The sequence below is a fragment of the Methylophaga lonarensis MPL genome, assembly GCF_000349205.1.
Classification (GTDB): Bacteria; Pseudomonadota; Gammaproteobacteria; order Nitrosococcales; family Methylophagaceae; genus Methylophaga; species Methylophaga lonarensis.
The window spans coordinates 1-46,962 of record NZ_APHR01000024.1 but is presented as its reverse complement, the minus strand read 5'-3'; the positions used below and the strand labels follow the sequence as shown (position 1 = coordinate 46,962).

General features: G+C 50.1%; 36 protein-coding genes and 2 pseudogenes. 11 read left to right on the top strand and 27 right to left on the bottom strand.

Annotated features, from left to right (window positions below; translation table 11 throughout):
* Positions 1 to 10: 10 nt before the first annotated feature.
* From MPL1_RS05135 to MPL1_RS05125, 3 genes are all read right to left on the bottom strand, one after another.
* Positions 11 to 2,350, bottom strand: a complete 2,340-nt coding sequence (locus MPL1_RS05135; RefSeq protein WP_009726063.1) for a translocation/assembly module TamB domain-containing protein — start codon at positions 2,348 to 2,350, stop codon at positions 11 to 13.
* Entirely contained in the window at positions 2,350 to 4,059 is a 1,710-nt protein-coding gene (locus MPL1_RS05130; protein WP_152417586.1) for an autotransporter assembly complex protein TamA, read from the bottom strand. Before MPL1_RS05130 ends, MPL1_RS05135 begins: the two co-directional genes overlap by 1 nt.
* Positions 4,060 to 4,215: 156 nt before the next feature.
* A complete protein-coding gene (locus tag MPL1_RS05125) occupies positions 4,216 to 5,139 on the bottom strand; it encodes a helix-turn-helix transcriptional regulator (protein ID WP_040576901.1) in 924 nt (307 codons plus the stop codon).
* A 158-nt stretch (positions 5,140 to 5,297) separates the two neighbouring features.
* On the opposite strand from MPL1_RS05125, the gene exaC reads away from it, so the two are divergent.
* The 4 genes and pseudogenes from exaC to MPL1_RS05105 all read left to right on the top strand — a co-directional run bounded on the left by exaC (position 5,298) and on the right by MPL1_RS05105 (position 9,877).
* Entirely contained in the window at positions 5,298 to 6,818 is a 1,521-nt protein-coding gene (gene exaC, locus MPL1_RS05120; protein ID WP_009726060.1) for an acetaldehyde dehydrogenase ExaC, read from the top strand.
* A gap of 121 nt (positions 6,819 to 6,939) precedes the next feature.
* Positions 6,940 to 8,903: pseudogene (gene acs, locus MPL1_RS05115) on the top strand (acetate--CoA ligase).
* A 52-nt stretch (positions 8,904 to 8,955) separates the two neighbouring features.
* Complete coding sequence (locus tag MPL1_RS05110; protein WP_009726059.1) at positions 8,956 to 9,366, top strand: RNA-binding S4 domain-containing protein; 411 nt, start codon at positions 8,956 to 8,958, stop codon at positions 9,364 to 9,366.
* A gap of 43 nt (positions 9,367 to 9,409) precedes the next feature.
* Positions 9,410 to 9,877 carry a MazG nucleotide pyrophosphohydrolase domain-containing protein gene (locus MPL1_RS05105; protein ID WP_009726058.1) on the top strand — a complete coding sequence of 156 codons (468 nt, stop codon included), beginning with the start codon at positions 9,410 to 9,412 and terminating at the stop codon, positions 9,875 to 9,877.
* A 30-nt stretch (positions 9,878 to 9,907) separates the two neighbouring features.
* On the opposite strand, the gene argF is transcribed toward MPL1_RS05105, so the two are convergent.
* The 10 genes from argF to MPL1_RS05055 all read right to left on the bottom strand — a co-directional run bounded on the left by argF (position 9,908) and on the right by MPL1_RS05055 (position 19,731).
* Entirely contained in the window at positions 9,908 to 10,816 is a 909-nt protein-coding gene (gene argF, locus MPL1_RS05100; RefSeq protein WP_009726057.1) for an ornithine carbamoyltransferase, read from the bottom strand.
* 2 nt (positions 10,817 to 10,818) lie between these two features.
* Positions 10,819 to 12,018 (bottom strand): acetylornithine transaminase, encoded by a 1,200-nt coding sequence (locus MPL1_RS05095; RefSeq protein WP_009726056.1) that lies wholly within the window; start codon positions 12,016 to 12,018, stop codon positions 10,819 to 10,821.
* Between the two features lie 153 nt (positions 12,019 to 12,171).
* A complete protein-coding gene (sodB, locus tag MPL1_RS05090) occupies positions 12,172 to 12,753 on the bottom strand; it encodes a superoxide dismutase [Fe] (RefSeq protein ID WP_009726055.1) in 582 nt (193 codons plus the stop codon).
* 221 nt (positions 12,754 to 12,974) lie between these two features.
* Positions 12,975 to 13,445 carry a ribosomal protein S18-alanine N-acetyltransferase gene (rimI, locus tag MPL1_RS05085; RefSeq protein WP_009726054.1) on the bottom strand — a complete coding sequence of 157 codons (471 nt, stop codon included), beginning with the start codon at positions 13,443 to 13,445 and terminating at the stop codon, positions 12,975 to 12,977.
* Positions 13,442 to 13,909, bottom strand: coding sequence for a DNA polymerase III subunit psi (locus MPL1_RS05080; RefSeq protein WP_009726053.1), 468 nt, complete (start codon positions 13,907 to 13,909; stop codon positions 13,442 to 13,444). Before MPL1_RS05080 ends, rimI begins: the two co-directional genes overlap by 4 nt.
* A gap of 1 nt (position 13,910) precedes the next feature.
* On the bottom strand, positions 13,911 to 15,443 hold the full coding sequence (locus tag MPL1_RS05075; RefSeq protein WP_009726052.1) for a 2-isopropylmalate synthase: 1,533 nt from the start codon (positions 15,441 to 15,443) through the stop codon (positions 13,911 to 13,913).
* 118 nt (positions 15,444 to 15,561) lie between these two features.
* Positions 15,562 to 16,317, bottom strand: a complete 756-nt coding sequence (gene pssA, locus MPL1_RS05070) for a CDP-diacylglycerol--serine O-phosphatidyltransferase (RefSeq protein ID WP_009726051.1) — start codon at positions 16,315 to 16,317, stop codon at positions 15,562 to 15,564.
* A gap of 113 nt (positions 16,318 to 16,430) precedes the next feature.
* Positions 16,431 to 17,444 carry a ketol-acid reductoisomerase gene (gene ilvC / locus MPL1_RS05065; RefSeq protein WP_009726050.1) on the bottom strand — a complete coding sequence of 338 codons (1,014 nt, stop codon included), beginning with the start codon at positions 17,442 to 17,444 and terminating at the stop codon, positions 16,431 to 16,433.
* 50 nt (positions 17,445 to 17,494) lie between these two features.
* Positions 17,495 to 17,989, bottom strand: coding sequence for an acetolactate synthase small subunit (gene ilvN / locus MPL1_RS05060; protein WP_009726049.1), 495 nt, complete (start codon positions 17,987 to 17,989; stop codon positions 17,495 to 17,497).
* Entirely contained in the window at positions 17,989 to 19,731 is a 1,743-nt protein-coding gene (locus tag MPL1_RS05055) for an acetolactate synthase 3 large subunit (protein ID WP_009726048.1), read from the bottom strand. Before MPL1_RS05055 ends, ilvN begins: the two co-directional genes overlap by 1 nt.
* A gap of 167 nt (positions 19,732 to 19,898) precedes the next feature.
* Between MPL1_RS05055 and pyrC the strand changes: the two genes are divergently transcribed.
* From pyrC to MPL1_RS05040, 3 genes are all read left to right on the top strand, one after another.
* On the top strand, positions 19,899 to 20,951 hold the full coding sequence (gene pyrC / locus MPL1_RS05050; protein ID WP_009726047.1) for a dihydroorotase: 1,053 nt from the start codon (positions 19,899 to 19,901) through the stop codon (positions 20,949 to 20,951).
* 73 nt (positions 20,952 to 21,024) lie between these two features.
* Positions 21,025 to 21,699, top strand: coding sequence for a type 1 glutamine amidotransferase domain-containing protein (locus MPL1_RS05045; protein ID WP_009726046.1), 675 nt, complete (start codon positions 21,025 to 21,027; stop codon positions 21,697 to 21,699).
* A gap of 51 nt (positions 21,700 to 21,750) precedes the next feature.
* The gene (locus tag MPL1_RS05040; RefSeq protein ID WP_009726045.1) at positions 21,751 to 22,032 is read left to right on the top strand and encodes a peptidylprolyl isomerase; all 282 of its coding nucleotides are present in this window, start codon (positions 21,751 to 21,753) and stop codon (positions 22,030 to 22,032) included.
* A gap of 49 nt (positions 22,033 to 22,081) precedes the next feature.
* Here the strand turns inward: MPL1_RS05040 and dinG are convergent, their stop codons facing one another.
* Both dinG and MPL1_RS05030 read right to left on the bottom strand, forming a co-directional pair.
* Positions 22,082 to 24,163, bottom strand: a complete 2,082-nt coding sequence (dinG, locus tag MPL1_RS05035; protein WP_009726044.1) for an ATP-dependent DNA helicase DinG — start codon at positions 24,161 to 24,163, stop codon at positions 22,082 to 22,084.
* Positions 24,153 to 25,166, bottom strand: a complete 1,014-nt coding sequence (locus MPL1_RS05030) for a 2-hydroxyacid dehydrogenase (protein ID WP_009726043.1) — start codon at positions 25,164 to 25,166, stop codon at positions 24,153 to 24,155. The genes dinG and MPL1_RS05030 overlap by 11 nt, the downstream gene beginning before the upstream one ends.
* A 120-nt stretch (positions 25,167 to 25,286) precedes the next feature.
* Between MPL1_RS05030 and MPL1_RS05025 the strand changes: the two genes are divergently transcribed.
* Both MPL1_RS05025 and rimO read left to right on the top strand, forming a co-directional pair.
* The gene (locus MPL1_RS05025) at positions 25,287 to 26,237 is read left to right on the top strand and encodes a 1-phosphofructokinase family hexose kinase (protein ID WP_009726042.1); all 951 of its coding nucleotides are present in this window, start codon (positions 25,287 to 25,289) and stop codon (positions 26,235 to 26,237) included.
* Positions 26,238 to 26,349: 112 nt separating this feature from the next.
* Positions 26,350 to 27,660, top strand: a complete 1,311-nt coding sequence (rimO, locus tag MPL1_RS05020; RefSeq protein WP_009726041.1) for a 30S ribosomal protein S12 methylthiotransferase RimO — start codon at positions 26,350 to 26,352, stop codon at positions 27,658 to 27,660.
* A gap of 3 nt (positions 27,661 to 27,663) precedes the next feature.
* Here rimO and MPL1_RS05015 read toward each other — a convergent pair whose 3' ends face one another.
* From MPL1_RS05015 to MPL1_RS04990, 6 genes are all read right to left on the bottom strand, one after another.
* Positions 27,664 to 30,708, bottom strand: coding sequence for an efflux RND transporter permease subunit (locus MPL1_RS05015; protein ID WP_009726040.1), 3,045 nt, complete (start codon positions 30,706 to 30,708; stop codon positions 27,664 to 27,666).
* Complete coding sequence (locus MPL1_RS05010; protein ID WP_009726039.1) at positions 30,709 to 31,770, bottom strand: efflux RND transporter periplasmic adaptor subunit; 1,062 nt, start codon at positions 31,768 to 31,770, stop codon at positions 30,709 to 30,711.
* A 55-nt stretch (positions 31,771 to 31,825) separates the two neighbouring features.
* A complete protein-coding gene (locus MPL1_RS05005; protein WP_009726038.1) occupies positions 31,826 to 32,689 on the bottom strand; it encodes a mechanosensitive ion channel family protein in 864 nt (287 codons plus the stop codon).
* 12 nt (positions 32,690 to 32,701) lie between these two features.
* Positions 32,702 to 33,667 carry a calcium/sodium antiporter gene (locus tag MPL1_RS05000; protein WP_009726037.1) on the bottom strand — a complete coding sequence of 322 codons (966 nt, stop codon included), beginning with the start codon at positions 33,665 to 33,667 and terminating at the stop codon, positions 32,702 to 32,704.
* A 69-nt stretch (positions 33,668 to 33,736) separates the two neighbouring features.
* On the bottom strand, positions 33,737 to 35,197 hold the full coding sequence (locus tag MPL1_RS04995; protein WP_009726036.1) for an FAD-binding domain-containing protein: 1,461 nt from the start codon (positions 35,195 to 35,197) through the stop codon (positions 33,737 to 33,739).
* On the bottom strand, positions 35,194 to 36,516 hold the full coding sequence (locus MPL1_RS04990) for a DASH family cryptochrome (RefSeq protein WP_009726035.1): 1,323 nt from the start codon (positions 36,514 to 36,516) through the stop codon (positions 35,194 to 35,196). The genes MPL1_RS04995 and MPL1_RS04990 overlap by 4 nt, the downstream gene beginning before the upstream one ends.
* A 91-nt stretch (positions 36,517 to 36,607) precedes the next feature.
* Between MPL1_RS04990 and MPL1_RS04985 the strand changes: the two genes are divergently transcribed.
* Positions 36,608 to 37,003 (top strand): thiol-disulfide oxidoreductase DCC family protein, encoded by a 396-nt coding sequence (locus MPL1_RS04985; protein ID WP_009726034.1) that lies wholly within the window; start codon positions 36,608 to 36,610, stop codon positions 37,001 to 37,003.
* Here the strand turns inward: MPL1_RS04985 and MPL1_RS04980 are convergent.
* From MPL1_RS04980 to MPL1_RS04965, 4 genes and pseudogenes are all read right to left on the bottom strand, one after another.
* Positions 36,990 to 38,944 (bottom strand): annotated as a pseudogene (locus tag MPL1_RS04980) (alpha-amylase family glycosyl hydrolase). The gene MPL1_RS04985 and the pseudogene MPL1_RS04980 overlap by 14 nt on opposite strands.
* A gap of 5 nt (positions 38,945 to 38,949) precedes the next feature.
* The gene (locus MPL1_RS04975) at positions 38,950 to 39,825 is read right to left on the bottom strand and encodes a carbohydrate kinase family protein (RefSeq protein WP_009726032.1); all 876 of its coding nucleotides are present in this window, start codon (positions 39,823 to 39,825) and stop codon (positions 38,950 to 38,952) included.
* On the bottom strand, positions 39,822 to 40,682 hold the full coding sequence (locus MPL1_RS04970; protein ID WP_009726031.1) for an HAD-IIB family hydrolase: 861 nt from the start codon (positions 40,680 to 40,682) through the stop codon (positions 39,822 to 39,824). Before MPL1_RS04970 ends, MPL1_RS04975 begins: the two co-directional genes overlap by 4 nt.
* Positions 40,679 to 42,823, bottom strand: coding sequence for an HAD-IIB family hydrolase (locus MPL1_RS04965; protein WP_040576897.1), 2,145 nt, complete (start codon positions 42,821 to 42,823; stop codon positions 40,679 to 40,681). The genes MPL1_RS04970 and MPL1_RS04965 overlap by 4 nt, the downstream gene beginning before the upstream one ends.
* A gap of 198 nt (positions 42,824 to 43,021) precedes the next feature.
* Here MPL1_RS04965 and MPL1_RS04960 point away from each other — a divergent pair, with 198 nt between their 5' ends.
* Positions 43,022 to 43,897: a class I SAM-dependent methyltransferase gene (locus tag MPL1_RS04960; protein ID WP_009726029.1), complete on the top strand. Its 876-nt coding sequence runs from the start codon at positions 43,022 to 43,024 to the stop codon at positions 43,895 to 43,897.
* On the opposite strand, the gene MPL1_RS04955 is transcribed toward MPL1_RS04960, so the two are convergent.
* Together MPL1_RS04955 and MPL1_RS04950 are read right to left on the bottom strand one after the other, a co-directional pair.
* A complete protein-coding gene (locus MPL1_RS04955; protein WP_009726028.1) occupies positions 43,881 to 45,800 on the bottom strand; it encodes a TIGR00341 family protein in 1,920 nt (639 codons plus the stop codon). The genes MPL1_RS04960 and MPL1_RS04955 overlap by 17 nt on opposite strands.
* Positions 45,801 to 45,867: 67 nt before the next feature.
* Positions 45,868 to 46,860 (bottom strand): hypothetical protein, encoded by a 993-nt coding sequence (locus MPL1_RS04950; RefSeq protein ID WP_235045537.1) that lies wholly within the window; start codon positions 46,858 to 46,860, stop codon positions 45,868 to 45,870.
* Between the last annotated feature and the right edge of the window lie 102 nt (positions 46,861 to 46,962).

The following is a 46,962-nucleotide window of genomic DNA, read 5'->3' as shown; positions in this document are numbered from 1 at the left end:
GCTGAAAGCATTAGATTTCCGGTCTCGGAGAGTTGCCAGAGGCACTGATGTCGCTATCAGAGCTGAGTCGTTTGATATTTCCTTGCCAGACCTCATCGTGCAAGGCACCAACAAAAAGACTGTCGAGCTCTATGTACTCGGCTTTTGCCTTGATCAACAGTGCATGATCATCAAGCGCCCCTGAAAGCTCGAGCGATAATTGTTCCAGCACGAACTCGTCCAGCATGACGCTATCCAACTGCGTGCTGATTTGCAGACGGCCATCGCCACCCTCACGCACGCTGATATCGGCAGTCAACTGTCCGAGCGAATATTGTTGCCAGCTTAATGCCTGTCCCTGAAGCTGTGCTGTGATATCGGGCTTTTCTGTGTGACCAGTCAACACACCGTTAGCCGATAACTGACCAGCCAGTTCCGGATAGAAATTGCTCAGATCGGGGGAATCCAGTTGCCACTCAAAAGCCAGCACATCCGTCATTTTGCCCTTGACTTGTAATGATGAAGCACCGCTGGACAAGACCAGCATAGGCACATCCAAGGCTGAATTCAGGTAACTCAGTTCGCTCTGTAGCAACACCGGCAAGTCTCTAAGCACACCTTCGATCCGCAGATTATTTGCTGTCAGTTGAATGTCATCATCCTCAAGCTGAAAGCCGAGCTGCCCTTGACCATCAAGACGCCCCTGCCAATCTGCCAGCAGGATACCGGGATTAAAGTCTTTGAGCGTCAAGTCACCGGCAACGCTAATGAAATCTTGCCAGGTGATAGCTCCGGTAAAACCTGCCCTGGCGCCTGCATGGCGTATTAGCAGCTCAAATCGTTCAAAGCCTGACTGATCGCCATCTCCATTGAGCGTCAGCTGCAAGGGCTGTTGATCAACCTCCAGCGACATTTCACTATTGAGCACAAACTCGCTTTCATCCCCGCGCAATTGAAGATTACCTTGCGGACTGCGAATGCTAACAGGGGCCAGCCCTTCGGGAATGCTAATCTCCTGCCACTGGCTATCCAGCAATAAATAAAGTTGATCCGCCCAATCAACACGTCCTTCAGCAGACAAACGTCCGATATCACTGGCTAATTCGAGCTGTTCAATTACTGCATGATTCGGACTTGCTTGAATTCGACTGTCCAGCTGAAGTTGCTGGTCAGGTATCAGCTCATCACCACGAAGTTCAGCTTGCGCGCTCAACTCTATCAGCAACTCATCCAAATCACCTGCCAGTGAAAAACTGCCCTGACTGTCCTTCACTAACAAATCAGCATCGTCGTATGGCCAGATGATATTTGACCAATCGCCAGCGACATCGAAATCAGGCTTCCCGGTCAGCACGGCATTGATTTGCCCGGCAAGATTCAGTTCACTCCTGCCATCAATGCCGGCGCGGATATCGACCATCCAGTCATCAAAACCGCTACTGGAAAAGTCTGCTGCCAATGCCAGTTCCGGCAAGCCCACCTCGATCAAATTAAATTGCAGTGTGCCGTCAATCGACTCCAGACCGCCATTGGCAGACAACTTTAATGCACTGATCTGAGCTGTCTGCTCGTCAACAAAGTCGGCGACTTGCCATTGCCCACCGGCTAACTCAATTTGCCAGCCAAGCTGCCCCAACAGTTCGGATAATTCAACATCCAACTGTGCCTCTAATGGTGGGCGACTGTTTTGCTGAACACGCAGTAAAGTGGTGTCACCTTCAATGCTTCCGTTGAAGCCCAGTGTAGGTAAGTCCGGCAATTGCACATTGATATCCGTGCCAAGTTGCATTGAATACGGCGGGTTGATGTCAACCGCACCTGCCAGTTGCAATTGCAGTTCATCGCGCTCGACTGTCAACGAATCCAATGACAAGGTCGAATGACGTAGATGCAATTGGCTGCTCAGTCGATTGAGTATGACAACGACATCCCCCTCCACTGAGGTGAAATTAAGTCCTTCCAGTCGCAATGATTCGATTTCGATGGCCACCGGCAAGGAAATTTCGACAGGCTCAGAGTCGTCAGTTTGAGTAGCTGGTGTTTCACGATCGATGATGTGCAGATCGTTGATTGCAAGTTCAGTTATTTTTGCCTTACCGCGCAGAAGCGCCATAGATTGCCAACGCATCTGAACGCTGGCAATTTCGACCAAAGGCCCCGCTTCAGCGGCGTAGCGAATCTCTTCAAGGGAAAAAGCACTTGCCAGACGACCCTCTGCTTTACCGATTTTCAGTTCAGGGACAAACCGCTCTACAGTTTCAATCGCGTATTGAAAGCCTGAGCTTGTAGTCATCACCCAGGTGATCGCCATCGCTATCAGCGCAACGCTCACCAATACAGCAAAAAACGCCAGTTTCAGTGCACGTTTCATTAAAAATCCGGCCCTATGACAATGTGAAAGCCAAATGGCTTGTTATCAGCAGAAATGCCTCTGGCAATATCCACACGAATGAGTCCAACTGGGGAACGCCAGCGTACGCCGACACCCACACTGTATTCGATGGGGTCGCTCCAACTGTTGAAGGCATTACCAAAGTCCGTGAACAAAGCGCCGCCCCAGTTCTGCAAGAACATGTGTTCGTATTCGACACTACCCACGGCAAGATAACGTCCACCAACAACTTCATCGTTTCTGTCTGTCGGTCCCAGTGATTCAAAGTCAAAACCACGGATACTGCTATCGCCACCGGCAAAGAATCGTAAAGAGCTTGGTAAACGATCAAAATCATTCACCTCGGTCGCACCGACGGTGCCTCGTGTGATAAATCGACCGCGCTCACCCAAGCCGCGAATCAGTTTGCCTCTGACAATGACCTGACCAAAAGTGATATCCGATAACAAGGATTCCGATGCGCCTGAAAGACTCAACGACAGGCTTGCGCCACGGCGGCTGTAGAGCGTGTCATCAGCCCAGGTTCGACTCCAGGTAATGCCCGGAATCAAAATGGTGGATGTGGTGGTATCGTCGGCTATTTTGAAGCGCTCATTCAGCAAGCGAATATTGCCGGTTTCATCCCAGCCGAAGCGCGTGGTGGTGTAAAAACTACCGATTGCAAAAGCACGGCTTTCACTGGTATCAGTTTTTTGTTGTTTGAGCTCAGAAGTGATACCTACCGCGCTAATCCGTTCACTCCAAAATGGCATAAGGTACTCAGTACCAATGCGATTAGTGACTTGCGACAGACGTGCATCGGCTGACAATCGATGACCTCGCTGATTAACATAACGGTTTTCCCAACCAAGACCCAGTCGAGCGCCTGTATCGGTTCCGTAACCAATGCCGGCGGTGTAACGATGCTTTGCCGTTGGTTCCAGCTCAATGGCCAGATCAACTTCCCCATCGGCACGCTCATCTGTCAGCGCCTGAACTGAGCTGACATCAAAGTATCCGCTGTTATTCAAGTTGTTACGCAATGCCAATACTTTGCTGGCTTCGTATGGGTCACCCGCTTCAAAGGGTGTCAGCTTTTCAAGCAACGATTCGCCGACCACTGTCTTAGGAAATTGCGGTTTTGCAAAATAGTATCTTTGACCAGAATCATAATCTAAATAAATACTTGCCGAATTTTGTTCAGGATCAACATTAACTCTTTGTCTGGTCAATCTACCGTCAAAATAGCCTCGTTCAGCTGCTAGTCGAAGAATATCCCGTTTGGCAGATTCATAGGCAGCATGGCTGAAATTATCGCCAGGGCTTATTGGAAAGTTTTCTTTGAGTCGTGTGAAAGCGGGATCAGATTCGGCTGAACCTGTAATGTTGACGCTGACCTGTTCGACAGTCACGGTTTCACCGAGAGAGACCACATAACGTGCGATCCATAATGCATCCTGCTGCTCAAGACTGGCATCAATACTGGCGTGGTAATAGCCGTAGACTTCAAGCATCGATTGCAATTCATCAATCGCCTGTAAATGCAGGCGATTGACCAGCCTTTCACTCAAACGCGCACTGTTTTTTTGCCTGACGATGCCGAGGCCATTGAGTAATGCATCTGTTTGCCCCTCTGGGGCACCTTCAAGGCTGACTTCTATTCTTGGGGTTGCCGAATCTGCACTCGCCAATCCTGCACAAAGCAACATGATAAGCGCCAAAACGGCTAGCGGATTGAGGCGAGAACTGTTGCAAAACATAGATGTGGATAGGGCCTGTTTGAGTAGTTTCGGGCCGGGATGCGCCCGGGCGATTCCACCTATTATGACAGGCTGAGGCGGATCTGGTTCAAGCAAAGCCGCTTTTTAGTCGTGCGTAACTGACTTGTTCGCCTTGAAATTGCTGGGTGAACAGCCGAAAAACCGATTAAAGCGGCGGCTGAAATGACTGAGATCGGTAAAGCCATGGTTGTAACAGGCTTCGGTGATGCTCTGCCCTTTGCGTATGGCATCCGCAGCGGATTTCAACCTGATTTGCTGTTGAAATTCGCCCGGTGTGCAGCCAAGTTGTTTTTTGAACTCAACATACAATCGACTGCGGCTCATGCAGGCCTTGCGGCACAGTTGATCAATGTCCAGCGGTGCCGTCAGATTTTTTTCCAGACAGCTGATAGCCGCAGTAATGCCTGAGCTGTCCGGCGCCTGATGACAATAACTGAGCAAGACTTCCCTGCCCTGTTCTCGAAGCAAGCGAATCACCAGTTCTGACACTCCCAGATCAAGCATGATTTCCTTGTCGGGGTGGTTATCAGTAAACAGCATCACCAGTTTTTCCAACAAGCGCTGTGTTTCGTCGGTATGGTGCGTGTGAATGATTCTTGGCTGATATTCCCAGTCGTGGTCGACCGCATCCAGGCGAGTCAGATCGCGCATTCTTTCCGAGATATTTTCGATGCGATCTCGTGAGATTTCTATTGTCAGGCAGGTGGTGGGATTGCGCTCATCTGCATCAGGAAAGTCAATTTCCACGTACTCACCAGGCGGCATGACATATGACTCATGCGGTAAAAACAATTCTGCTTGCTGTTGCCGAAAATCATGCATCACCTTTCGTCCGGTCACCATGCCACAGAACAACAGCTGTTGAGCATCCAAACCTACGCCACTTGCTGAACGATAAGTGTCGTAAATACTCAATTCCGTTTCAGGTCCGTTGAAGGTGAGTTTGTTCTCGACCAGAAGGTTTCTGCGTTCCCGGCGTTTTTCCAGCGGTAATTTGTCAATTTGCATGGCAGTTTGTCTGTCGATGACGGTTTCTGGATTTTGAGACTGAACTGGACTCTGAGTCAAGTAATCTGGAATCAAGGTCAAGCATAGTCAGACGCCACAGCTTTATTCTGCATGGTTGAAAGCCTTTATACATAACCATAAAACCGAGAGAGAACCCTATGATATACGCAAAACCTGGAACAGACGGCGCCGTCGTTTCGTTCAAATCACGCTATGAGAACTTCATTAACGGTCAATGGGTAGCGCCCGTCAAAGGCAGCTATATGCCTAACGTCACACCAGTCACCGGCCAGGTGTTCTGTGAAGTGCCGCAATCCACCGAAGAAGACATCAACCTTGCCCTGGATGCTGCTCACGCCGCCAAAGATGCCTGGGGCAGAACGTCCGTCATGGAACGCAGCAACATTTTGCTGAAAATTGCTGATCGCATCGAAGCAAACCTGGAATTGCTGGCTGTTGCGGAAACCTGGGACAACGGCAAGGCAGTCCGTGAAACACTCAACGCTGACGTGCCATTGTCAGCCGATCACTTCCGCTATTTTGCGGGTTGTATCCGGGCACAGGAAGGTTCGATTGGTGAAATCGATGACAACACTGTTGCCTACCATTTCCACGAGCCTTTGGGTGTTGTCGGTCAAATCATCCCCTGGAACTTCCCGTTGCTGATGGCCGCCTGGAAACTGGCACCTGCCCTGGCTGCCGGTAACTGCATCGTGCTTAAGCCTGCAGAACAAACGCCCGTCTCCATTCTCAAGCTGATCGAGTTAATTGAGGACTTGCTGCCACCGGGTGTACTCAATGTCGTCAACGGCGTTGGCGCCGAGGCAGGTAAAGCACTGGCAACCAGCACCCGTATCGCCAAAATCGCCTTCACAGGTTCAACTCCAGTTGGCTCGTTGATCATGAAATATGCTGCGGACAACATCATTCCATCAACTGTTGAGCTCGGCGGCAAGTCACCGAACGTATTCTTCGAAGACATCATGCGTCAGGAAGAAGACTACATTAACAAGTGTGCCGAGGGCCTGGTGCTGGCCTTTTTCAATCAGGGCGAAGTCTGCACCTGCCCTTCGCGTGCAGTCATTCAAGAAAGCATTTACGACGATTTCATTGCTGTGGTCATGGAGCGCGCCAAGCGAATCAAACGTGGCAACCCGCTGGATACCGACACTCAAGTAGGTGCACAAGCGTCTCAGGAACAATTTGAGAAGATTTTGAGCTATGTCGAAATCGGTAAACAGGAAGGCGCGCAATTGCTGATGGGCGGTAATGTTGAACAGCTCGGCGCTGAGTTTGACTCGGGATACTACATCGAGCCGACCTTGATGAAAGGCCACAACAAAATGCGTATCTTCCAGGAGGAAATCTTTGGGCCGGTTGTCTCGGTCACAACCTTCAAGGATGAAGCCGAAGCACTGGCGATTGCCAACGATACCGAGTTTGGTCTGGGTGCCGGTCTGTGGACACGCGACATGAATCTGGCTTACCGGATGGGACGAGGTATTCAGGCTGGTCGCGTTTGGACCAACTGTTACCATCACTATCCTGCGCACGCAGCCTTCGGTGGTTACAAAAAATCTGGTGTTGGTCGCGAAACTCACAAGATGATGCTGGATCACTATCAGCAAACCAAAAACCTGCTGGTCAGCTACAGTACCAGCCCTCTGGGTTTCTTCTAGACCACTGCTTCATAATGACTCTCCCCCAAGCCTGGCTTGCGGGAGAGTTTTTTATTGCGTAATTTTCAAAGTCAGGTTTTGATCAAACAACTCATTACAAGAACGATAAAGGTATTTCCACATGGCTCAGGAAAACATTGAATCCACCCTGCTTGAACATCGCCGGTTTGCACCCGATGCAGCATTTGTAAACCGTGCCGGCATCACTGCCAACAAACTCGAACAACTGTATCAACAGGCTGCTGAGGATCATGAGGCTTTTGGGCCAACATCGCCCGACAGGAAATTGACTGGTTCAAACCTTTCACTGAAACACTTAACAGCGATAATGCACCGTTTTTTCGCTGGTTTACCGATGGCGAGCTGAATGTTTCCTACAACTGTCTGGACAGACATCTGGACAAGCTTGGCGACAAGACAGCCATTATTTTTGAGGGTGAGCCCGGAGACACCCGGCACATCACTTACCGTGAATTACACGCCATGGTTTGCCAATTTGCCAATGCGCTGAAAGCCCAAGGCATTAACAAAGGCGATCGCGTCATTATATATATGCCGATGATTGCAGAGGCCGTGGTCGCGATGCAGGCCTGTGCCCGGATTGGTGCCATTCACTCGGTGGTATTTGGTGGCTTTTCCGCTGAAGCACTGAAGGATCGCATCGAAGATACCGCTGCCCGGCTTGTGATTACCGCTGATGGCGGTCATCGTGGCGGCAAAGTTATTGAATTGAAAAAAACCGCCGATGTTGCACTGTCAAAAGGCTGCAGCAGTGTCGAGAAAGTCATCGTTTTCCAACGTACCGGCCATGATATTGCCATGCAGAGCGGTCGCGACATCTGGTGGCATGACGCTGAACAAGGCCAATCACAACAATGTGCTGCTGAGCCCGTCAATGCCACTGATCCGTTGTTTCTGCTCTACACTTCAGGCTCAACCGGTAAACCCAAAGGCATTCAACACTCCAGTGGCGGCTACTTGCTCAACGCCATTACCACCATGCGCTGGGTATTTGATATTCAAAGCTCAGATGTTTTCTGGTGCACTGCTGATGTCGGCTGGATTACCGGCCACACCTATGTTGCATACGGACCTCTGGCCACCGGGGCCACCATGATCGTTTATGAAGGTGTGCCCACTGTTCCGGATGCCGGAAGATTCTGGGATGTTTGTGCTCGACATGGCGTGACTATTTTCTACACCGCGCCAACCGCAATCAGAGCACTGATGAAAGCTGGCGATGAGATCCCTGCCCGTTACGATTTATCTAAACTGCGTTTATTGGGCACAGTCGGTGAACCTATCAATCCAGAAGCCTGGATGTGGTATCACACCGTGATTGGTGAATCTCGCTGTCCGATTGTCGATACCTGGTGGCAGACTGAGACTGGCGCTCACATGATCGCCCCCGTACCGGCAGCAACCGTAACCAAACCCGGCTCCTGTACTCAGGCATTGCCGGGCATTGATGCTGCTGTAGTCAATGAACAAGGCGATGAAATCACCAATGCGCATCAGGGTGGTTATCTGGTCATTCGCAAACCCTGGCCGTCCATGTTGCAAACGATCTGGGGGGATGACGAACGTTACAAGAGCACTTACTGGCCAATGTTTGATGGGAGGTTCTATCTGGCTGGTGACAGTGCACGCCGCGATGAAGACAACTACTTCTGGATTATGGGACGCATTGATGATGTATTGAACGTTTCAGGGCACCGACTCGGCACCATGGAAATTGAGTCTGCACTGGTGGCACATCCTGCTGTGGCCGAAGCAGCCGTGGTCGGCAAACCTCACGAAGTCAAAGGCGAATCGGTATTTGCCTATGTCGTGCTCAAAGGTGAGCGCCCTGAAGGTGGCATTGATGAAGCGATGACCAATGAACTTCGCTCCTGGGTGGCTGAGCAAATCGGGCCTATCGCCAAGCCGGATGAAATTCGCTATTCAGATAACCTGCCCAAGACCCGTTCCGGTAAAATCATGCGTCGCTTGTTACGAACAATTGCCAAAGGCGAGGAAATCACTCAGGATACTTCCACGCTTGAAAACGAGGCAATTCTGTTGCAATTGCAGGGTAAAGCCTGACACAGAGCCCCTTCTGAGCTTTTCCGAAGGGGCGCTACTTTGAACTGGATAGATGAAAAAAACTGCACAAGCCAACGCTGATCAAGAAACACAACGGCTGGACAAATGGCTTTGGGCTGCTCGCTTCTACAAGACCAGAGCGCTTGCAGTTGAAGCCATCAATGGCGGTAAGGTACATGTTAACGGCCAGCGAGCAAAACCGGGGCGCTCGATTCGTATCAACGATGAACTCACAGTTTCAAAGCCGCCCTATGAGCATGCGATTCAGGTGCTTTCATTACAGATGCAGCGTCGCCCTGCAACCGAAGCCCAGCAGTTATATCAAGAATCTGAAGAGAGCATTGCCAAGCGCACACTGCTTCAACAACAGCTTAAAAATGAGCCTTTGGGTTTTCGTCACGAAAAAGGTCGTCCCAGCAAACGTGACCGGCGCCATATCATCAAATTCACACGTGGCGATTAGACGGCACGCTGCTTAAATTCGGCATTTCAAAGGTGACCGCAATATGAGTCGCAGCACAGACACAGACCACGACAACACAACGCAAAATTCACTGTTGCAACAGGCAGATAGCACTCAGCCAGCCTTGAATTATGCGGTATCTTTGCAAAACGCTGCGGCAAGCGTTGGTTTTGACTGGCCGGACAGCACAGGCGTCATCGCCAAAATTAAAGAAGAGCTGGATGAAGTGGCCGCCGAAATCCACAGCGATGACCAGGCACGCCTTCACGATGAAATCGGTGATCTACTGTTCGCAGTGACTAATCTGGCACGGCATCTCAATGTGGATCCGCAGCAGGCACTGGAACAATCAATCCATAAGTTTTACCGGCGATTCAATTACATCGAGCACCAATTGCACAAACTGAATAAAACACCGGAGAGTTGTGACCTGGCAACACTGGACTCACTCTGGGATGAAGCTAAAGCTCATGAACGCGGTAGCACACCGACACAAAAAAGCCGACGTTAGTCGGCTTTTTTAATCATTCACATCTTAAACTTACTGTGGATTGTCGACACACAAAAATTCCAGCAGTGCTTTTTGTGCATGTAGTCGATTTTCGGCTTCCTGCCAGACCACGCTTTGCTGACCATCAATGACACTGGCAGAAACTTCTTCACCACGGTGTGCAGGCAGGCAATGCATAAACAGAGCATCTGGCGCGGCCAACTGCATCAGTGAGTCATTGACCTGAAACGCCGCAAAGGCCTGCTCTCGCTTACGTTGTTCTTCTTCCTGACCCATGCTGGCCCAGACATCAGTCACTATCAAATCAGCGTCACGAGCCGCCAGTTCTGGCTGGTGAAACAATGCAATTTCAGCTTTAGTTTCGGCCACAATTTCAGGCTTGGGCTCATAGCCCGGTGGCGTTGCAATATTAAGCTTAAAGCCAAACAGTTCCGCAGCATTAATATAGGAATGACACATATTATTGCCATCACCGATCCAGGCAACCGTTTTACCGGCAATATCGCCACGCTGTTCATAGTAGGTCTGGATATCGGCCAGTAACTGACAAGGATGATAATCGTCAGTCAAAGCGTTAATCACAGGCACTGAAGAGTATTGAGCAAAACGTTCGACCTTGCTGTGCTCAAAGGTGCGAATCATAACCGCATCCACCATGCTGGAGATGACTCTGGCCGAGTCTTCTATCGGCTCACCTCTTCCCAGTTGCGTATCATCAGGGGACAGGAAAATCGAACCACCACCAAACTGCAGCATCGCAGATTCAAAGGATACCCGAGTGCGTGTTGAGGATTTTTCAAAAATCATCGCCAACACCTTGTTTTTGAGCGGCTCATAGCGCTCTCCAGCCTGATGCATGGCTTTCAATTCAATAGCACGGTGAATCAGCTGCTTTAACTCGCTCGCACTGAGATCTTTCAGTGTTAAAAAATGTCTCATTATCAGGCAACGCTCACAACAGTCCGTGTGGACAGAAATTCGGTAACTAAATCACTCAGCTGATCAACGATTTGCATCGCTTCAGCTTCGTTGATGATCAGCGGCGGCAGCAAACGGATAACTTTTTCAGAAGTGACGTTAATCAACAGACCTTTTTCCAATGCCAGGCCAACCAGCTCGCCACAAGGCACTGCCAGCTCAATACCAAACATGAATCCAGCGTGACGCACTTCTTTAACACCTTCGTGCTGATCCAGCCGTTTTTTGAAGGCCTGGAACATCTGCTCGCCCAGTGTATTGACATTGTCCATCAACTTTTCAGTTTCAATGGTCTGTAACACAGCCAGCGCTGCTCTACAGGCAAGCGGGTTACCACCAAAGGTCGAGCCATGATTGCCCGGTTGGAATAAGCCGACTGCGGAACCAGCGACAAGACAAGCTCCAATAGGCATTCCGTTACCAAGCCCCTTGGCCAGTGTCATCACATCAGGGATCACATCCTGAGCATGCTGGAAAGCAAACCACTTACCTGTTCTGCCTATGCCGGTCTGTACTTCATCGAGAATCATCAATAGTTTGCGTTGGGTGCAAATAGACCTGACTGAAGCCAGATAATCACTGTCAGGCACCTTGATGCCACCCTCGCCCTGAACAGGTTCAAGCATGACAGCCACGGCTTCTGGCCAATGACCAATGGCCATTCTCAAAGCATCCAGATCGTTATATGGCACCCGAACAAAACCCGGAACCAGCGGATCAAAACCCGCTTGAACTTTTGCGTTACCGGTCGCAGTCAGGGTTGCCATGGTCCGGCCGTGAAAACTGCCATCCATCACAATAATGACCGGTTTGCTGACCCCTTTGGCGTGACCAAACTTTCGAACCAGTTTTATGGCCGCTTCGTTGGCTTCGGCACCGGAGTTACAGAAAAACACCTGCTCCATGCCTGAAATCTCAACCAGCTTGTCAGCCAGTTGCTCTTGCAATGGGATGCGGTAAACATTCGAGGTGTGAATCAGTTGGCTTGCCTGATCCTGAATCGCAGCGGTTACTCGAGGATGACAGTGACCAAGATTGCACACAGCAATACCACTCAGCGCATCAAGATAGCGCTGACCGTTGCTGTCGGTTAACCATGCTCCCTCACCCTTCACAAAAGAAACATTAAGTCTTCCGTAGGTGGGCATGACTGAATCGGTCATGTCTTTCACTCCCTGCCATGATAATGGCGACACTGCAAAACCAAACTACGACAAACAAAAAATGGCAGTTTCTTCCGAAACTGCCATTTTCCCGAAACCCGTTATTTTATAACGAAATTGTTTACTTGGCAAAAACCACAGGAACGTTTTGCATTAGCCAGCGAAGTTGGCCGCCACAAAGTCCCAGTTGACCAGTTTCCAGAATGTTTCCAGATATTTTGGTCGTGCATTGCGGAAGTCGATGTAATAAGCATGTTCCCAGACATCGCATGTCAGCAGCGGAGTTTGACCTGAAGTCAGTGGGCATCCAGCATTGCTGGTGTTGACAATTTCAAGCTTGCCATCTGCATTTTTGACCAGCCAGGTCCAGCCAGAACCAAAGTTGGTCGCGGCAGACTGACTAAATTTGGCTTTGAACTCGTCAAAAGAGCCAAAGGCTTCGTTGATGGCATCGGCCAGGGCACCACTGACAGCATCTGTGCCGTTAGGGGTCAAGCCGTTCCAGTAGAATGTATGGTTCCAGATCTGGGCAGCATTATTGAAAATACCACCGCTTGATTTGACGATGATTTCTTCCAGAGATTGACCTTCAAACTCAGTGCCGGGAACCAGATTGTTCAGGTTGGTCACGTAGGTTTGGTGATGCTTGCCGTAGTGATACTCGATGGTTTCAGCAGAAATGTGCGGTTCGAGTGCGTTGTTTGCGTAAGGCAGTGGTGGCAATTCAAAAGCCATAGATAATCTCCTGAGTGAAAATAACCGAGTAAATAAGTCAACTAGTCTAGTAGACGGCAATGCCTATATCAAGTTCGATCGACTATAAACCATCTCTGTGACGATAACGTGAACAATGACTGTGGCTCCACAGGCTGACAGTTTCAGCGTCAACGTTGTGATAAGCTGGATTTAACTTCAATAAGTTACTGTATTGAACATCTGCGTCAGACCAGGTTGATTCATTCAGCAAAATCCATCATCAAAGAGAGATCCAAGCCCATCAGCACAGCGTCTTCCCTGCCCTGTTCCGCTGGATAATAGCCCCGCCGGATCGACATCTCATTAAAACCTTGCTGCAAATAAAGTTGCTGAGCACGATGATTGGAGCGTCGGACTTCCAATACGATAAGTTTTGCCTGTCGTTGCTGTGCATCATTTATCATCTGCTCAAGCATGAAACGACCAATGCCTTTGCCCTGCTGTTGTGGCTGCACACAGATATTTAACAGATGCGCCTCGTCCAGAATATTCTGCACGATGAGATAACCTGCCATGCTGTCCGGCAACTGGTAGACCCATGATTGATAATTGCCGCTCAGACAGTCGGCAAAGTTCTGTTTCGACCAGGGAAAGCGATTAGCGCTGCGTTCAATTTGCAACACTTCAGCCAAATCCGCCTCATTCATTGGTCGACGGACAAGATCTTTCATTCAGTGCCTGCTCTAAGCCAGGCCTGAGCTTGTTGCCAGAACTGTGCCTTGCGAGCTGGCGTTGCAAGCAGATTCGACAGTGAATCAGTGACAAACAAGCGGATACCGTTATCAAGCATAAGTGCGCCCGATTTTAGTGGCGTTGCCTCAGAAAACACCTGTGGACAAGACCCAATAATCAGCAGACTAAAGTGAGACTCAGACAAGCCGAGCAATGCCGAAGCATGAGCCGGTGTCAATTGTTCCAAATCAGCAAGATTCAGCTGAAACGCTATCAAGATCGCCTGAAACAAACGCTGCTCAGCAGCACTCATTTGCTGAACATCTTCCATCATAATGCCAAGCGTTTTGCTGAGCTGCACCGATGGCTGATGGCCAGCTGTCTCAATGTTGCCTGTCCGTTGCTGCCAGACAGGAATTTTCATTGCCGCCAGTGCTGAAAGCTGAGATGCGGTCAGTGACATATCAAACCTGCGGGTGCGCCCGTTCTGCTGGCAGCAACATCTTGTTTAAAGCATTGATGTAAGCTTTGGCCGAAGCGATCACAATGTCGGTATCCGCTCCCTGGCCGCTGACAATACGACCACCTTTTTCAAGCCGGACATTGACTTCGCCCTGTGCATCGGTACCGCTGGTGATGTTGTTGACTGAATACAACTGCAACTCGGTATGACTTTGCACCATTGACTCAATCGCTTTATAGACGGCATCCACCGGACCACTTCCCGACATCTCGATGTGCACTTCGTCATCATCAAAAGCAAGCGTCACCGAAGCTACCGGTGTTTCACCTGTTTCACTGCACACTTTCAGTGACACCAGACGAATACGCTCATTTTCAACGTCGATAGTGTCGCTGATCAGCGCCTGCAAGTCTTCATCAAAAACTTCATGCTTTTTATCGGCCAGCTCTTTAAAGCGGGTAAATGCGGCATTCAGTTCTGCTTCAGACTCAAGCTCAATGCCCAGTTCCTGTAAACGAGTACGGAAAGCATTTCGACCAGAATGTTTACCCAACACCATGCGGTTGGTATGCCAGCCCACATCTTCTGCTCGCATGATTTCATAGGTTTCACGGCTTTTAAGAACACCATCCTGATGAATACCCGACTCATGAGCAAACGCATTGACGCCCACAATGGCCTTGTTGGGCTGCACAGCAAAACCTGTAATGCCTGAAACCAGTCTTGAGGCAGTCACAATCTGAGTAGTGTCGATATTAGTGTCACAAGGAAACACATCCTGACGGGTCCGAACTGCCATCACGACTTCTTCCAGTGCCGCGTTGCCGGCACGTTCACCCAAGCCATTAATGGTACATTCAACCTGCCGAGCACCATTGATGACAGCAGATAGTGAATTTGCCACGGCAAGCCCCAGATCATTGTGACAATGTACTGAAAAAATCGCCTTATCCGCGTTGGGAATGGTATTGCGCAGCATTTTGATGAGATCACCAAACTGATGCGGCAGGTTGTAACCGACCGTATCAGGAATATTCAGAGTCGAGGCACCTGCATCAATGACCGCTTCCAGCACCCGGCACAAAAACTGCGGATCGCTTCGCCCGGCATCTTCAGGAGAAAACTCAACATCATCAGTATATTGGCGCGCTCTTTTAACTGCTTTTACCGCATTCTCGATAACTTGCTCTGGCTCCATTCGCAGCTTCATCTTCATATGAATCGGCGAGGTAGCAATAAAGGTATGAATACGTGAGGCATTGGCTGGTTTCAGCGCTTCACCCGCCCGGTCAATATCAGCATCAAGTGCCCGGGCAAGTCCACAAATCCGACTGTCCTTGACTGCCGCAGCGACCGCCTGAACAGCTTCAAAATCACCGATACTCGCAATCGGAAAACCGGCTTCAATCACGTCAACACGCATTCGCTCCAGCGCTTTGGCAATGCGTACTTTTTCCTCCTTGGTCATGGAAGCACCAGGGCTTTGTTCGCCATCACGCAATGTGGTGTCAAAAATAATCAATTTATCTGTCATATCAGCTCCGTTCTGGCGGCTTTGCCATCATCTTCAGCAAGTTATCTGGTAGTCATCGTGCACAAATTAAAGTCTCAGACCGAATTTTTTCTGTCCAAGCTGCGTACATCTGTTTTTATTATTGGTTGGATTCTTTGGCCTGTGCCCTTTCCTGTCGATGCTGACGCAGCTTTATCAGGGTCAAGGCAGGTCCAGACATCGCATAGATAAAGAAGGTAGTGAACAGGATAAGCGGTGGATCGATGGCGATCAGCGCAAAGACCAATACCAGCACCAGCATGACCATAAAGGGTACTTTGCCGCGCAAATCCAGCTCTTTAAAACTGTGGTAACGGACAGTGCTCACCATCAAAATAGCGCAAACCAGTGTCAGCGGAATCGCCACCGCAGTCAGTAATACCGGATCCAGTTCATTGCTGGTTCCAGCCCACACCCAACCGGCGATACAGGCTGCGGCGGCTGGACTTGGTAATCCCTGAAAATAGCGTTTATCCGCAATACCGATCTGAGTGTTAAAACGCGCCAGACGCAATGCACCGCATGCAGCAAAGATAAATGCCACCATCCAGCCAAACTTACCCAATCCGGCCAATGCCCATTCAAACATGACCAGGGCCGGAGCCAGACAAAATGCCACCATGTCAGACAGGCTGTCATATTCGGCCCCAAATGCACTCTGTGTATTGGTCATTCGCGCGATTCGGCCATCCAGACCGTCCATAATCATCGCGACAAAAATTGCCACGGCCGCTACGTTAAACTCACCTCTCATGGCCGCGACAATGGCATAAAACCCTGCAAACAGCCCAGCTGTTGTGAACAGATTGGGTAACAGATATATACCGCGTTTTTGTTGTTTGTCCTGATTGACCATCCTGAGATTGCTCCAACATACAGTAGTGTCATTATGACATTGCAAACCACCGAAACAAAACGGGGATGGTTGTTTGCACAACCATCCCCGCTGCTAGATCCCGTCTTTGATGATCAGTTTTTGGACTTATCGACGATTTTTTGGATCCAAGGCATCATTTCACGCAGTTTTGCACCAGTTTGTTCAATTGGGTGCTCTGCATTCAGGCGACGCATTGCTGTCATTTCTGGGTAACCACTTTGCCCTTCCAGGATGAATTGCTTGGCGTACTTGCCTTCCTGGATGTTTTTCAGTGCTTCACGCATTGCCCAACGGCTTTCTTCGTTGATGACTTTTGGACCTGTGACGTACTCACCGTACTCGGCATTGTTAGAAATCGAGTAGTTCATGTTGGCGATACCGCCTTCGTACATCAAGTCAACGATCAGCTTCAACTCGTGCAGACACTCGAAGTAAGCCATTTCAGGCGCGTAACCGGCTTCGACCAGGGTTTCAAAACCGGCTTTAACCAGTTCAACCGCACCACCACACAATACTGCTTGTTCACCAAACAGATCGGTTTCTGTTTCATCACGGAAAGTGGTTTCGATAATGCCAGTACGACCACCGCCGATGGCAGAGGCGTAAGACAAAGCAACGGCTTTAGCTTTACCAGAAGCATCTTGCTCAATAGCGATAAGATCTGGAATACCGCCACCTTTGGTGAATTCGCTACGCACGGTGTGACCCGGTGCTTTCGGAGCGATCATGATAACGTCAAGGTCACTACGCGGTACGATTTGGTTGTAAACAATGGCGAAACCGTGAGCAAAGGCCAGTACCGCACCTTGTTTCAAGTTTGGTTCGATTTCGTTTTTGTAAAGCTGAGATTGGAACTCATCCGGTGTCAGTACCATGACTAAATCTGCAGATTTAACCGCTTCACCGACGTTGTCAGAAACGTTCAAACCAGCGCTTTGTGCTTTGGCAATAGAAGAAGAACCGGCACGCAGGGCAACCGTTACGTCCACACCAGAATCTTTAAGGTTGCAGGCATGCGCATGGCCTTGAGAACCATAGCCGATGATAGCGACTTTCATGCCGCGGATAATCGACAGGTCACAGTCTTTGTCGTAGTAGATGTTCAAACTCATTATTAGATTCCTTGGTTTTCAATAGGGTTGCCGTGAAACACAGATCAGATCTGCAGGCTTTTCTCACCGCGCGCAATGCCGGAAACGCCACTGCGAACGGTTTCAAGTATTTTGTGTTCAGCCAGCGCTTCAATGAACGAGTCCAGCTTTTGTCCAGAGCCGGTCAATTCAATTGTGTAAGTCGTGGTGGTCACATCGATAATATGGCCACGGAAGATATCTGCCAGTCGCTTGACATCTTCACGCTGCGCCATGGTCGCCGCTTTGACTTTGATCAGCATCATTTCACGCTCGATGTGTGATCCACTGCTCAACTCCATCAATTTCACTACATCAATCAGCTTGTTGAGCTGCTTGGTGATTTGCTCAATGATGCGGTCAGTACCAGTTGTCACAATTGTCATGCGTGACAATGAAGGATCTTCTGTAGGCGCTACCGTCAAAGATTCGATGTTATAGCCACGCGCAGAAAACAGCCCGGCTACACGAGACAATGCGCCTGCTTCGTTTTCGATCAGGATAGAAATGATATGGCGCATCAAGATAACTCCCGCTCTGGATCCTGAGGTAAATCAGCGTAAGGCGACATGTGCATATCGTTGTGTGCTTTGCCCTGTGCAATCATCGGATAAACATTTTCAGTTTGATCGGTGACGATATCCAAAAATACCAGACGATCTTTCATTGCAAACGCTCTTTCCATTTCTGGACGTAAGTCTTCTACCCTTTCGATACGAATACCTACGTGACCATAGGCCTCGGTCAATTTGACGAAATCAGGCAATGATTCCATGTAGGAATGCGAGTAGCGGTTTTGATAGAAGAATTCCTGCCATTGGCGCACCATGCCCAGATAGCGATTGTTCAATGCCACAATCTTCACCGGCAGTCCGTATTGCAAGCAGGTAGACAGCTCCTGAATGCACATTTGAATACTGCCTTCACCGGTGACACAAACAACCGTCTCCTCAGGAAATGCCAGTTGAACACCCATGGCCGCAGGCAAACCGAAGCCCATGGTGCCCAGGCCACCTGAGTTAATCCAGCGGTTAGGTTTGTCAAAACCGTAGTACTGCGCGGCCCACATTTGATGCTGACCTACGTCCGAAGTCACATAGGCATTACCTTTGGTGATTTCGTGCAAGATTTCGATAACAGCTTGCGGTTTGATCTGGTCGCTGTTGCGATCGTAGGACATGCACTTTTTGGCACGCCAGCTCTCAATCAACTTCCACCATTGATCCAGCGCTTTTTTGTTAGGTTTCTTGCTGCTCAGTTCAAGCTGGCTGTTCATATCATCCAACACATCAGCAACGTTACCCACGATAGGTACATCAACCGTGATGGTTTTAGAGATTGATGATGGATCGATATCGATATGAATAATTTCAGCATCCGGGCAGAATTCAGCAATCTTGCCTGTCACGCGATCATCAAAACGAGCACCAATCGCAATCAGCACATCGCAATCATGCATGGCCATATTGGCTTCATAGGTGCCGTGCATTCCAAGCATGCCGAGAAACTGCGGATCGTTCCAAGGGTATGAACCCAGGCCCATCAGTGTCGTGGTAATTGGATAACCCAATGTACGAACAAACTTGCGTAACTGCTCAGACGCATTGCCTAGCACAACGCCGCCACCGGTATAAATCATCGGCCGTTTGGCACTCAGTAACAGATCCACCGCCTTTTTGATTTGGCCCGGGTGTCCCTTTACCTTCGGCTGGTAGGAACGCATGTTGACTTGCTTGGGATAGTGATACGGGATCTTGATATTCGGATCGGTAATATCCTTGGGCACGTCAACAACTACCGGTCCGGGACGACCGGTAGTTGCCACGTAGAAGGCTTTCTTGATGGTCTCGGCCAGATCATGAATATCTTTCACCAGAAAGTTATGTTTGACACAAGGACGGGTAATACCGACAGAGTCAACTTCCTGAAAGGCATCGCTGCCGATATTGGCAGTCGCCACCTGACCGGTAATGACAACCATAGGAATAGAATCCATATAGGCGGTTGCAATACCAGTGACTGCATTGGTTGCACCAGGGCCAGAAGTCACCAGCACGACGCCGGGCTTGCCAGTAGCTCGTGCGTATCCGTCAGCAGCATGCGTTGCTGCCTGTTCGTGACGCACGAGGATATGATTGACGTCTTCCTGATTGTACAGTGCGTCATAAATGTGCAGCACTGCACCACCCGGATAGCCAAACAGATACTCAACCCCTTCGTCTTTCAGACAATGGACCAGAATCTCGGCACCACTCAGTTCCACCTGCGTCCCCTCTCAGTCGCGGTCATATAACCAACAAAATATCAAACGTGTAAAGTTACTTGTAATGCCACTTCAGGTCAAGAAAAAGCGCGTTTTTCAAGCATGTTAGCGGTTCACAAAAAAACCACTATCGGAGTGATCGCAATGCTGTGGCATAATTTGCAGCCATGACTACATCAAATACACCAACACTCACCATTACGCGTCCGGATGACTGGCATTTGCATCTTCGCGACAACGATGCACTAGTGCGCACGGTTTACGACACTGCTCGCTACTTTGGCCGGGCCATCATCATGCCTAATCTGCGCCCGCCTGTAACCACAACTGAAATGGCACAGGCCTATTATCAGCGCATTCTGGGTGCCAAGCCCCAAGGCAGCGTATTCGAACCACTGATGACGCTGTATCTCACTGATAATACTTCCGCGGATGAAATCATCCGCGCGAAAGAAAGCGGCATTGTCCAAGGGGTCAAATTATATCCGGCAGGCGCCACCACCAACTCAGACGCTGGCGTGACCAATCTGCAACATTGTCGTGATGCACTGGAAGCCATGCAAAAAGTCGGCATGCCACTTCTGGTACATGGTGAAGTGACCGACAGTGATATTGATGTATTTGATCGGGAGAAGGTTTTCATTGAACGCATCTTGTCCCCGTTGCTGCGACAGTTTCCAGAATTGAAAGTCGTGTTCGAACACATCACAACCGAAAATGCAGTGCAGTTTGTCAACGCCTCTCACGATAAGGTGGCAGCGACCATTACCCCGCATCACTTATTGTTGAACAGAAATGACATGCTGGTTGGTGGTATACGCCCTCATCACTATTGCCTGCCAGTTCTAAAACGCAACACACATCAGCAGGCGCTGATCCGGGCGGCTACCAGTGGTCATCGAAAATTTTTCCTGGGCACTGACAGTGCGCCTCATGCTCAACACACCAAGGAAACTTCGTGTGGCTGCGCTGGCATCTACAGTGCGCATGCAGCTATTGAACTTTATGCTGAAGTGTTTGAGTCCGTGGGCGCACTCGACAAACTGGAAGCCTTTGCCAGCTTCAATGGCGCTGACTTTTACGGTCTGCCACGCAATCAGGACAGCATCACACTGACCAAACAAAGCTGGCAGGTACCGGAAAGCTACCCGTTTGCAGAGTCGGCGCTGGTTCCGATGCGCGCGGGTGAGCACATTCACTGGAAAGTCATCGCCGATTGATTGCTTTAACAGGAACTTGCAGGTTATTCATACAGCCTTATTCTGCGTGTAAATAACCAAAAGGAGTTTATCTGTGAAAGTTCTTTTTGTTCTGACCTCTCATGACAGGCTGGGTAACACGGGCGAAAAAACTGGCTTCTGGCTGGAAGAGTTTGCAGCGCCTTACTACAGGATTCTTGATGCGGGGCATGACATCGTGCTCGCCTCTCCCAAAGGCGGACAACCTCCTCTGGATCCCAAGAGCGAACTGGCTGATTTTCAAACCGATGACACTCGCAGGTTTGCCGATGATCCACAGGCGCAGAAAGCACTGGCATCGACATTGAAGCTGTCAGATATTCAAGCAAACGACTACGACGCAGTTTTCTACCCCGGTGGTCATGGCCCGCTCTGGGATCTGATCAACGACAAGCACTCAATCCAGCTTATCGAAAACTTCCTCAGTGCAGACAAACCGGTCGCGGCGGTCTGTCATGCGCCGGCGGTGCTGGTCAACGTGCAACTGAATGGTCAGCCCTTGTTAAAGGACAGGCATGTCACTGCTTTCTCCAACAGTGAAGAAGCGGCGGTTGGCCTGACTGATGTGGTGCCCTTTTTGCTGGAAACCTCTCTGCAAACACTGGGTGCAAATTATCAAAAAGGCGATGATTGGGCCCCCTTCGTTTGTGTTGACGGCAAGTTAATTACCGGCCAGAACCCGGCCTCATCTGCTGCAGCCGCACAGGCACTGGTGCAACAATTAGCCTGAACATCAGCAAATTGCTATCCTTTATCAATTTTTTCCAATATGGGAGTCATCATGAGCAAAGCAACGGCACGCCACATTCTGGTCGATAGTGAAGAAATCTGCCTGGAACTGAAACGCGAAATCGAACAAGGCGCGGATTTTGCCAACATCGCCAAAGAATACTCAAGCTGCCCGTCAGGCGCTCAAGGTGGTGATTTGGGTGAATTTGGCCCCGGCATGATGGTGCCTGAATTCGACAAGGTGGTGTTTTCAGCACCTGTGAAAACAGTTCAAGGCCCGGTCAAAACCCAGTTTGGTTACCACCTGCTGGAAGTCACCAGCCGTACTGAATAAAGCAGAAAGCAAAAAAACACTTTAAAACCCGGTCACCGACCGGGTTTTTTTATTGCAGATCCAGTCGATAATCAGGCAAGTGCTCAAGTAGTTGCTTGCCATAAGCCTTGGTCAACAATCGCCGATCCAGAATGGTGATTCGACCGCTGTCGGTTTCCTTACGTAATAACCTGCCACAGGCCTGAATCAATCGAATACTGACCGCAGGCAAGGACAAGCTGATAAACGGCTGACCACCCTGTTTGAGTATCCACTCCTGACGCGCCTGCTCAATCGGCCTGGTAAACACGGGGAAAGGCAGTTTTGTGATGATGACATGCGTACATAAATCACCGGGCAGATCGACCCCTTCGGCAAAACTGTCCATGCCAAAAATAATGCTGCCCTGCCCCGCTTCAACACGTCGAATATGTTCGGCGACCATTTCTCTGGCAGAGCGTTGATCTCCCTGTAACAAGATCTGCCGACTCAGCACCGGCGGCAAGCGCCGATAGACTTCATCCATGGTGCTCTTGGCTGTAAACAGAACCAGTGTGGCTGCTTTTGGATCAATTATATTTCCCAAAATACCGGCCACTTCCCGCTGCCATAGCTCAGGTTGAATATTCGGCAGAGTTTGCATGGCCGGCAAGGCCAATACCGCCTGATTGCCGTAATCAAAAGGTGATGCCACCGCCAGAAAATGTTGCTGATCAAAACGCTGTAAACCTGCATCCGAGCGAAAACGACGAAATAATCCCATACCTCTGAGGGTGGCTGAAGTCATCACCACACCATAGGCTCGCGACCATAAACTGCGATCCAGAAAGCCCGCCGCCGACATCGGCCCGGCATGCACAACCAACGTATCTTGCTTCTGGGTGACCGTTCTGGCGATCCAGCGAACATTAGGAGGACGATCCGGCTGATCCTCATCCAAAAACAAATTCAAAAAGTCGATGAGATAACCAAAAGTATTTTGAACAGTGCCGATTTGCGGCAGGATTCGCTCTGCCACACGATTGATGATCTGCCTGTTTTCCAGGGCTTCCTTGAGCCATTTGGCAAACAGCGAATAATGCTTGTAGATGGTATTGGCATGCTGATACAAGCCGGTACAGGGTGTCAGCATGGCTTGCGTCAAAGGACTGTCCCAGAAGATCCGTGGCTCGCTGACCTCGCCTTTGATGAGCGACTGAACCAAAGGATCACTGATTAACAAAGTCTCAAGTTGCTGTAACAGACTGAGCACCGCAGGCAGATCCCGGCGTAACTCCATCAACATAAAACCAAAATCATGCTGACGCATGGCCAGTGTCTCGGGGATTTTTTTCAAAACACTGTCTGCCAGCTCTACGGTCTGGTAAAGCTGAATGAAGTCCAATGCTTTAGCCGCATGGTCCAGTGCTTTTTGTGGCAGTTTATGGGCTTCATCAAATACAAAAATGGCCTCTTCCGGATTGGGAAGTACCAGTCCACCGCCCAAATCGGCATCACTGAGCACCAGATCGTGATTGACTACGGCAATCTGTGCTTCCTGCATTTCTCGACGCAGCCGGTAATAAGGACAGCTGAGAAACTGGGAACATTGCTTGCCGATACAACCTTCAGAGTCTGTGGAGATTTCGTGCCAAAGCTGCGGATCGATATTGTCTTCATAGTGATCTCTATCACCATCCCAACGATTTGATTGCCAAACTTCCAGCAGCGATTTTGACTGTTGGCGGCGCTTTTCCTGTGTGTAACGCTCATCGACCGACAATTCCAACAATTGTTGTTCAGGCGCATCGGTATGTTGAATCAATTTACTGGGGCATAAATATCGCCTGCGGCCCTTGATTTGAACAAATTTGACAGGCTCGGGCAGGCAGTCAACAAACGCCGGTAAATCCTTGCGAATCAACTGTTGCTGCAAATTCACTGTGGCGGTACTGATGATCAGTAATTTTTTACTTTCAAGCGCAGTCTGGATTGCCCCGGTCAGATAGCCCAGTGTTTTACCAACACCCGTGGGCGCTTCAACAATGGCGACTTTGCGTCCAGCCGGACGGCGCAAAGAATCAGCGATAAACTGACTCATCGCTCTTTGCTGTGGCCGTAAGGTGAATCCAGGCATCGAGTTTTCGATGCGCCGGAAAAGATCATCCAGCAAGGTTTCTCCTGACTTCGTGAATCAACTCATCGCCCTGAATGAAGGCATCAATACTGTTAACGGTCGTGTCTGCAATATGTCGCAGGGCTTCATGAGTAAAGTACGCCTGATGGCCGGTAACAATTACATTGGGAAAAGTCGTCAATCGGACAAAAATATCGTCTTTGATGATCTCGTTGGAATGATCTTCAAAAAACAAGCTGCCCTCTTGTTCATAAACGTCGATGCCAAGATAACCGATGTATTCGGATTTGAGTCCGGACAGCAAGGCACGGGTGTTCATCAATGCTCCACGACTGGTATTGATCAACATGACTCCGCGCTTCATTTTGGCAATGGCATCGTGATTAATCAGATAACGTGTTTCAGGTGTCAGCGGACAATGCAGCGTGATGATGTCACTGTCGGCAATCAGTCGATCAAAATCGACCACTTCAAAGCCCATTTGCTCACAGACTTCAACGTTGTATGGGTCAAACACCAACACCTTGCAGCCAAATGCCAGCATACGCTCGCCTACCAATCGACCAATCTTGCCGCCGCCAATAATGCCGACGGTTTTTTGATAAAAATCAAATCCGAGCAGTCCGTCCAGAGAAAAATTACCATCACGAACGCGGTTAAAGGCTCTGGGCAAATTACGACTGAGAGCCAGCATCAGGCTGATGGTATGCTCAGCCACGGCATAAGGTGAATAGGCAGGTACATTGACGACTCGAATGCCCAGTTCGGCAGCGGCGTTCAAATCAACATTGTTGTAGCCCGCACAGCGCATGGCAATCAGGCGCGTGCCGCCCGCAGCCAATGTTTCCAGTGTGGCCCGGCACAAATCATCATTCACAAAGGCACTTACCGCTTCAACACCATGCGCCATGGTGGCGGTCATCGGGTTTAAATCCACTTTGTAACAACACATCACCATTGATTCGGTTGCGGCAGCCAACAAAAACTTCTCGTCGTATGGTTTTGCACTGAACACAGCAATATGCAACGGTTTTGCCATGATTAATCTTTCCTTTGAAACAAATTCAAAGCACATCTTAGCAGGCTTAATTTACTGACTGATGTCATTCGAAGAGTAATTCGCATACACTGATATCGAACCTGACAATGGAGCAGTTTCATGACAAGCGAAGCCGCCAAAATTACCTCACTATGTCTGAATCCTGCGCTGGATGTGACTTATCACGTCAATAGACTGATTCCAGAGCAAAAGTCTCGCTCAGATGCTGCCAGGCACGACCCAGGTGGCAACGGAATCAATGTAGGGCGTGCGCTACAGCGAATGAAATTCGAATCAACGACCTTCTGTGTCATCGCCGGCGCTGTTGGCGAAATTCTCAAACAGATGCTGCAGCAACAACTGAATAACGTCACATATCACCAGGTGGACGGCGAAACCCGCATCAACAGCACAGTCATCGAAACTGAAAGTCACAATCAATTCCAAATCGTCGATGCCGGCACGCCAATCAGCCCTCGGCAACTCGAATCAGTCACCGAGGATTTTTTGCAGCAAACGGGACAAGGCTTTGGCATTCTCACCGGTTCCTTACAACCAGATGTACCCACCAGTCTCTATGCACAGCTGGTTGAAAACATTCACGCTCAGGGTGGGAAAGCGGTGGTAGACAGCCATGGCGTGGTATTGAAGTCAGCCATCGCAGCAAGACCTTTTCTGATCAAACCGAATAAATACGAGCTTGAGACGCTATTAAATGTTCGCTTGAATACGCGCGAAGCTATTGCACACAGTGCCCGTCAGATACAGAATCATGGTGTGCAATATGTCTGTGTCTCACTCGGTGCTGAGGGTGCCATTATTGTCGGTCCTGACAACAGTTATCACGCAAAAGCGCTCAAGGTGCCAGTCAACACCACTGTCGGAGCCGGTGATTCAATGGTCGCCGGCCTGGTGGCTGGTTTCAGTCTTGATGGTCAAGCACAGACAGCGCTTCGCTATGGCATCGCATGTGGCGCAGGCACTGTGATGCATCCCGGCACTGAATTATTCAGCGGTCATGAGCTCGCTGATTTCAGAGACAGGGTCAAAATCAAAACACTGGATATCTGAATCGGCATCCTCAGTCACCGTAGCTGACGGTTGCTCAGGCCCAAGTCATATAAATAGCGAAAAACCTGATTAATCGCTAAACTGTTGGCCGCTTCATTTTCAGGATTAGCGCATGAAAACGCCCCAAGTCGGCTTTGTCAGTCTCGGATGTCCCAAAGCTTTGGTAGACAGCGAACGCATTATCACCAAACTACGTTCAGAAGGTTACGATATTTCCTCGAGTTACGACGATGCCGATCTGGTGGTAGTGAACACCTGCGGCTTTATCGATTCGGCGGTCGAAGAATCACTGGAAAGCATCGGTGAAGCTATCGCGCATAATGGTAAAGTCATTGTCACTGGCTGTCTTGGTAGCCGCGATAACACGATCCGTGAAAAACATCCGCAAGTGCTGGAAATCACCGGCGCACATGCACTGGAAGAAGTCGTCAGCGCCGTTCATAAACATTTGCCGCCAGTACATGATCCCTTCACTAGTCTGGTGCCACCTGAGGGCATTAAGTTAACTCCACGTCATTATGCCTACCTGAAAATTTCAGAAGGCTGTAATCATCGCTGCACTTTCTGCATTATTCCCTCAATGCGTGGCGATCTGGTCAGTCGCCCGGTCAATCAAGTGGTGGCCGAAGCCAAACGCCTTGCAGATGCTGGCGTCAAAGAAATATTGGTGATCTCGCAGGATACCAGTGCCTACGGGGTGGATCTGAAATACCAAAGCTTTCCCTGGCAGGGTCAGGAGATCGCCACACGCTTTCAAGATCTTGCTGTAGCACTTGGTGAGCTGGGTGTGTGGGTGCGTATGCACTATGTTTACCCCTACCCACATGTCGATGATGTGGTACCGTTGATGGCCGAAGGCAAAATCCTGCCTTATCTGGATATTCCGTTTCAACATGCCAGCCCGCGAATTCTGAAATTGATGAAACGCCCTGCCTCATCACAAAACAATCTGGAACGCATTCAGGCCTGGCGCGCAATCTGCCCGGATATCACCCTGCGCAGTACCTTTATCGTGGGTTTCCCAGGTGAGACCGAACAGGAGTTTGAAGAGCTGCTGGACTTTCTCGACGCTGCCCAACTCGACAAAGCCGGTGCTTTTAAATATTCACCGGTCGATGGTGCTGTAGCCAATGACTTACCGGATCCGGTGCCAGAAGCAGTCAAAGAACAACGCCTTGCCCGCTTTATGGAAAAACAGGCACAGATCAGTGCCCAACGGCTCCAACAAAAAGTTGGCAAACAAGACTGGGTCATCATCGACGAAGTGGTCGAAGAAGGCGCGGTTGGCCGCAGCCGGGCGGATGCACCTGAAATTGACGGGCAGGTGTTTATCGACCACGCCACCCACCTGAAAGTGGGCGATATTGTTCGGGTTGAGTTTGAAGAAGCCGACGAACACGACCTCTGGGCCAAACTGGTCTGAGTGTCAGCGTCGGGCCGGAATGCGCATCAGCGTGGCATAAAGCACCGGTGCTGCAATCAGCGACAGTAATGTTGCAAAGGCCAGACCACCCATAATAGTCACCGCCATACTGGCAAAAAATGCATCCCACAACAGTGGCAACATGCCCAGTATGGTGGTCACTGAGGCCAGTAACACCGGCCTCACCCGGCTGACACATGCCTGTTGAATTGCCAGCAGCGCCTCATCTGACTGTTTCAGGCGATCATCAATCTCATCAACCAATACGATAGCGTTCTTCATCAACATGCCAGACAAGCTCAGGAAACCGAGCAAGGCCGTAAAGGTGAATGGCATATCAGTGATCAGCAGAGCGGCCGTCACCCCACACAAGGACATTGGCACAATCAACCAGACAATGAGGGGTTGTCTCAATTTGCCAAACAATAAAATACTGATAATCAGCATCACCAGAAAACTGATGGGCAACTGTGCGCCAAGACTGCTCTGAGCATCTCGTGAACTCTCATATTCACCGCCCCACTCCAGGTGATAACCAGCGGGCAGTTCAATTGCTTCAAGCTGCGGCATCAAACCGGCCAGTACCCGCTCAGTATTCAGACCGATTTCCGGGTTAGCCTGCACGGTAATGGTTCGTTGTCGATCTCGACGATGAATCAGGGCATCTTCATATACCAGCTCAAAACCACTGACCACCTGCAACATTGGCACATATCGCTGCTCAGCCTGACTCCATATTTGTCGATCAGACAAGCGTTCGATTTTTAGACGTTCTTGTTCTGGCGGCCTGACAACCACTGGAATTTGCTCTTCACCTTCACGATAGCTGCCGGTTTGAATGCCTGATGTAGCAAAAGCCAGTGCCACGGCCAAATCTTCGCGATTGACGCCAGCAACACGAGCACGCTCTTCATTGAACAAAGGTCGAATCACCGGCTCCATGGCGCGCCAATCATGACGCACATCGGTCACACCGGGGCTTTGTCGAAAGACTTCACTGGCTTGTTCTGCAAGTTGTCTTAATACCTGCGGGTCGCTGCCGCTGATTCGCGCTTCTATTTTGGCTCCACCACCCGGACCAAACATCAGTTGTTCTGTGTACACATCCGCAGCCGGAAAACGCTCAGCCAGCACTTCACGTAACTGTCGCATCAGCGGCGGGATCTGTGAGCGATGCTCAGTTCTGACTATCAGATGGCCATAAGCCTTATTGGGTTGCTCTGGTGAATAGGTCAACATAAAACGCGAAGCGCCACGGCCAATAAAACTGCTGACCGACTCCACTCCTTGCATATCCATCACCAGCTGTTCAACTTCCGCCATATCTCGGCTGGTTGCACGAATATCACTGCCTTGCGGCAGGTAATAACTGACAAAAAACAAAGGTGTATTAGATGCCGGGAAAAAAGCCTGTTTGACCTGGGAAAAACCGACCACACTGAGTCCTGTCAGGGTTAATAACAACAGAATTGTCAGCGTTCGATAACGCAATGAACTCATCAACAGCCAGCGATATGCACGGAAAAAACTGCCTGAATACAGACTGGATTCATCCTGTGCATCACCGCCTTTTTTGAGTAGATAATGCCCCAGCAACGGCGTGACGGTGACGGCCAGCACCCAACTCAGCAGCAGGGAAATGCCGATAACGGCAAACAATGAAAACAAAAACTCACCGACACTGTCTGGCGACAAGCCAATACCGGCAAAGGCCATAATGCCGATAACCGTTGCTCCGAGGAGTGGCAACTGAGTTCGGGCAGCGGCCTCAACAGCGGCCTGCCTCGAAGACAGACCCTTGCGAATATTAATCAACATGCCTTCTGCCACCACGATGGCATTATCCACCAGCATGCCCATGGCGATAATCAGGGCGCCCAGCGAGATGCGTTCCATCTCGATATCAAACACCCCCATGAAGAACAAGGTTCCCATTACCGTCAACAGCAAGGTGGAACCGACGACCAGACCGGGTCGCCAGCCCATGGCCAGACACAAAACCAATACCACGATTGAGACTGATAACAACAGGCTGACCATGAAGCTGTTGATTGCCTCATCGACCACCTTGTGCTGCTCATAGATGGGATGCAACTCTACGCCCAAAGGTATTCGATATGACAGTTGTTGCAGGCGTTTATCAACCGCTTGACCTACCTCGACAATATTGGCATCGGTATGTGCGGCGATGGCCAGCGTAAAGGCTTGCATTCCATTGAAGCGAATGATATGTGACGGAATTTCTGCTCGCTCGCGACTGACTGTCGCGACATCCATCAGACTGATTTGAGTGGTCGTACCAGGCATGCCAATGCGCAGATTGGCAATATCGGTCACGGTATCAAAGCCGGGAGGCGACACTAGCCGAATACGCTGATCATCAATTGAAATCGCGCCGCTGCTAACCACGATATTTTCAGACTGCAGGGTATCGAGAATCAGCTGGATCGGGATGCCCAAAGAACTGAGTTGCTCGTTGGAGACATCCACATAGATGGTTTCCTCCTGCTCTGCCGCGGTTTGCACCTTGGCAACACCGGGTACCGTCAATAACTCACGCCGCAGAAACCGCGACAAATCCAAAAGCTCACGGTCGCTGAAACCAGGTGCGGTCACCGCATAGAAAATACCAAAGACATCACCAAAATCATCATTAATCACCGGCGCATGTGCGCCATCGGGTAATTGATGTCGGCTGTCGCCAACCTTGCGTCGCAATTCGTCCCAAATTTGGGTGATTTCAGCGCCCTGATAGCGATCCTGGATTTCTACGGTGATTTCAGAGACGCCCGGCATGGACTTGGAGGTAATTTTATCCAACTGGCTCATCTGCTGAATGGCTGATTCCAGCGTTTCGGTCACTTCCAATTCAACTTCCTGAGCGGTTGCACCAGGATATTCTGTGGTAATGATGGCTGTTTTAAGGGTAAAGGCTGGATCTTCAAGCCGTCCCATGCTGGTCAATGCCCACAGCCCACCCAGCAGGCAAAGCAGGATCAGCAGCCAGATATTGACAGGTCGATCAATCGCATAGCCGGCAATACTCATCTAAAACCCCTGAAAAGGTCTAACCTGCTGACCGGGGTATAGATGGGCATGACCTGCCATGACGATGGTCTCATCACCTGAAAGTCCATCCAGAACTTCGAGTTGCTCGGAACGAATTTCACCAACGCTGACAGCCGTTGGCTGTACTTCACCGCTGTCAGGATTGTAGATCCAGACTCGTAGCTCATTGGGATTACGACTATCCAAAGCACTGAGCGGAATCATCACCATTGTTTGTCCGATTCGTTCACCTCGCAAAGCTGCCACAACCCTGAGAGTCATACCAGGCAACACTGTCAGACTCTCCGGCATTGGCAACGTGAAAGTGACCTGATAGGTTTGCGTCACTGCATCAACTTCAGTTTGATGTTCCCGATAAGTCAATGGATAACGTATCTGTTGGCCAGCCTCTTCAAACTCGGCAAAAATATCGTAGTTTTCAATCCCCAGAGAAGATTGAATCAGCTGCTCGGGTACGTGAATATGCACGCGTAACTCGTTGACATTTTGCACCCTGACAATCGGTGTTCCGGCCTGAACACTACTGAACTGCTCAACCAGTCGTCTTGATACCAGCGCATCAAACGGTGCCAGCAATCGCGCGTAATAGAGGTTACGCTCGGCATTTTCTACGGTGACGTTGGCAAGATCATAAGCGGACTGCAACATATCAAGTTCAGAGGGTGTGACGTAGCCCTTTTCGCGTAACGGTCTGGCACGTTCCAAATCCTTGCGGGCCTGCTCCATCTGCAACTGGGCTTCGCGCACCTGACGCTGGAAATCCTGCGGGTCCAGAGCGGCAATCAACTGACCGCTGGGCACAATTTGTCCATGCTGCACCGGCAAACGTTCAAGTTTACCTCCCACCTGAAAGGCCAAATCAACGGTGCTGACGGCATCCACCTGACCGACAAAATGCCGTTCTGCTGCAAATGATTGCTGGGTGACCTGATATAGCTGAACTGTACGTAATTGCGAAGGTTCAGGTGTGGACTGCTGTTCGCCACATGCGGTTAACAAGGTCAGCAATGCCAATACAATCAAACCGTTATAATGTCGCATCGTGCCCTCGCTTTGTGTCTATTGCCAGCCAACTCTGCCTGTTTGTGACGTAGGTCTAGCGCCGATTTTCCGCTGGCTCGACCGGGTTTAACTCCGCCACCGGCGGATTCATACTGATAGTACGTTGTGGGAATGGAATAGTTAAGCCCGCAGCTTCAATGGCTTCCTTGGCACTTCTAGTCAGTGCCCAGCTAGTCTCCCAAAATACATCCACCGGTGCCCAGGCACGTAATTGCAGATTAACAGCACTATCAGCAATTTCGGTGACAAATGCCTGTGGTGCCGGATCTTCCATGACATCCGGGTGCTGTCTGGCGATATTCAATAATGCCTCAATCGCTGTTTCAATCGAATCACTGTAGGAAATACCAATGTTGATCTCCATTCTTCGCCGCCCATTGCGGGTGAAATTGATCAATGGCTGTCCCCACAAGCGACTATTAGGTATGGACACAAATAAGCCATCACGCGCTTGTAAAATGGTCGTGAACAGGCCAATTTCCTTGACTCTGCCGCTGATACCGCCACATTCAATAAAATCGTCAATGCGGTAAGGCCGAAGAAATAACAACATAATCCCGGCGGCGATATTGCTCAGTGTATCGCGCAGTGCCAGTCCGATGGCCAGACCGGCCGCACCGAGTAAAGCGATAATGCTGGTGGTATTAAAGCCGAACATATCCAGAATGATCAGAATCCCGATCACAAACACCAGATAGCCCAGCGTTGAGCTGATCAGACTAACCACCAGAGGATCGATAGCACCCAATCGATAGTTGGCTTTTCTGAAGGCACGTCGAATCAGTCTGGAAATGACCGAACAGACATACAAGATCAGCAACACCAGCAATATTTTTCCGCTCACCGTTAATAACAGATCGCTGTATTGTTGCCAGAGCATTTCAAGTGCTTCGAGCATCACAAAAGTCCTCTACCAGACCATCTGACTGATGATGAGGTAACTTGTGTACGAGACAAATGCCAACAGGAAAAACAGCCCTTGCCAGCGGCCAATTTGCCGTTTTTTCCGGTAAGCAAAAATAAACAGCAACAGCGTTAACAAGCCGGTGACCAGCATGTCGCGTGTCAAAACCTCGGATGGCACTGCCAGTGGATGAATCATACCGGCTATGCCCACAACAACGAGGGTATTGAACAGGTTAGAACCAATCACATTGCCCAGCGCCATATCGTGTTCGCCCTTCCTCAAGGCTGCCAGTGAAGACGCGAGTTCAGGCAAGGATGTCCCAATTGCCACCACGGTAAGACCGATCACCAGGTCGCTGACACCGGCAAGTTCTGCTGTTTCGACAGCGCCCCAGACCAGCATTCTGGAGCTGAGGATCAACAGCATCAATCCCGCCAGCAACCAGGCCAGCGCCGACGAGACAGATACTTTTTCTGCTGCTGCAATTTCTGATTCAATCTCCAGCGCAAGTTCATCACCAGATTGTCTGGACTGCCAGACGCTCCACACCATCAAACCGGCAAACACCACCAGCAATGCCAGCGCATCCCAGCGTGATAGCTGACCGTTGATCAGTTGCACCGCCGCAAACAGGGTAATGACCAGTAAAATTGGCAGTTCGCGCTTAACTACATTCGAATGCACTTGCAAAGGACTGATAAAGGCAACCAGACCAATGATTAAGGCAATATTGGCAATATTGGAACCATAGGCATTACCCAGTGCCAAACCGGGGTTTCCCTGCACGGCGGCAAATGCAGACACCACCATTTCAGGGGCAGAGGTACCAAAACCGAGAATAACCATGCCGATAAGCAAAGGCGGCATATTGAAATGACGTGCCACTACAGCGGCACCATCGACAAACCTGTCAGCACTCCAAACCAGCAGAACCAGACCCAGCACTACCGCAGCCAGGGGCAACCACATATACATTCCTTTATCAGCAGAAAATCAGTCCCGGTGATTATAGTGCAGGGCAACAACGAATGATATTGCTCATCGCCGACGGTCAGGGCGGACATGTCGCTGAACAATTCGCTGGCTGTCCTGTCTGACATCCGCCCGGTTTCGATACGACCATAGCCTTTCTCTTGCAGCTCGGCCACTGGCCTGTAAATCAACCATCGGCTTTGGGTAGTCTTCGCCGAGCAGCACATTCCACATCAACTGCTCCATTTCGGTCATTTGCCAGGGCTGATGAATCAAGTCATCCGGCAAGGCAGACAATTCCGGACACCACCGACGAATAAAGCCGCCTTGTGCATCATGTTCCTGGGACTGCTTGACCGGGTTATAAATGCGAATGGTATTGGTGCCGGTCACGCCCGCCTGCATCTGAAACTGCGGATAATGAATGCCCGGTTCAAAGTCGAGAAACAAGGCCGCTAGATGCTCGACGCCAAATCGCCAGTCTATATTCAGGTGATGACACAAAAAACTCACCAGCATCGCTCGCATGCGAAAATTCAGATAGCCGGTTTGTTGCAGACAGCGCATACAGGCATCAATCAGTGGATAGCCGGTTTGCCCAGATTTCCAGGCGATTAAATCCTGCTGACATTCATCCCGGTCACGGTAAGGAAAATCAATATATCCATGATTGACGGGGCGCAGTTGCATGGACGTTTCACTTTCAAATTTTTGAATGAAGTGACAATGCCAGTGCAATCTCGACGCCAATGCTGCAAGCGCTCTGCGCCAGCCGGGTCGATGCCAGTCCTCGAGTAAGCGCTGATACACCGTCCGCATGCTCAAATTACCCCAGGCAAGATAAGCCGACAGCCGAGAGCAACTGTCACGACTTAGCTCGGGTGATGAAATATGTCGGTGATAGTGTTGGCCTCGTTCAGCAAAAAAATCCTCAAGTACCCCAAGTGCTGCTGTTTCACCGCCAATTTGCATATTTGCATCGACACCTGTCCATGATGCAGGAGGTGTGAACTGTTGCTGGATGCTGACAAAACGAGCACTGGTCAAGCTTGGCTGTTGCTGGGGAGCTCGCATACGCACATGCCAGACCTTATCCCAGTCATGGCGATGCTTTGCCGCACGGATCACCCCTGCATAGTTTGCTTCATGCCAGTCAATGGCGTGCTGTTCACACCATTGCGCCAGCTTTCGATCACGCTCAAAGGTATTGAGCAATCCAACTTCCTGAGAAGAGAAAATGCGCCGGACAGTGTATTTTTCGTTAAGCCCTGCCATCACCTGCAACACATCCCCCTGAACAATGCACAACTGTGCATTGAACGCTGCCAGCCGCTGCTGCATGTCTTGCAGCGATTGCCAGACAAAACGCCAGTGTCGCTCATCATAGTGAGCATCGTTCAACAGCATGGGTTCGAAAATGTACAAAAGCAGCACCGGCTCCTGTTGCAGGCAAGCTTGTTCAAGCGGTTCATGATCGGCAAGTCTCAGATCGCGCTTGAACCAGACAATATTGACCACGGGCTTCATGAACGAGGGCGAGGCGGCATGATTGGCCAGTCAGCAGCATCAAGTGAATCCAGCGGTTGATTGCCCTCGCCACCCTGCCACTTGTTGATGAAGATGCCGTCAGGATCATACTCGCGTGTTTGTTTTTCCAGATTGAAATGTCGACCACCACGCGGATCCGCACCAACACCTGCAATGTACTGCCAGTTACCCCAGTTGGACGCCATATCGTAGTCAATCAGTTGCTGTTCAAAATAAGCAGCACCATAGCGCCAGTCCATGCGCAACTCGTGAATAAAGGCACTGGCAACAATCTGCCGACCACGATTACTCATGTAGCCGGTTTCATTCAGCTCATGCATCAAGGCATTGACCAGTGGATAAGGCGTATTGCCATGACACCAGCGTTGATAACGCTCAGGATAAAAACAACAACGCACCGGTTTTTGCGTGATACCTGCCGGGGTAAACAAGCGATAGCCATGTTGGATGGCATACCACTGAAAATACTCTCGCCATAACAACTCAACAAAAATCCACTTCGTTGAATCATTCGCCCCATGCAGACGTTCATATTGACGCAGACAACTGTGAATGTAGCGTGCCGACAAACTGCCATTGGCCAACCACGGCGAAAAACGGGTTGAATTAAGCCAGCCATCAAGTGCATTCCGCGTTTGTTTATAGCTTGATGCAGCTTCGCTGGAAAAATAATTGCCAAGATGTGTCAACGCCGCTCGCTCACCGCCTTTGAACAGCGTATTCAACGCTGCTTGCTGCTGCGGAATCGATGTAAATTCAAGCGGTGGCGGCGATGGTAAATAAGTCATTGCCTTTTGTGCAGCAGGCACCTGCAGCGTCTCTACCTTGCGGCGAAACTGGCTGAAGCTTTTTGGCAAATCGTCAATGGCAAAGGGTAAGTCTTCACGGTGAAACAAAGTGAAAGTATCCGTTTCCAGAAACCGGGTTCCGGGAAAGCTTCGCTGCAAAGTCGCCCACTGTCGCTGTTCGTATATGCCGGGATGAGCGCTGCGGCCGACATGGCTGATCTGATGCTGTTCAATCAATTGACTGATCGCCGCCACAGGTCGCTGCTCAAGCACTAAAAGCGTTTGACCGAGATCGGTCAGTGCTTCTTGCAAATCAGCCAAGGATTCCAGCAAAAACCGATAGCGCTGCTGCCCCATGGCTCGACTATTCAGGCCATTGGGCTTAAGCCATTCAGGGTCTATACAAAAAACGCATACTAAACGGTCAACCCGGTTAGCTAATTGCCAAAGTGCCGTTTGATCATGCAATCGCAGATCATTATTGAACCAGAACAGTCCAGTTTGGGTCATTTAGGGGTATCCATTGAGCATCGGCCACCAAAAAGGTCGCGCACAAGCATTCATGACTACTGACAGATAAAAAAGGTTCTTGATAAACGTTATGTCAACACATCAACTGACTTTGTTCTATGACGGCCGTTGCGCTCTGTGCATGCGGGAAATCATCCAACTCATGCAACTTGATGCGGCCGGACGTATTTGCTTTGAAGATATTCATGCCGATGATTTTGCTGATCGCTATCCTGACATTGATCCTGTCGAAGCGGATCGCCGACTGCATGGCAAACTGAACAACGGCACAATGATTTACGGACTGGATGTCACCGTCAGTGCCTGGCAACTGGTCAACAAACATCGCTGGCTGGTCATTTTGCGTTGGCCTGTCATCAAACACGGTGCAGATATAGGCTACCGTTTGTTTGCAAGGTATCGTCATTCGATATCACGCTGGTTCAAACATCCCGATGCTTGTGGGTGTCAGGTTAGACGTGACTAAGCCAGTAATAACCGTAAGCCGGTATCACCAGATTGCCACCGAACTGTTCAGGTGCCTGGCCACTGATTAAATCCACCAGTCGTCCCTGATAATGCTGAGACCAGCGGGAATCTCTGCCAGCTCAAGCTGTTGGGGTCTATCGGCAAAATTGCTCACCACCAGCACCGGTTCACTGCCCTGGGTCAATTGATAACGTTCAAATACAAACAGATGCGGGTTTGAGGTATCCAGCAATTGCCGGTTATTCAGATCAGCAAATACGCTGTTTTCCTTGCGCACGGCAATCATATTTTTTAATGCTGTGAATATCCGAAACTCAACCGTACCCGGTGTATTACGTCGCTCTGCCCGCTGCCAGTCAATTTTGGGTCGATGAACCCAGCGCGAATCGTTCATTTTGCTTGGGTCTTCGCGATAACTGTCATCGTTGAGGGTACCCAGCTCATCGCCGTAATACAGCAGCGGTAATCCACCAAAACTCAGTACCAGACTGTGCAGCAGCAAAACCAGTCTGACAGCCGCATCTTCGGCGGCCAGATCGCCGGATTCAATGGCATATTGCAATCCAATCAGTGATGCCAACGAGCCTGAAATACGGGTGTCTCCGGTACGTTCATTCTGACCAAATGGCAATCCCCTGGCATGTGACGCATCAAAGCGTCCGAGAAAATAATCAATCAAAAAACGACGATGTTCCTGAGGCTGATAGCCGGCCAATGCGATGTCACGATCATCAAATCCCAGGCCAATATCATCATGGCAGCGTATATAGTTGAGCCAGGTCGCCCGATCCAGTTTTCCTGGCAGGCTTTTCAGGCCCTGTTCCAACAGCCGGGTATTTTTGGTGGCCACCGCGTCCCACATCAGGGCCATAAAGGTCGCGTTGTAGGCAATTTCGCATTCCTTGGCGATGACCGCGTCCTCGCCGAAATATTTGATCACCTCAACCGGCGCAACAATCGCTTCAGCAATGAATAAAACGCCGGGAGCGGTCACCTGACAGCAATCTTTGAATAGCTGCAAGATTAGATGTGCTTCCCGTTCGTTCTGACAGGTGCTGCCGATTTTTTTCCAGAGAAAGGCAACGGCATCCAGCCTCAATATGTCTGCACCCTGATTGGCCCAGAACAGAATGACATCGAGCATTTCAATGAAAATCGCTGGGTTGCTGTAATTCAAATCCCACTGATATTCATTGAACACCGTCATGACCCATCGCTGCATGTGCTCATCCCAGGTGAAGTTACCTGGCGCAGTTTCAGGAAATACCTCCGGCATGCTTTGTTCAAACATATCCGGAACATGGCGATTCTCGAAGGTGTAATAGTAAGACTGATAAGGTGGATAACCTGCACGCGCTTTTTGTGCCCACTCGTGCTCATCTGAAGTGTGATTCAGCACAACGTCCAGCACCAGTAACATATCTCGCTGACGCATTTCATCGGCCAGCTGATTTAAATCCTCCAGTGTGCCAACCCGTGGATCAACCTCCCGGAAATCACTAACCGCATAGCCACCATCACTGCGCCCTTCAGGACACTGCATGATTGGCATGATATGCACCAGATTAACTCCCAGCTCCTGAAGATAATGCAGATGTTGACGCACCCCTTGCAGGTCTTCGGCAAAACCATTGCTATAGAGCGCCATGCCGACCCATTTTTGGCTGAGAAACCAGTTGAAATCCTGTTCTCTTTCAATATCTCTAGCCCGTAATTCCGGACCGCGACGAATGTATTGCCGGGCCATGGTTTCAACCAGTCGCTGGGCTTGCTCAGCAAAGTCATCACGCTGTCCGTAAAGCCGTTCAAACAAGGAATGGATGGCATAAAAGTTAGCGCCGAGGCGAGTATAAAAATATCGCAAATCCTGCTTGATGAACTCAGGTTCAATCTGATTGAGAATGCTGTTTAACAGCGCATGGGATTGTTGTTCGTACATAGCAATTACAAGTTCAGGGATTGGTAAAAACGACGATCACGAATCAGCGCACCACGTTCGCCAATGACACGCGAGGCAAACGCCTGGGCACGCTCGATAATTTGTTCAAGTGGCCAGTCAGCGGCAAGGCCGTGAATATACATGGCAGAAAAAGCGTCACCCGCTCCCACGCTATCGACAAATTTGTCGGGTTTCACCGCCGGCATTTCTATGAAATTACCTTCGTTACTGCGGACAATGACGCCCTCAGACCCCAATGTCACAATCAGTTGTTTGAGCAGAAAATTACTCTGCAAACGCGTCATGTCCTGACGCAAATCGGCCGAGGCAAATCCCAGCATTTTCATTTCGTGGTGATTCAGTTTGACCCAGTCGGCTGCCTCCAGCGCTTGATAGCAATGTTGCTTGTTCCACCATGGCTCTCGCAGATTCACATCAACAAACACCTTGCACTGAGAACTACTGACCAGGCTTTCCAGACTGGCCGCCGACACCGGGTTACGCAGCGCCAAAGTGCCGTGATACAGCAAGCTATTCGCATCCAGTTTCGGCATCCGGCTGGTGTCGATAAAATCAAAAGCAGCGTCGGGCTTGATGTCATAGCTGGGTTCATTATCAACAATGCTGACTTCGACTTGTCCGGTTGGATGCAAGGCATCCAGTTGCAGACTGTGATCATCCATTTGCCAATCCTGCATGGCACGGCGGATTTGCTGACCATAGGCATCCTTGCCGGTTCTGGAAAGAAAGCGAGGCTGGTCGCCAAAGGCTTGCAGATGCCAGGCGACGTTGAAGGGTGCACCACCGAGAATAGCGTCACCTTCGGGAAAACAATCAAATAAAACTTCACCAAACACGGCTATCTGACTGAATTGACTCATGAGTGGACTCCTGTCTGCAGACGATCTCTGAATTCGGGCATGAAATGCCAGACACCTTGCAAGACGCCTGCGCTGTAATTGCCATTCATGCCCAACGGGTCAGGATCCGTTGCCAGCAATAATTGACTGGGATGACCGTTATCCTGGGATAGCAGCACCGCCAGTTGCTTGATTTCGTTGCTGGCGTTATGCACCAGCACTGATTGAAATTCACTGACCAATACCGGCAGATCATTGCCACTGTCACCGGCAAAAACCACTTGCTCGGCAGCAAATTGCAGATGCTGCTGCAAAAACTCCAGCGCATGTAACTTGGTGGCTCTGGCAGGCAAGACATCCAGCAGACCAATATTGGTCAGTTCATCAATACTCCACATGACAGTGGCTTTGACGCCTAGTTCATCAAGTCGTTGCTGCATGGTGGCCATCACTGACTGATTATCGTGATACACCGGCAGATAAAAACTCAGCTTGTGGGTGTTCTGTTTGCTGAATTCCTGCAGCTTGAGACCTTCAATATCCTGTAACGCCAGCTTCAGTTGCTGATGGCTCTTGCCAGACCAGTCCTTGGCTATTTCCTGCTGCCACTGACTCATTTCCTGCCATTGCTGTTGCTGGAACTGGTAGACCTTGCTGCCAACATCCGTCACCAGATAATCGGGTTCGGGCAATTGGTAACTGCGAATAGCTTTTTCGACCAGCTGTCGATGCCGCCCGGTGATATAAACCAGCGTCACTTCCGGTAACTGGCAAAACTTGCGAAACCGCATTCTTGCCTCCAGATGCTCCGGCTCTACCCCGTTGGGAATCACGGTGCGATCCATATCGGTGCACAGCAATAATCGGGATTCGCTCATGTTGGTGTCCTGGCTGTCGATTCTAAAAATTGATAATGCTCAAGTGCTTCGATAATGCCCGCAGCATAGGCAGACTTGGCAAAGTAGATATCACTCGCCGCGCTGAGTTGAGATAGCTCTTCATGATGTCGATTGGCGACCACTGCCGCCAGCGTATTGCCACGCATCATGTCTTCATCGGCGCCACTGCCACCGGCCACAAATATCTGCTCCAGAGGGATCTGCCAACGATCTGCCACATAACGCATGGCCATGCCCTTGGAGGCACGTTGCGGCAGAATATCCAGATACTGACCAAAGGCCACTTGAACATGCACTGACAGTTCCTCTCGGTGCAGCAGATGCTTGATCCGTTCTATCTCAATCTTCTGTGGATCGAAGTAATAGCTGATCTTGAAACGACTCTGTTCTTCTTTGGGCTGACGCTGCAGTCCGGGTAACTGATCCAGCACTTCACGCACTTTGTGGGGGGCCCAGTGATGATCAATATGCCGCGACCAGACAACATCCGTGGTCAGCTTGGGCGCGTAACACACTTCTGTACCACTGCTGGTGATCAGGATATCCGGCTCTGGGATGCCGTGTTTTTTCATTAATTTCAGCGCCTGATCCAAGCGGCGTCCGGTCGCGATGATAAAGCTTGTGCTATGCCGATGTTGATGCAGCATAGCCAACAACGCTTGCAAAGCCGCCTCGTCACCAATCAGGCTCAGATCCAGATCAGTCACCAGTGCCTTTTCAGCTCGCCGATGTTGAACCTGTGCCGTTGAAGCTTTGTGACGCAATTGCCCTGGCTCAGGTAAGTCTCGCAGTAATTCGACATACTGCCGAGCATGTGCCTGCCATGAATAATACTTTTTGACACCCTCCAAGCCGGCATCCCGGTAGCTTTGCCATAAGTCATGATCTGCCAGAATTTTTTCAAGCGCCGTGGTAATGGATGTCGGCTCGAGTGGATCGATGAGCTCACCGTTTCGACAGTTAGCTAATATATCAACAGGACCACCATCCTCTGTCGCCACCACCGGTAATCCGGAGGCAGCCGCTTCGATTAAGGTCAGTCCAAACGGTTCAGTAAGCGCCGGATTGACAAATATTCCGCCTGTCGCTGCCACCATCCTGTAGATCAATGGCACCTGCTCACGGCCATGGTGTTTGGGCAAGGCAACTCTGCCATGCAGGTCATAACGGTCGATAAATTGGAAAATCTCAATAAAAATCTCCCGCGCCGCATCATCCAGATCGTCAATATCATCGCGGTTGCCAGCGACAATCATCAGATTGGCCTGTAACTGCAGGGCAGTAGATTGGCCGTAAGCCTCAATCAGTGAGGTGATGTTTTTGCGTCTGTCTGGCCGTGACAAGGCAAGAATAATGGGTTTATCCGGATATTTGAGATGTTTGGTAAATTCGCCCCATAGTTGCGAATCGATGTGCTTGGCAGCTTGTTCCGCTGGGTGAAAAGCCTTCAAATCTGTGCCGGGCGCAATCACTCGCATCTGTTCAGGCAAGTAATGATCGTAGAGACCATATTGCTCTTCGATTTCCTGATGGGTGCTGGTGATAATCAGATCGGCTGTCGCTAGAACCGTTTCTTCTGCCTCAATCCGACGTTGCATGTTGTAGTCATGTTCCAATTGCGCCGCCGTCGCACCTACAGCCAGCAAACGTCGGCTTTTTACCCGACCCAGCGAGTGGCCGGTATGTATCAACGGCAAGGCCAGACGGTTGGCGACATTTACCCCGACAAAACCTGCATCGGCGTAATGACTGTGCAACACATCCGGCAAGCGCGGCTGCTGATGCAGATAAGACACCAGATGGTCAGCAAAGGCATCCAGATAATCCCAAAGCTGCTCTTTCGGCAGATAACGAGTGGTTCCGCAATCAAGACGAACTATTTTTAATTTTGGACTGATGATTTCCTCTGGGCTGGCGTATTCCGAGCCGATTTCAGCACCCTCAAGCCGACGAGTGAAGATTTCCACTTGCTCCACATCGTCACGTTCGGCCAGTGCAGCGGCCAGTTCCAGCACGTAAAGAATCTGCCCTCCGGTATCAGCGTCACGCCCCAATTCCGGGGCTGTGCCTCTGAACAGGCCGTGTATACTTATGAGCGCGATTTTGAGTGCTACTGTCATGTTCTGATGAGTTAGCCGTAATTCAAGGTGCTGACTGGGTGAGTTGAACAGAGCAACATTGCCACTTTTCAAACTACCCTAGATTCAATGCAATTGACAAATGCCCAGGCTTAACGCGAGATTGAATTTTTCTGCGTCTCTGTCTGTCGGACAGAGAGTAAAGCCTGTCTTGCTGCTATTATTCGAGGACAACTATTCATGCCATTAAAACCTGTTGCTTTCTGCGCCTCGCTGCTGACGGCCATGTTTTTGAGTACCGCTGTCAGTGCCGAACATCACGATCCGGCCTATTGGGCCGAAGCAGAACACCGAAGCGAAGCCAATAAACATCGTAACCAGTACCGAAATCCGGCCGAGACGCTGGCATTTTTTGGTATCAGCAGTGATATGACTGTGATCGAAGTTTGGCCTGGTCGTGGCTGGTACACAGAAATTCTGGCGCCCTGGCTACATCATGGTGGTGGCCGTCTGATTGCTGCTGGCTGGCCCGCTGATATGGGCCCGGAGTGGCGCTTGAATTTCCGAGCTGAGTACAACCAGTGGCTGGAAGATAATCAGTCATTGTTTGGCGAAGTTAAAGTCACTGAGCTTGGTCCTGAAAATCACTGGTCTATTGCCGAGCCTGGCAGTGCCGATGCGATTGTGACATTTCGAAATGTTCATAACTGGTTAGCAGGCGACTACGCCGAAAAGGCCTTTCATGCCATGTTCCGGGCACTCAAACCTGGCGGCATTCTGGGGGTAGTTGATCATCGCGCCAAAGCGGGCACTGATCTGGAAACCATGAAAAAAAGCGGCTATATCACTGAAGCCAAAGTTGTTGAGCTCGCTGGGCTGGCCGGCTTTGTGTTTGAGGCTGGCTCAGAAATCAATGCAAACCCGCTGGACTCGACCAACCATCCAGCAGGTGTCTGGACGCTTCCCCCTGCCCTAAGGCTTGGTGACGAGCAGCGTGAACATTATCTGCAGATTGGCGAGAGTGATCGCTTGACTCTTCGCTTTCGCAAGCCAATAGACGCTGATGACCGCGAACACTGCTCCTGTCAGGAAGATCCGCTCAGCGAATCACCTTAACACCAATCTCCAGTGTCACTTCACGCTGCAGGCGGGCTTCAACGGCCTGTTTGATCTGATCCATAGTGTCATCATCAACCGTGGTATCCGATAACAGCGTCAGACCGATTCTAATGGGAGTGCGTTGACTGACCTTGATGTCTGTCAGCGTGACTCCCCCAATGTCCATCCCATCCAGCTGTTGCACAATGCGACTTTCGATGACCATTTTGCTAAAGCCCATCGCGAGAGGAATCGTCAACAAAGCTGCCAAAAACAGTGACAGCAGCAAGCCTCGTCTGGCGCGATGAAACGGGCTGTAGCCCAAAAACATGAAGGTAATCAGGGCGGCCAGAATAATGCCTACCAGATTAGTCAGGTACAGCAGGAATGCTCCCCAGAAAACACTGAAATCCATCCAGCCAAGACCAATCCCGGCCACCGCCAGTGGCGGCACCAGTGCGACCGCAATTGCAACACCGGCCAGACTTTTTGCTACTTCAGCGCGGGCATGAGCATAAGCACCAGCAATCCCCGACACGACTGCAACCCCCAAATCCAACAAGGTCGGACTGATGCGCGCAGCGATTTCACTATTCAATGTGTTCAGCGGGATAAACAAGGTCAGCGCCATCGCACATAACAAAGCCAGTCCAGTGCCTACAGCAATGGTTTTACTGCTGGTGAGCATCAGCTGCTCATCTTGCCTGAGTGTGCCCAGTGCCATTGACACGATCGGCCCCATCAGTGGCGCGAGAATCATGGCGCCGATGACCACCGGAATCGAATTGGCAAACAGGCCAAATGTCGCCAACAGCGTCGATAACACCATCAAGGTCAGATAAGCAGGCGTCGCTTTGGCACTGTCACGCATGATCATGAACAGCTCTTTGAACTCATCGGTGGCGGCATGATGCATCCACGGCAATGGATAACTCAGCAGCTCCAATTTGGCTTTACCGAGCGGCAATGCCTGAGCTTTGACCACTTCTTTACTTTCTGTCGCCGTTTCGCCAATGCTCAACATGCGTCCCGGCCGGAGCCTGAGCACACGTCTTTCAACGCTCAGTGAAATTGAATCACTCGATTCAAGCTGGTTGTCTCTGGTGAAATTGACCGGTTTTCCGGTTTCGATGGTGAGACTGCTGGTTTTTATCAAGCCAATAAACGAAGGCGCGTTACGCGACCAGAAGTTTCTTAAAAACAGCGATGCAAACAAAAACCTGAGCATTTCAAACACACTTCGTGGTGCCAGCACCAGCGCATGCAACATGCCGTCATTGGCATAGGAATCTGCCACCAATCGTCTAGACATCACTGAACTGCGACCATGCTCAACCGCCACAATGCCAAGGGCTGCGGTATCCAGTTCTTTCTGTTTTTTGGTAGTCAGTTGAAAGCCATGAAATTTGACCTGATGGATCGATTTGACCAAATTCCAGAAACGCCTGACGCGAACGGCCAGCGGTTCAATGACTGCCTCACCAGGTGACAAGGTAAAAGCATCGCCAATCACCACCGAGTTAAACACTGGCACCTCGTTACACAGCAACAGATCCAGTTGTTCTGACTGATGGCCGACAATGTCACTGATAGCTTCTTCAATATCTGCACAGATACCAAAACCATATCGCCCATGTTTCATTTCAGGATGCGGCAATAAGCCTAGATGCCAGGGCTGATTGCGAAATCTGAGCACGATGTCGCGCAGGTGGTCATCACTCAGATAACAAATCACCAGATCCGCTTCTTCAAACTGATGCTGGTGTGAATCTTCATAAGCAACCAGTGTTACCTCAAGGCGATATTCCTCAAGTAATGGCTGGATCTGCGATTCGACCAGCTTCTGATCTTGCACTGAGAACAGTAATTTGGCTGGGATACTCGTTGTGCTTGTTTCAAGCGGTTTAACGGAGTCTTCCATCTGAACTAATCCTTATCGAACTTAATTTTTGGCCCGGTTGGCTGGGGCATCGGTGTTTTTGCGATGCTCAATCAAGATCTACAGGCCCTGTGGGGCGATTGTCGGTCACAGCAGACAGCATCGCGTCGCTCACAAGCGGAAAAATCAGCTCTGCCTGGAGTGTTCCTGAGGTTTGATTGTGCACATGATAACTGCCAACAAATCTTTGTGTAGCCGCTTCGAGGATCGCAAGATCCATCACTAACGCTGAACTGTTAGCTGAGGGTATTGAGTCATCACAACGCATTCTCCAGCCGATGCCTCGCTTGGTTGTAAAAAGCTCAAGTTGCAGGCTTTGCTGCGCATGCAGCAGTCGAGCACAGGCAAGCAGACTTCTCAGCATGACTCGTTCAGGTACTGCGATTGTTTGCTGAGCGAGGGCTTCTGACAGGTCGTTGATTTCAAGCGTTATATGCTCTGCCTTCAGGGCTGTTTGCAGTTGAGTATTGAGCTGCCTGACCGACTGCATTGGCTCTCCGGCAAAAGAAAATTCGCCAGTCAGCTCAGACAACAATGCCACATCCTGATCAAGACTGCTGCCGCTTTCAGGCGATAACGGCATTGGATCGGCTGATTTTTTCACGGGCTGGATAATTTTTCGAACCAGACAGACAATCGCGGCCATTAGAAGGCCGATTAGTACAAAGCTCAGCAAGGCTGTTTTGAGCATTGACCATACAAACGGCAACAATCGACTGCCTGCGGCCTGCTCAATATGCAAGGCACCTGCCTGATAAACCAAAACCCGAAACGTCTGACCTTGGTAACTCAAATCACTATAACCAGAGCTGGCAGGTACGGCTGAAAAGTCTGCGGGGAATGAGTTATAAACGACTTCAGGATTACATCTTAAATCCCTGATTAAAATATATCTTTCCCCATAATTAATTCTAGACTCATCAGCCAGTGCGGATTCAATATCATCACAAAAGGGTGATGCCTCAGGCCAGTCGGCAAGCAGCTTTGACTCGGCAAAATTCTGTGCAAAATTTATCAGTTGTGCATCGAGTTCACGGCGCATATCCGAGTATTGACCGGCGACAAACCACGGTAAAATTAGCATCCAGATTAACAGCGTCACAATGCCCATTGACGGCGGTGACTACGTCATCATATTTGCCAA

Coding starts and splice junctions, on each gene's coding strand:
- MPL1_RS05030 (WP_009726043.1), bottom strand. CDS start 25,166: ATGGCAAAACCGTTGCATATTGCTGTGTTCAGTGCAAAACCATACGAC.
- MPL1_RS04970 (WP_009726031.1), bottom strand. CDS start 40,682: ATGAGCGAATCCCGATTATTGCTGTGCACCGATATGGATCGCACCGTG.
- MPL1_RS05005 (WP_009726038.1), bottom strand. CDS start 32,689: ATGCTCGAAGCACTTGAAATGCTCTGGCAACAATACAGCGATCTGTTA.
- MPL1_RS05025 (WP_009726042.1), top strand. CDS start 25,287: ATGACAAGCGAAGCCGCCAAAATTACCTCACTATGTCTGAATCCTGCG.
- rimO (WP_009726041.1), top strand. CDS start 26,350: ATGAAAACGCCCCAAGTCGGCTTTGTCAGTCTCGGATGTCCCAAAGCT.
- MPL1_RS04960 (WP_009726029.1), top strand. CDS start 43,022: ATGCCATTAAAACCTGTTGCTTTCTGCGCCTCGCTGCTGACGGCCATG.
- exaC (WP_009726060.1), top strand. CDS start 5,298: ATGATATACGCAAAACCTGGAACAGACGGCGCCGTCGTTTCGTTCAAA.
- MPL1_RS05040 (WP_009726045.1), top strand. CDS start 21,751: ATGAGCAAAGCAACGGCACGCCACATTCTGGTCGATAGTGAAGAAATC.
- MPL1_RS04955 (WP_009726028.1), bottom strand. CDS start 45,800: ATGGAAGACTCCGTTAAACCGCTTGAAACAAGCACAACGAGTATCCCA.
- MPL1_RS05095 (WP_009726056.1), bottom strand. CDS start 12,018: ATGACCGATTCAGTCATGCCCACCTACGGAAGACTTAATGTTTCTTTT.
- MPL1_RS05000 (WP_009726037.1), bottom strand. CDS start 33,667: ATGTGGTTGCCCCTGGCTGCGGTAGTGCTGGGTCTGGTTCTGCTGGTT.
- pssA (WP_009726051.1), bottom strand. CDS start 16,317: ATGGTCAATCAGGACAAACAACAAAAACGCGGTATATATCTGTTACCC.
- rimI (WP_009726054.1), bottom strand. CDS start 13,445: ATGAAAGATCTTGTCCGTCGACCAATGAATGAGGCGGATTTGGCTGAA.
- MPL1_RS05010 (WP_009726039.1), bottom strand. CDS start 31,770: ATGCGACATTATAACGGTTTGATTGTATTGGCATTGCTGACCTTGTTA.
- MPL1_RS05135 (WP_009726063.1), bottom strand. CDS start 2,350: ATGAAACGTGCACTGAAACTGGCGTTTTTTGCTGTATTGGTGAGCGTT.
- MPL1_RS05110 (WP_009726059.1), top strand. CDS start 8,956: ATGAAAAAAACTGCACAAGCCAACGCTGATCAAGAAACACAACGGCTG.
- MPL1_RS04995 (WP_009726036.1), bottom strand. CDS start 35,197: ATGAAGCCCGTGGTCAATATTGTCTGGTTCAAGCGCGATCTGAGACTT.
- ilvN (WP_009726049.1), bottom strand. CDS start 17,989: ATGCGCCATATCATTTCTATCCTGATCGAAAACGAAGCAGGCGCATTG.
- MPL1_RS05080 (WP_009726053.1), bottom strand. CDS start 13,909: ATGTCACTGACCGCATCTCAGCTTTCAGCACTGGCGGCAATGAAAATT.
- MPL1_RS04985 (WP_009726034.1), top strand. CDS start 36,608: ATGTCAACACATCAACTGACTTTGTTCTATGACGGCCGTTGCGCTCTG.
- MPL1_RS04975 (WP_009726032.1), bottom strand. CDS start 39,825: ATGAGTCAATTCAGTCAGATAGCCGTGTTTGGTGAAGTTTTATTTGAT.
- MPL1_RS04990 (WP_009726035.1), bottom strand. CDS start 36,516: ATGACCCAAACTGGACTGTTCTGGTTCAATAATGATCTGCGATTGCAT.
- MPL1_RS04965 (WP_040576897.1), bottom strand. CDS start 42,823: ATGACAGTAGCACTCAAAATCGCGCTCATAAGTATACACGGCCTGTTC.
- MPL1_RS05130 (WP_152417586.1), bottom strand. CDS start 4,059: ATGTTGCTTTGTGCAGGATTGGCGAGTGCAGATTCGGCAACCCCAAGA.
- sodB (WP_009726055.1), bottom strand. CDS start 12,753: ATGGCTTTTGAATTGCCACCACTGCCTTACGCAAACAACGCACTCGAA.
- MPL1_RS05075 (WP_009726052.1), bottom strand. CDS start 15,443: ATGACAGATAAATTGATTATTTTTGACACCACATTGCGTGATGGCGAA.
- pyrC (WP_009726047.1), top strand. CDS start 19,899: ATGACTACATCAAATACACCAACACTCACCATTACGCGTCCGGATGAC.
- argF (WP_009726057.1), bottom strand. CDS start 10,816: ATGAGACATTTTTTAACACTGAAAGATCTCAGTGCGAGCGAGTTAAAG.
- MPL1_RS04950 (WP_235045537.1), bottom strand. CDS start 46,860: ATGCGCCGTGAACTCGATGCACAACTGATAAATTTTGCACAGAATTTT.
- MPL1_RS05105 (WP_009726058.1), top strand. CDS start 9,410: ATGAGTCGCAGCACAGACACAGACCACGACAACACAACGCAAAATTCA.
- MPL1_RS05015 (WP_009726040.1), bottom strand. CDS start 30,708: ATGAGTATTGCCGGCTATGCGATTGATCGACCTGTCAATATCTGGCTG.
- MPL1_RS05125 (WP_040576901.1), bottom strand. CDS start 5,139: ATGCAAATTGACAAATTACCGCTGGAAAAACGCCGGGAACGCAGAAAC.